53 protein-coding genes and 2 pseudogenes (1 of these 55 cut by a window edge) are annotated in these 55642 nt (G+C 71.3%); 26 read left to right on the forward strand and 29 right to left on the reverse strand.

Annotated elements, in window-relative coordinates:
• The 3 genes and pseudogenes from H9Y04_RS26255 to H9Y04_RS26265 form a co-directional block, all read left to right on the forward strand.
• Positions 1 to 1486: pseudogene (locus tag H9Y04_RS26255) on the forward strand (hypothetical protein); the annotation flags it as partial.
• Entirely contained in the window at positions 1483 to 2502 is a 1020-nt protein-coding gene (locus H9Y04_RS47975) for a hypothetical protein (RefSeq protein ID WP_187816521.1), read from the forward strand. The pseudogene H9Y04_RS26255 and the gene H9Y04_RS47975, both read left to right, overlap by 4 nt.
• A 7-nt stretch (positions 2503 to 2509) precedes the next feature.
• Complete coding sequence (locus tag H9Y04_RS26265; RefSeq protein WP_308801108.1) at positions 2510 to 3091, forward strand: pentapeptide repeat-containing protein; 582 nt, start codon at positions 2510 to 2512, stop codon at positions 3089 to 3091.
• A gap of 147 nt (positions 3092 to 3238) precedes the next feature.
• Here H9Y04_RS26265 and H9Y04_RS26270 read toward each other — a convergent pair whose 3' ends face one another.
• From H9Y04_RS26270 to H9Y04_RS26350, 17 genes are all read right to left on the reverse strand, one after another.
• Positions 3239 to 3643 carry a VOC family protein gene (locus tag H9Y04_RS26270; RefSeq protein ID WP_187816522.1) on the reverse strand — a complete coding sequence of 135 codons (405 nt, stop codon included), beginning with the start codon at positions 3641 to 3643 and terminating at the stop codon, positions 3239 to 3241.
• A 119-nt stretch (positions 3644 to 3762) separates the two neighbouring features.
• The gene (locus H9Y04_RS26275; RefSeq protein WP_187816523.1) at positions 3763 to 4188 is read right to left on the reverse strand and encodes an organic hydroperoxide resistance protein; all 426 of its coding nucleotides are present in this window, start codon (positions 4186 to 4188) and stop codon (positions 3763 to 3765) included.
• 78 nt (positions 4189 to 4266) lie between these two features.
• Positions 4267 to 5103, reverse strand: coding sequence for a 2,3,4,5-tetrahydropyridine-2,6-dicarboxylate N-succinyltransferase (locus tag H9Y04_RS26280; RefSeq protein ID WP_187816524.1), 837 nt, complete (start codon positions 5101 to 5103; stop codon positions 4267 to 4269).
• Positions 5100 to 6326 (reverse strand): pyridoxal phosphate-dependent aminotransferase, encoded by a 1227-nt coding sequence (locus H9Y04_RS26285; protein WP_187816525.1) that lies wholly within the window; start codon positions 6324 to 6326, stop codon positions 5100 to 5102. Before H9Y04_RS26285 ends, H9Y04_RS26280 begins: the two co-directional genes overlap by 4 nt.
• On the reverse strand, positions 6323 to 7603 hold the full coding sequence (locus H9Y04_RS26290) for a diaminopimelate decarboxylase (RefSeq protein WP_187816526.1): 1281 nt from the start codon (positions 7601 to 7603) through the stop codon (positions 6323 to 6325). Before H9Y04_RS26290 ends, H9Y04_RS26285 begins: the two co-directional genes overlap by 4 nt.
• A 3-nt stretch (positions 7604 to 7606) precedes the next feature.
• A complete protein-coding gene (locus H9Y04_RS26295; RefSeq protein WP_187816527.1) occupies positions 7607 to 8281 on the reverse strand; it encodes a class I SAM-dependent methyltransferase in 675 nt (224 codons plus the stop codon).
• A 99-nt stretch (positions 8282 to 8380) separates the two neighbouring features.
• Positions 8381 to 9133, reverse strand: coding sequence for a thioesterase II family protein (locus H9Y04_RS26300; RefSeq protein ID WP_187816528.1), 753 nt, complete (start codon positions 9131 to 9133; stop codon positions 8381 to 8383).
• Positions 9130 to 10305, reverse strand: a complete 1176-nt coding sequence (locus H9Y04_RS26305) for a hypothetical protein (RefSeq protein ID WP_187816529.1) — start codon at positions 10303 to 10305, stop codon at positions 9130 to 9132. Before H9Y04_RS26305 ends, H9Y04_RS26300 begins: the two co-directional genes overlap by 4 nt.
• Positions 10306 to 10434: 129 nt before the next feature.
• A complete protein-coding gene (locus H9Y04_RS26310) occupies positions 10435 to 11622 on the reverse strand; it encodes a cytochrome P450 (RefSeq protein ID WP_187816530.1) in 1188 nt (395 codons plus the stop codon).
• Entirely contained in the window at positions 11619 to 12461 is an 843-nt protein-coding gene (locus H9Y04_RS26315; RefSeq protein ID WP_187816531.1) for a class I SAM-dependent methyltransferase, read from the reverse strand. Before H9Y04_RS26315 ends, H9Y04_RS26310 begins: the two co-directional genes overlap by 4 nt.
• A gap of 5 nt (positions 12462 to 12466) precedes the next feature.
• Positions 12467 to 13657, reverse strand: a complete 1191-nt coding sequence (locus H9Y04_RS26320; RefSeq protein ID WP_187816532.1) for an acyl-CoA dehydrogenase family protein — start codon at positions 13655 to 13657, stop codon at positions 12467 to 12469.
• Positions 13650 to 14834 carry an acyl-CoA dehydrogenase family protein gene (locus H9Y04_RS26325; RefSeq protein WP_187816533.1) on the reverse strand — a complete coding sequence of 395 codons (1185 nt, stop codon included), beginning with the start codon at positions 14832 to 14834 and terminating at the stop codon, positions 13650 to 13652. Before H9Y04_RS26325 ends, H9Y04_RS26320 begins: the two co-directional genes overlap by 8 nt.
• Positions 14831 to 16435, reverse strand: coding sequence for an amino acid adenylation domain-containing protein (locus H9Y04_RS26330; protein ID WP_187816534.1), 1605 nt, complete (start codon positions 16433 to 16435; stop codon positions 14831 to 14833). Before H9Y04_RS26330 ends, H9Y04_RS26325 begins: the two co-directional genes overlap by 4 nt.
• On the reverse strand, positions 16432 to 16695 hold the full coding sequence (locus tag H9Y04_RS46940; protein ID WP_187816535.1) for an acyl carrier protein: 264 nt from the start codon (positions 16693 to 16695) through the stop codon (positions 16432 to 16434). Before H9Y04_RS46940 ends, H9Y04_RS26330 begins: the two co-directional genes overlap by 4 nt.
• Positions 16692 to 17804, reverse strand: a complete 1113-nt coding sequence (locus H9Y04_RS26340) for an EamA family transporter (protein WP_187816536.1) — start codon at positions 17802 to 17804, stop codon at positions 16692 to 16694. The genes H9Y04_RS46940 and H9Y04_RS26340 overlap by 4 nt, the downstream gene beginning before the upstream one ends.
• Entirely contained in the window at positions 17804 to 18835 is a 1032-nt protein-coding gene (locus tag H9Y04_RS26345; protein WP_236071465.1) for an iron-containing redox enzyme family protein, read from the reverse strand. Before H9Y04_RS26345 ends, H9Y04_RS26340 begins: the two co-directional genes overlap by 1 nt.
• Positions 18836 to 19087: 252 nt before the next feature.
• Positions 19088 to 20104: an NADP-dependent oxidoreductase gene (locus H9Y04_RS26350; RefSeq protein WP_187816537.1), complete on the reverse strand. Its 1017-nt coding sequence runs from the start codon at positions 20102 to 20104 to the stop codon at positions 19088 to 19090.
• A 123-nt stretch (positions 20105 to 20227) separates the two neighbouring features.
• Between H9Y04_RS26350 and H9Y04_RS26355 the strand changes: the two genes are divergently transcribed.
• Both H9Y04_RS26355 and H9Y04_RS46945 read left to right on the forward strand, forming a co-directional pair.
• Complete coding sequence (locus H9Y04_RS26355; RefSeq protein ID WP_187816538.1) at positions 20228 to 20659, forward strand: MarR family winged helix-turn-helix transcriptional regulator; 432 nt, start codon at positions 20228 to 20230, stop codon at positions 20657 to 20659.
• Positions 20660 to 20705: 46 nt separating this feature from the next.
• Entirely contained in the window at positions 20706 to 21380 is a 675-nt protein-coding gene (locus H9Y04_RS46945) for a hypothetical protein (RefSeq protein ID WP_236071467.1), read from the forward strand.
• A 76-nt stretch (positions 21381 to 21456) separates the two neighbouring features.
• On the opposite strand, the gene H9Y04_RS26365 is transcribed toward H9Y04_RS46945, so the two are convergent.
• Together H9Y04_RS26365 and H9Y04_RS26370 are read right to left on the reverse strand one after the other, a co-directional pair.
• On the reverse strand, positions 21457 to 22083 hold the full coding sequence (locus tag H9Y04_RS26365; RefSeq protein WP_187816539.1) for an SCO2400 family protein: 627 nt from the start codon (positions 22081 to 22083) through the stop codon (positions 21457 to 21459).
• Positions 22084 to 22276: 193 nt separating this feature from the next.
• Positions 22277 to 23239: an AraC family transcriptional regulator gene (locus tag H9Y04_RS26370; protein WP_187816540.1), complete on the reverse strand. Its 963-nt coding sequence runs from the start codon at positions 23237 to 23239 to the stop codon at positions 22277 to 22279.
• A 76-nt stretch (positions 23240 to 23315) separates the two neighbouring features.
• On the opposite strand from H9Y04_RS26370, the gene H9Y04_RS26375 reads away from it, so the two are divergent.
• A complete protein-coding gene (locus tag H9Y04_RS26375; RefSeq protein WP_187816541.1) occupies positions 23316 to 24341 on the forward strand; it encodes a zinc-dependent alcohol dehydrogenase family protein in 1026 nt (341 codons plus the stop codon).
• 65 nt (positions 24342 to 24406) lie between these two features.
• Here the strand turns inward: H9Y04_RS26375 and H9Y04_RS26380 are convergent, their stop codons facing one another.
• Together H9Y04_RS26380 and H9Y04_RS26385 are read right to left on the reverse strand one after the other, a co-directional pair.
• The gene (locus H9Y04_RS26380; protein WP_187816542.1) at positions 24407 to 25615 is read right to left on the reverse strand and encodes a PucR family transcriptional regulator; all 1209 of its coding nucleotides are present in this window, start codon (positions 25613 to 25615) and stop codon (positions 24407 to 24409) included.
• 37 nt (positions 25616 to 25652) lie between these two features.
• Entirely contained in the window at positions 25653 to 25802 is a 150-nt protein-coding gene (locus H9Y04_RS26385) for a hypothetical protein (protein WP_187816543.1), read from the reverse strand.
• Positions 25803 to 26055: 253 nt separating this feature from the next.
• On the opposite strand from H9Y04_RS26385, the gene pgfA reads away from it, so the two are divergent.
• The 11 genes and pseudogenes from pgfA (at position 26056) to H9Y04_RS26440 (ending at position 39661) form a co-directional block, all read left to right on the forward strand.
• Positions 26056 to 27087: a cell envelope lipid trafficking protein PgfA gene (pgfA, locus tag H9Y04_RS26390; RefSeq protein WP_187816544.1), complete on the forward strand. Its 1032-nt coding sequence runs from the start codon at positions 26056 to 26058 to the stop codon at positions 27085 to 27087.
• A 316-nt stretch (positions 27088 to 27403) separates the two neighbouring features.
• Positions 27404 to 28564 carry a glycosyltransferase family 4 protein gene (locus tag H9Y04_RS26395; RefSeq protein WP_187816545.1) on the forward strand — a complete coding sequence of 387 codons (1161 nt, stop codon included), beginning with the start codon at positions 27404 to 27406 and terminating at the stop codon, positions 28562 to 28564.
• Positions 28561 to 29304: a class I SAM-dependent methyltransferase gene (locus H9Y04_RS26400; RefSeq protein WP_187816546.1), complete on the forward strand. Its 744-nt coding sequence runs from the start codon at positions 28561 to 28563 to the stop codon at positions 29302 to 29304. Before H9Y04_RS26395 ends, H9Y04_RS26400 begins: the two co-directional genes overlap by 4 nt.
• Positions 29301 to 34127 carry an alpha-(1->3)-arabinofuranosyltransferase domain-containing protein gene (locus H9Y04_RS26405; protein WP_187816782.1) on the forward strand — a complete coding sequence of 1609 codons (4827 nt, stop codon included), beginning with the start codon at positions 29301 to 29303 and terminating at the stop codon, positions 34125 to 34127. The genes H9Y04_RS26400 and H9Y04_RS26405 overlap by 4 nt, the downstream gene beginning before the upstream one ends.
• Positions 34124 to 35437, forward strand: coding sequence for a condensation protein (locus H9Y04_RS26410; RefSeq protein WP_187816547.1), 1314 nt, complete (start codon positions 34124 to 34126; stop codon positions 35435 to 35437). Before H9Y04_RS26405 ends, H9Y04_RS26410 begins: the two co-directional genes overlap by 4 nt.
• Complete coding sequence (locus H9Y04_RS26415) at positions 35434 to 36198, forward strand: class I SAM-dependent methyltransferase (RefSeq protein WP_187816548.1); 765 nt, start codon at positions 35434 to 35436, stop codon at positions 36196 to 36198. The genes H9Y04_RS26410 and H9Y04_RS26415 overlap by 4 nt, the downstream gene beginning before the upstream one ends.
• Positions 36199 to 36212: 14 nt before the next feature.
• Positions 36213 to 37091 (forward strand): annotated as a pseudogene (locus H9Y04_RS26420) (hypothetical protein); the annotation flags it as partial.
• A 377-nt stretch (positions 37092 to 37468) separates the two neighbouring features.
• A complete protein-coding gene (locus H9Y04_RS26425) occupies positions 37469 to 37738 on the forward strand; it encodes a Trm112 family protein (protein WP_187816549.1) in 270 nt (89 codons plus the stop codon).
• Positions 37735 to 38535 (forward strand): FkbM family methyltransferase, encoded by an 801-nt coding sequence (locus tag H9Y04_RS26430; RefSeq protein ID WP_187816550.1) that lies wholly within the window; start codon positions 37735 to 37737, stop codon positions 38533 to 38535. The genes H9Y04_RS26425 and H9Y04_RS26430 overlap by 4 nt, the downstream gene beginning before the upstream one ends.
• Before the next feature lie 119 nt (positions 38536 to 38654).
• The gene (locus H9Y04_RS26435; protein WP_187816551.1) at positions 38655 to 39350 is read left to right on the forward strand and encodes a DUF899 domain-containing protein; all 696 of its coding nucleotides are present in this window, start codon (positions 38655 to 38657) and stop codon (positions 39348 to 39350) included.
• A gap of 38 nt (positions 39351 to 39388) precedes the next feature.
• Complete coding sequence (locus tag H9Y04_RS26440) at positions 39389 to 39661, forward strand: hypothetical protein (RefSeq protein WP_187816552.1); 273 nt, start codon at positions 39389 to 39391, stop codon at positions 39659 to 39661.
• 61 nt (positions 39662 to 39722) lie between these two features.
• Here H9Y04_RS26440 and H9Y04_RS26445 read toward each other — a convergent pair whose 3' ends face one another.
• The 3 genes from H9Y04_RS26445 to H9Y04_RS26455 form a co-directional block, all read right to left on the reverse strand.
• Positions 39723 to 41183 carry a glycoside hydrolase family 16 protein gene (locus tag H9Y04_RS26445; protein ID WP_187816553.1) on the reverse strand — a complete coding sequence of 487 codons (1461 nt, stop codon included), beginning with the start codon at positions 41181 to 41183 and terminating at the stop codon, positions 39723 to 39725.
• A 134-nt stretch (positions 41184 to 41317) separates the two neighbouring features.
• Positions 41318 to 41521, reverse strand: coding sequence for a DUF397 domain-containing protein (locus H9Y04_RS26450; protein WP_187816554.1), 204 nt, complete (start codon positions 41519 to 41521; stop codon positions 41318 to 41320).
• Complete coding sequence (locus H9Y04_RS26455) at positions 41518 to 42387, reverse strand: helix-turn-helix domain-containing protein (protein WP_187816555.1); 870 nt, start codon at positions 42385 to 42387, stop codon at positions 41518 to 41520. Before H9Y04_RS26455 ends, H9Y04_RS26450 begins: the two co-directional genes overlap by 4 nt.
• A 137-nt stretch (positions 42388 to 42524) precedes the next feature.
• Between H9Y04_RS26455 and H9Y04_RS26460 the strand changes: the two genes are divergently transcribed.
• The gene (locus tag H9Y04_RS26460; protein WP_187816556.1) at positions 42525 to 42992 is read left to right on the forward strand and encodes an ATP-binding protein; all 468 of its coding nucleotides are present in this window, start codon (positions 42525 to 42527) and stop codon (positions 42990 to 42992) included.
• A gap of 14 nt (positions 42993 to 43006) precedes the next feature.
• On the opposite strand, the gene H9Y04_RS26465 is transcribed toward H9Y04_RS26460, so the two are convergent.
• Positions 43007 to 44290 (reverse strand): DUF6777 domain-containing protein, encoded by a 1284-nt coding sequence (locus tag H9Y04_RS26465; RefSeq protein WP_187816557.1) that lies wholly within the window; start codon positions 44288 to 44290, stop codon positions 43007 to 43009.
• A gap of 279 nt (positions 44291 to 44569) precedes the next feature.
• On the opposite strand from H9Y04_RS26465, the gene H9Y04_RS26470 reads away from it, so the two are divergent.
• From H9Y04_RS26470 to H9Y04_RS26485, 4 genes are all read left to right on the forward strand, one after another.
• Positions 44570 to 45163 carry a hypothetical protein gene (locus H9Y04_RS26470; protein WP_187816558.1) on the forward strand — a complete coding sequence of 198 codons (594 nt, stop codon included), beginning with the start codon at positions 44570 to 44572 and terminating at the stop codon, positions 45161 to 45163.
• Positions 45164 to 45204: 41 nt separating this feature from the next.
• Positions 45205 to 45840 carry a hypothetical protein gene (locus H9Y04_RS26475; RefSeq protein WP_187816559.1) on the forward strand — a complete coding sequence of 212 codons (636 nt, stop codon included), beginning with the start codon at positions 45205 to 45207 and terminating at the stop codon, positions 45838 to 45840.
• Positions 45837 to 46688, forward strand: a complete 852-nt coding sequence (locus H9Y04_RS26480) for a DUF3626 domain-containing protein (RefSeq protein WP_187816560.1) — start codon at positions 45837 to 45839, stop codon at positions 46686 to 46688. Before H9Y04_RS26475 ends, H9Y04_RS26480 begins: the two co-directional genes overlap by 4 nt.
• 121 nt (positions 46689 to 46809) lie before the next feature.
• Positions 46810 to 47682 (forward strand): NAD(P)-dependent oxidoreductase, encoded by an 873-nt coding sequence (locus H9Y04_RS26485; RefSeq protein ID WP_187816561.1) that lies wholly within the window; start codon positions 46810 to 46812, stop codon positions 47680 to 47682.
• Positions 47683 to 47697: 15 nt separating this feature from the next.
• On the opposite strand, the gene H9Y04_RS26490 is transcribed toward H9Y04_RS26485, so the two are convergent.
• Entirely contained in the window at positions 47698 to 48189 is a 492-nt protein-coding gene (locus tag H9Y04_RS26490) for a MarR family winged helix-turn-helix transcriptional regulator (protein ID WP_187816562.1), read from the reverse strand.
• A gap of 175 nt (positions 48190 to 48364) precedes the next feature.
• On the opposite strand from H9Y04_RS26490, the gene H9Y04_RS26495 reads away from it, so the two are divergent.
• Positions 48365 to 49456 (forward strand): epoxide hydrolase family protein, encoded by a 1092-nt coding sequence (locus H9Y04_RS26495; RefSeq protein WP_187816563.1) that lies wholly within the window; start codon positions 48365 to 48367, stop codon positions 49454 to 49456.
• Positions 49457 to 49528: 72 nt separating this feature from the next.
• Here H9Y04_RS26495 and H9Y04_RS26500 read toward each other — a convergent pair whose 3' ends face one another.
• The 3 genes from H9Y04_RS26500 to H9Y04_RS26510 form a co-directional block, all read right to left on the reverse strand.
• Positions 49529 to 49876 (reverse strand): S24/S26 family peptidase, encoded by a 348-nt coding sequence (locus H9Y04_RS26500; RefSeq protein WP_308801109.1) that lies wholly within the window; start codon positions 49874 to 49876, stop codon positions 49529 to 49531.
• A gap of 136 nt (positions 49877 to 50012) precedes the next feature.
• Positions 50013 to 50687, reverse strand: coding sequence for an esterase/lipase family protein (locus H9Y04_RS26505; protein ID WP_187816565.1), 675 nt, complete (start codon positions 50685 to 50687; stop codon positions 50013 to 50015).
• Positions 50688 to 50905: 218 nt separating this feature from the next.
• The gene (locus H9Y04_RS26510; protein ID WP_187816566.1) at positions 50906 to 51613 is read right to left on the reverse strand and encodes a FadR/GntR family transcriptional regulator; all 708 of its coding nucleotides are present in this window, start codon (positions 51611 to 51613) and stop codon (positions 50906 to 50908) included.
• A gap of 567 nt (positions 51614 to 52180) precedes the next feature.
• Between H9Y04_RS26510 and H9Y04_RS26515 the strand changes: the two genes are divergently transcribed.
• The 3 genes from H9Y04_RS26515 to H9Y04_RS26525 form a co-directional block, all read left to right on the forward strand.
• Positions 52181 to 53605: an SLC13 family permease gene (locus H9Y04_RS26515; protein WP_187816567.1), complete on the forward strand. Its 1425-nt coding sequence runs from the start codon at positions 52181 to 52183 to the stop codon at positions 53603 to 53605.
• Positions 53606 to 53669: 64 nt separating this feature from the next.
• The gene (locus tag H9Y04_RS26520) at positions 53670 to 55124 is read left to right on the forward strand and encodes an acyl-CoA synthetase (protein ID WP_308801110.1); all 1455 of its coding nucleotides are present in this window, start codon (positions 53670 to 53672) and stop codon (positions 55122 to 55124) included.
• Positions 55117 to 55642: the 5' portion of a carboxyl transferase domain-containing protein gene (locus H9Y04_RS26525; RefSeq protein WP_187816569.1), read on the forward strand. 1079 nt of this gene lie beyond the right edge of the window; 526 of the gene's 1605 nt are visible here — the first part of the coding sequence; its start codon is at positions 55117 to 55119; its stop codon lies beyond the right edge, outside the window. The genes H9Y04_RS26520 and H9Y04_RS26525 overlap by 8 nt, the downstream gene beginning before the upstream one ends.

Here is a 55642-nt window from a genome sequence, read left to right on the forward strand (position 1 = left end):
AGGCGCCGGCACAGGCCTGTCCAAACTCGGTGATGTCATGGCCGGGCTCAAGGGCATCGGCACCATCAACATCCCCGACATCCCCGCCGGGGCCTTCGAGTTGCCGCAGGGTGCGGTCAAGCTCCCAGATGGCACGTTCGACATCCCCGCGGGGGCGACGGTCCCCGACGGTGCGGTCAAGCTGCCCGACGGCACCTTCAAGCTGCCCGAGGGCGCGGTCACCGTCCCCGAAGGCACGGTGAAACTGCCGACCGAGCCGAACGTCCCGGCGCAGTACATGGACCCCAAGGGCAACATCCTCGATGGCCGGGGCCAGGTCATCCAGCACGCGGACGACGCGCCCAAGCCGCTGGACCCAGCGGTCCGGCCGGCCGAACTGCCCCGTATCGAAACGCCTGTCCGCGAGCCCGTCCTCGTCGGCGCGAACGTGGCCGACACCACCGCCCACGTGGGCGACAACCTCGGCGACACCGGGCGCGTCGGCGCGGACGCCGGCAACACGGTGGGGCAGGTCGGGAACAACCTGCCGGGTGGCAGCGCGGACGATCTCGGCCGGGGGCCTGCCGCGAGCCACGAGACGCCCACGGGCGCAGGGCGCACCGACGGGCCTGGCGGGGGTGACCCCACACCCGGCACCGGCGGCGACCACACGCCTGCGACCGGTGGCCACACGGAGACCCCGGGCGCAGGCGGCACCGAACTGCCGACGGGTGGTCACGGCGACGGTCCGGGCAGCCCCGGCGACGGCCCCGGCACCCCGCCGAACGACCCGCCCACCGGTCCGCCGGGAAGCGGCGCGGGCGACACCCCGCACGAGTGGGAGCGCCCTGCCGACCACAACCAGCCGATGGAGCGCGGTGGACCGCTGGAACAGCAGGTCCGCGACCAGCTGCGCGGCTCGAAGGTCAAGCCGGGCGACCTGAACAGTGTCCTGGACAACCTGGGGCGGCATCCGAACGGCGCGGAGATCGCCGACACCATCGCGTCGGGCCGCTTCAAGGGGGTCGAAGGCTACGACCAGGTGGTCTCCAGCCTCAGCCACGCGGACAAGATGTCCGGCGGTATCGAGCAGCTGCGCCTCGGCAACCGGCTGCACGCGAGCGGCGTCACGGACATCTCCTTCGAGGTCAAGGGCGGCTCGGAGATCAAGCCCGGCGTGGTCACGGGCAAGGACACCGACCTCGACGTCATGGCCAGGGACGCGGACGGCAACGTCCACGGCTATCAGTTCAAGGACGTACAGAACCCCAAGAAGGTCGTCAGCAAGATCTTCAGCAATCTGAAGCAGCTCGACGAATCCGGCGCGGACTTCAAGACCTTCGTGGTCGACACGAAGGGCACGCTCGCCGACCTCGCGGATCAGCGGACGGCGCAGCGTCTGACGGATGTGTACGGAAAGACTAACGTTCAGTTCGTCATCCGCGTCGAAGACGGGGTTCTGACGATCCCGCCTGGCGGGACGTTCATGCCGAAGGGAGCGCTGTGATCGCCAGTACGGCCGTCGGCCGTTGGACCTGGGGCCGCGAGGACGAGTCCGGCGACCCGGTACTCGGCGCGCTGCACGCTCTGCTCGGGGCCCACCGGGTGCTCGCCGCACAGGGTTTCGCCGTGGGCGCGACGGTCGCGCAGATCTCCGTCCGTACGGCGGGCAGCTCGGACGCGCTGCTGTTCGACGGGGAGGTTCCGTTGGACGGGCAGGAATCCGCGCAGGACCTCGCCCGGACGGTCACCGCCGCGCTGCGGCCCGGCGAGATCGGCTCGGTGCACACCTCGGTCACCCTCGCCGGTGAGGTGCGTACGGCGCAGAATGCCCGGGTGGAGCAGGGGATCTTCCGGCTCGGCAGCTCGGCACTGCTCGACTTCGTCACCACCGACCTGACCACGTTCACCGACATCTGGCTGCCGTACGACCTGAAGGGTCGTGCGCAGCCCGACGTGTACGAGGCGAACGGCCACCGGCTGACCGCGTTGCTCGGCGAGCTGGCCGACGCCCTGGGCACCGAGACGGAACCGGACGATCCGACGTGGTTCGCCAGGCCTTCCGAGCAGGGCATCAACAACTACTTCGATCAGGACGGCGCCGCGTCGGACGTCTGGGGCAGCTTCGAAGTCCCGTACCGCAACCGCGTCTTCCAGCACTCCCCCGTGTTCGACTCCACGGTCTACGGGAGGTCCGCGGAGGGCGAGGTGCAGTACCTGCCCGTGGTGGGCGAGCACGTCGTACTCGGCTATCTATGGGCGTCCGATGCCGAGCGGGCCGCGAGCTTCGAGCCTCGCGATGCCGCGGAGGAGGACGGCTACAAAGCCGGCCTGAGCTGGCTGGACCGGCTCGGCGATGCGGCCGCCCGCGGCCTGCGCCCGACACAGGCCCTGGCGGAACTGCGGCGGCTGCCCGCGGACGGAGTCGTGGGATCCGTTCCCCCGGACGCCGAACCCTCGTCGGCGGCTCTCTCCGACCTCCGCGAGCACGCCGCAACGGATCACGGCGCCGCCTCTCCATGAGCACGAAGTGAGTGTCGAACCGTCACGGCCCACGACGGCGGGCGGGCTCGATGCGGTCGGGCTCGACATCAGGGGTGCAGATCTGTCGGGCCGCGACCTGTCGGAGTCCTGGTTCACGGACGCGCGGATGGCCGGGTGCAGGCTGGCGGGCGCGGAGTTGTACCGGTCCGATACGCAGGGGGCCGACCTGAGCGGGGCCGACCTGACGGGAGCTTCACTCGTCCGCGTCCAGCTCGACGAGGCCGTGCTGCGGGGGGCGGTGCTCGACGGGGCGGATCTGACGAAGGCGTCGCTATGTGACGTGGACGCCTCGGGCGCGAGCTGTCGTGGCACGCGGTTCATGGGTGCGTCACTGCTCGGCGTGAATCTGAGCGGGGCCGATCTCACCGACGCGGTCCTGCACGAGAACTCCTTCCGCGTCACCTTGGACGAGTCCACCGTCGTACGGGGTCTGACGGGGTCGGTCTTCGGGCCGGTGGGGGTGATCGGGCTCGGGCCGCTCGGCGGGGATGCGCTCGGTCGGTGGATCAGGGACAGGGGCGGCGCTGTGAGCGTCCTGGAGCCGCAGGCCCGCGATACGCGGCGGTGAGCCCGTCGGGCGCCGGCTCGCCGGGCTTCGCCCAACAGCCTGTTGTGCGACGGCGAGTTGTCCTCCGTGCACCCCGAGGCCACCGACCGGCTCGATGCGTTCTCCGCATACGTGGCCGATCGGTGGTGAGACGCGGGAAGTTGGGCGTCAGGCCTTGGCGTCCTGCGGGTACCAGCGGAGTTCGACCGTGTTGCCGTCCGGGTCCTGGATGTACAGGGACTCGCCGCTGCCGCGGGCGCCGAAGCGGGGACCCTGGTCGAGGACCTTGAAGACGCCCGAGTCGATGATCTCCTGCCAGTCCACGGGCTCGACGGCCAGGCAGATGTGGTCGATGTTGGACTCGCCGCGCGGGCGGTCGAAGAGGTCGATGATCGTCGACGGGTCGATACGGACCGACGGGAACGGGACCTTGCCCGCGCGCCACTCCTCGACGCGGACCGGCTCCAGGCCGAGCGTGCCGGCGTAGAAGGCCAGCGAGCGCTCGACGTCCGTGACGTTCAGGACGATGTGGTCCAACGCCTTGACGCGCACAACACTTTCGGTGGTGGTCATGAGTCCCCCCGGGAAATCCTCAAGTGGCTTATGGCAACGGCTACATGAGATCACACACGTATGGCGAAGGCCGCCCCCGGATCCCGGGAGCGGCCTTCGTCGTACGGAACAAGCCGAGATCAGGCGACCTCGAGCGTGACCTCGATGTTGCCGCGGGTCGCCTTGGAGTACGGGCAGACCTGGTGGGCCTTCTCCAGAAGGGACTTGGCGGTGGCCGCGTCAACGGCCGGTATCTTGCCGACGAGCTTGACGATGATGCCGAAGCCGTCGTCGTTCTTGCCGATGCCGACCTCGGCGGTGATCGTGGAACCGGTGACGTCCACCTTCTCGGCGGCGCCGACCACGTACAGGGCCTGCTGGAAGCAGGCGCTGTAGCCGGCGGCGAAGAGCTGCTCGGGGTTGGTGCCCTCGCCGCTGCCGCCCATCTCCTTGGGCGGGTTCACCACGAGGTCGAGCTTGCCGTCGTCGGTGGCGACGCGGCCGTCACGGCCGTGCTCGGCCGTGGCGATACCGGTGTACTTGACGTCGCTGGACTGAATGGGCATAACAGACCTTTTCCTTATCTCGTGCGTGCGGCCCGCGCCCGAAACCGCAACGTCTCCTCGCAGCCTACCTGCGGCCCTTCAGAGGGCGACGCCGTGCTCCCGGAAGACGTCCTCGATCTTGAGCTTGTCGTGCACACCGCCCTCTTCGAGCCGGCGGAGCACCAGAAGGCAGGGCAGACCGAACTCGCCGCCGGGGAACTTCTTGGTACGGGTCGAGCCCACGCACACCGACCAGGCGGGGGCCTCACCGCGCGGCAGCTCCTCGCCCGTCCCGGCGTCGAAGACCCGGGTGCTGCTGGTCAGGATCACCCCGGCGCCGAGCTTCGCACCGCGGCGGACCCGGGCACCCTCGACCACCATCGACCGCGAGCCGATGAAGGCCTCGTCCTCGACGACCACGGGTACGGCGCCGGCGGGTTCGAGCACACCGCCGATCCCCACACCGCCGGCGAGATGGACATCGCGTCCGATCTGGGCGCAGGAGCCGACGGTGGCCCAGGTGTCCACCATGGTGCCTTCGCCCACGTATCCGCCGATATTGGTGAACGAGGGCATCAGGACCGAGCCGGGTGCGTGATAGCTGCCCCAGCGGGCGATGGCGCCGGGGACGACCCGTACGCCGGGAAACTCCTTCTTCAGGGGCAGCCGGTCATGGTGGTAGAAACCGCCCTCGGCCGCCGATTCGGTCATGCCGAGGACGCGGAAGGAGAGCAGGATCGCGCGCCGCGCCCGCTCGCCGACCAGGACCTCGTCGGTCTCCTCGTCGACGCGGGCCACCCGGGCCTCGCCCGTGGTGAGCAGGTCGACGGCGGCCACGACGGCGTCGCAGGCGTCCTTGTCCTCGGGGCCGAGGGTGTCGCGGCGCTCCCAGAGGTCGTCGATCTCGGCGGAGATGGCGCTGTCGGGGCGGGTCATGGGGTGGCGTGCTCCTTGGGCGGGGACGGTCGAGAGGACGGGGACGGCGGGGACGTCGGCGAGGGTGCGGCGGGCGAGGCGGGCGGGGCGGGCGGGGCCGTCGCGCTGGTGGCCGCGAAGGCCGGGAGGTGTTCGGCGAGGAGGGCGAACGCCCTGGTCAGGTGGGCGCCGTCGCGGATCGCCGCGATACGGACGTACGGCTGTCCGCGCAGCCCGTACGCGCGGCCGGGCATCACCACCAGACCGCAGGTGCGGGCCGCCCATGCGGCGAACCGGGAGCCGTCGGCGCCGGGGGCGCGCACCCACAGGAAGAGCCCGCCGTCGGGCCGGCGCACGGGCACGCCGCTGCCGTCGAGGAGCGCGGCCAGTTCGCGCATCCGGCGGGCGTTGTGCTCCCGCTGGACGCGGGCGTGCCCGTCGTCGTCGAGCAGGGCCGCGGCCAGGGCCTGGGACTCGGCGGAGGCCATCAGGCCGGCCGCTCTGCGGGCCGTGACGAGCCGCGCGACCAGGGCCGGGTCGCCCGCGTAGAAGCCGGTGCGCAGTCCGGGCGCGTTGGAGCGCTTGGCCAGGCTGTGCACCGCGAGCACGCCCTCGGTGCCGTACTGCAGGGCGCTGACCGGTGCGCGGCTCCAGGTGGTCTCCGCGTACGCCTCGTCCGAGAGCACCGGGATCCGGCGCTCGCGTCCCCAGCGGACGACGCCGGCCAACTCCTCGACGGCTCCGGTGGGGTTGGCGGGGCTGTTGACCCACAGAGCGCGCGCCCGTCGGACGACCGCGGCCGGCACCGCGTCCAGGATCAGCCGGAACTCGCTGTCCAGGGGCACCTGGTGGATCCGGCAGCCCGCCAGCTCGGCTCCCGTCCCGTACGCCGGATAACGCAGCGCGGGAACGAGAACCGTGTCCCGTTGGCCGTCCGTGTCCCGTTCGCCGTCGCGCGTGCCGAGGAACAGCACGGCCGTGGAGATGAACTCCTTGGCTCCGGCGCAGGCGGCGACCGCTCCCCGCGGCAGGTCCACGCCGAAGCGCCGCCGCAGATATCCCGCGGCCGCCGCCCGGAGCTCCTCGGTGCCCGCGCTCGGCGGATAGCCGTGCGCGGGCAACCGTCCGGGGCCGGGGAGCCGCAGGCCCGGTACGGGGTCGGCGACGCCCAGCGTCAGGTCGACGACCGGGTGTCCGGAGGCGGCGGCCAGGGCGAGCAGCTCCTCGCGGGCCGGGGCCGTCACTCCCCCGCTCCCGAAGTGCCCCTCGGGACAAGCCGCTTGGGCTTGAAGTCCAGCGTCGCGAAGTGGTCCCGCTCCTCCTCCGCACGGCGAATCAGCTCCACGCTGCCGTCGGTGCGCAGGAGGAGTTCCTGGGGCCTGAGGCGGCCGTTGTAGGTGAAGCCCATCGCGTGGCCGTGGGCGCCGGTGTCGTGGATGACGAGGAGTTCGCCCTCGGTCAGGCGCGGCAGCGTGCGGTCCTTGCCGAAGCGGTCGTTGTTCTCGCAGAGCGAGCCGACCACGTCCACCGTCTCCATGTGCGTCCGGTCCGCGAAGGGCGCGGTGATGTGGTGGTACGCGGAGGGGTAGAGGGCCGGCCGCATCAGCGAGCTCATCGACGCGTCCACCCCCGCGTACGCGCGCCACTTGTCCATCCGGTTGAGGACGCGGGTCGCCAGGGCGCCGTGCGGTCCGGTGACATAGCGCCCGCTCTCGAAGCACACCCGGGGGCGGGTGGCCCGGTGCTCGTGCTCCCAGCGTGCGAGGCGCCGCGCGATGGCTTCACCCAGGGCGGGCAGGTCGAAGGGCCGCTCGTCCGGCCGGTACGGGATGCCGATGCCGCCGCCCAGGTTCACGGCGCTCACCTCGACGCCGAGTTCCTCGCGCAGCCGCAGGGCCTGTTCGAGCAGCAGGTCCAGGGTGAGGAGGGTGGGGGCCGGGGTCAGCGAGTTGGAGGCGAGCATCATGTGCAGGCCGAAGTCCCGTACCCCCAGGGCCTTCGCCTTGGCCACCACCGGCACGAGACGGTCGGTGGGGACGCCGAACTTGGCGTCCTGCGGGCTGCCGAGGAAGTCGTCCTCGCCGCGCACCTGCCCCGGGTTGAGCCGGAAGAAGAGGGTGTCGGGGACGGACGGCAGCTTGTCGAGGACGGCCTCGTCGTCGATGTTCACGATCGCGCCCAGCTCCAGGGCCGCCGCCAGCTCGGCCCTGCTGGTGTTGTTCGAGGTGAAGCAGATCTGGTGGCCGCGCGCACCGGCCTGTGCGGCGAGTGCCAGCTCGGGCAGCGAACTGCAGTCGAACCCGAAGCCGTGCCCCGCGAGCAGGGCGAGGACGGTCGGGTTGGGCAGCGCCTTGACCGCGTAGAACTCCTGGAAGTCCAGATGCGCGAAGGCCGCGTTGAAGGCCGTGCAGGTGTCGTGGACGCCCTGCTCGTCGTAGATGTGGAACGGGGTGCCGAACTCCTCCGCCGCCTGCGCGAGTACGGGGTGCAGCCGGGCCTCGAACCCAGGGCTGATCGGCATCGTTCACTCCCCCGCGACGGCCACGACGACGGCACGGTTGCGGGGGCCGGAGACCGGACGCTCGTACACGAAGGTCTCGCTCGACGCCGAGGCGAAGCCCGCCGCGCGCGCCTGCTCGCCGATGAACTCCCCGGAGAGCCAGTGGAATCCGGTGACGCCGGGCGCCGTCTGCACCGCGGAGCCGTCCTGGGTGCTGTCGTTGGACGCGACCACCACGCCGCCCTCGCTCAGCCAGGGCAGGACGCGGGCGAGCAGCGGCAAGGTGCCGGACGCGGCGTCGTAGAGGTGGCCGAGCAGCCCGTCCATGTAGATGACTTCGTACGTGGTGTCGGGCGTCCAGACCGCCAGGTCCGCCAGGACCGCGTCGACCCCCTTGCCGCGGGCGAGTTCGACGGCCTCGGGCATCGCGTCGACGGCGTGCACCCGGAAGCCGCGCTCGACTATCTCGCCTTCCACCGCGGCGTTTCCGCTGCCCAGGCTCAGCAGGGTCTTGGTGTCCCTGGCCGCCATCAGACCGAGGATCTTCTCGCGCATCCAGGAGCGGTACTCCGCGCAGAACACCGACGGGGTGATGGAGTCGCCGCGGGCTCCGCCCTCCTCCCAGATCTCGAAGAGCGAGCGGTCCTCGTCGGACTGCGGGCGGTAGAAGGATGTCAGGTCGGCTATCTGTGCGTTCATCGTGCGTCCCCCTTGTTGGACAGACGGAATCGGGCGTACGGGACCCGGGCAGGGCGGGGTGGTGCGGGTGCTTACGTGTGCGGGGTGCGGTGCGCGCGCCTACGCGTGCGGGGCCGGGAGTGGTGCGGCGGCCAAGGGGAGCAGGGCCTCGGCCACCGTGGGGATCAGGTCGTCCACACCGCGCGCGTAGAAGTGACCGCCGGGCAGCACCCGTTGGGTGAAACCCTGATCCGTGCACTCCTGCCAGCGGCGGGTGAGGGCGGGACGTACGAGGGGATCGTTCTCGCCCTGTACGGCGAGCACCGGGCAGCCGGTCCGCATCGGGCGGCCGGGCCGGTACTCGGCGGCGGCCGTGAAGTCCGCGGTCAGCGCGCGCCCGAACAACCGCCGCGCTGCGGGCGAGTCGGCGAGCTGCGCCGGCAGGCCGCCCAGCTCGCCGACCCGCGTCCACAGTTCGTCGAGCGGGGCCTGCAGGGCGGCGGCCGTCGAGTACACCCACGGCGGGGCGGCCGCGCTGGCCACGAGCAGCCGGGGCGCACTGCCCCGCGCGGAGGCCCGCGCCGCCCACTCGGCGCCGAGCAGCGCCCCGAAGCTGTGGCCGACCACGGCCCACGAGGTGCCGGGCGGCGGGGTCTGCTCGGCCAACTCGTCTACATATGCGGAGAGTTGGGTCGGCGGGCGCTCGGCGATCCTGCTGCCGCGGCCGGGGAGCTCCACCGCGTGGGTCACCACGCGGTCCCCGAGGCGCTCGCGCAGCGCGTCGGGCCACTGGGCGAACAGGGTCCGGGAGCCGCCGGCCGACGGCAGCAGGAAGAGGTGCAGCGGACCGCCGGCGCCCTCCCGCCCGCTCACCGGCGGCCCGCGGCGGCCGCCGTGTCCCGCTCCGCGTCGAGCACCCGGTCGAGCGCGCCGAGCAGGGCCTTCTCACCGACCGCGTTCCCGTCCTGCGCGGCCTTGCAGAGCATCTTGAACATCCGCCAGCCGCGGATCGCCCGGTCCAGCGCGGCGACCAGCTCGGTTCCCTCGTCCGGGAGCAGGGACCACGCCGGACGGCTGCGGGCGTGGGCCTCGGTGACGGCGAGGTAGGCGCGCTCGATCATCAGGGCCGAGTGGTAGGAGTTGGCGAGCTGCGCGTAGGCGCGGATGCCGCCGCCCGCGAGGTCCCGGGTGAAGGACTCGCGGTACGTCTCCAGCTGGAGCATGATGCCGATCCGCTCGGCCAGGAACTCGGCGAGCGCCACCTGCTCCCTGGCCAGGACGGTCCCGTCGGCCAGCCGCTGCTGTGCGTCCGGGCCGATCTCGAGGCGGTAGAGCGAGTCGTGCTTGTCGTACACGTGGAAGAGGTTGGAGCGGATCGACTCCAGGAAGAGCTGTCGCTCGAAGCGGAGCACGAGCGTCTTGATCCCGACGTTGTCGATGCCCGTGTAGCTGCTCTCGTCGAAATCGATCACGGTCACCTTGTGGCCGTTGGTGCGGTGCTGCGTAAGGTAGTACTCGGCGAAGTGCTCGTGGTAGTAGCTGTCGACCCTGGCTATGCAGTGGCCGTACGCGCGCACGGCGGCCCGAACGGTCGTCTCCGTGTCGCCCTCGATGGGCAAGTGGTGCTTGCGGACGCCGAATTCGTCGAACAGGACGACATCGCGTGCGGCCTCGCTGTCGAGCAGGTTGCGGCAGTGCAGGCCGCCCCAGCCGGCGGTGATCCGTGGCGCGCCGGCGGCGAGCAGCCATGCGCCGAAGAGCCGGCTCGGCAGCAGCTGGGCGAGGCTGACCACGTGGCAGTCGTAGTAGAGGCTCTCCACCGCGTCCCAGGTCGTGCCGGTGGCTGCCGAGACGTGGCGGGTGATCTCCGGAGTGGAGGGCTGCGGTGTGGACGGCTGCGGTGTGGAGGCCTGCCGGTCCGGGGACTGCGGGCCGTCGGTACGGCGCGGCGGCGCGGCGGCCGGTTCGGGTGCCGACTCCCCCGGTGAGCCCGCCGGCTGCACGGGGATCGCCAACTCCGGCAGCTGGGACGATGCGGTCGTCATGGTCGTGTCGTCGTCTCTCTGTCCGCTCGCATACGCGAGGTCGGTCGATGTCGGTTCGTCTGCGCGAGGTCGGTCGGTGTGAGCTCGCGTACGCGCTCTCGGTGTGATCTCGCGTACGCGCTCTCGGTGTCAGCTCGCGTACGCGAGATCGAGCTCGGCGGGCGAGCGGAAGCTGAGGCCCTCGATCGGCCGGGGTGCCGGGCCCGCGAAGCGCAGTCCGCGGCAGCGGTCGAGCAGGATCCGCAGGGCCGTGGTGACCTCGGCCAGCGCCATCCGGCGCCCCATGCACTGGTGGCGGCCCGCGCCGAAGGCCAGATGCCCCACGTCCTTGCGGTACGGGTCGAACTCGTCGGGTGCGTCGAAGACTTCGGGATCGCGGTTGGCCGAGCCGATGAGCACCGTCAGCAGCGAGCCGCGCGGCACATCGACCCCGAGCAGCTCACCGCCGTTCCAGATCCGGACCGTGGAGTGGATCGGCGGCTCGTGCCGCAGCGTCTCCGCCACCACCCCGTCGATCAGGGACGGGTCCGCGTAGGCGGCTTCGAGCAGCTCGGGACGGCCGCACAGGACGTGCAGGGTGTTGGCGAGCAGCCGGTTGGAGGTGTCGATGGCGGCGGGGATGAGCAGCCCGACCTGACGGATGATCTCCGCGTCGTCCACGTCCTTGCCGTCGGCCGCGGCCCGCAGCAGCTGCCCGATCACGCTCTCGTCGGGCTCGCCGCGCAGCTCCCCGATCCGCTCGGCCAGGAGCACCCGCATCCGCGCCCAGGCCTCCTGCGCCGCTCTGCGGTGCGCGGGTTCGGCGGAGTCCACGAAGGCGATCACCGCGTCGCTGCAGGTCTGGAACGCCCGTACGTTCTCCGGGCGCAGCCCGATGATCTGCGACATCACCCGGATCGGCACCGCGTTGGCGAAGGCCGGTACGAAGTCGGCACGTCCTGCGCCTGCCAGGGCGTCGATGACCTCGTGCACCGCCTTCGGCACCAGCTCGTCCAGATAGCCGGGGATCACGGACGCGGAGAAGCTGTGGTTGGTCAGCGAGCGCAGCTTGACGTGTTCGGCGCCCTCGACATCGGTGACCGTACGGCCGAACAGCACCCGCGTCGCACGGAAGGGGCTGTCCACGGTCGCGCCGCGATGCCGCAGCACCTCGCCCACGGCCCGGTGCGTGGTGACGAACCAGGTGCGGTGCCGCTCGGAGCGGATCAGCGGCCCGGCCGCGCGCATCGCGGCATAGCGCGGATACGGGTCGAGGCGGAATTCCGCCGAGCCGAAGTCATCGGCCGCGGTCTCCCAGCCGCTCTCCATCAGGGTCATCGCGCTCCCTTGGAGACGGCGAGCACGGCTTGGGCCGCGGTGGTCTCGGCGGCGTCGCGGGCCTCGGCGACGAAGCGCAGCCGGTAGTAGTCGGCGTACCAGCTGCCGTCCCGCTCCAGGGTGGGCGCCACCAGCTCGTTGACCCGCGCGAGTACTGCCGGCAGTACGTCGGCGGGCACATGCGCGATCAGCGTGGAGCCGAACATCGCGACCCAGTCGGCGACTCCGCCCGGGCACTCGGTGAGCTCGGTGGGGCGCGGGAAGTACTCCATGCGCGCCACGCGGAAGCCGTTCGCCTCCAGGAGTCCCGCGTACTCGGCGGGGCTCGGGAAGTACCAGGGCATCTCCATGCCCTCGTCGAGCCCGTGCTCGGCGAGCGCGGTGCGCACCCCGGCGATGATCGTGGCGACGTTGCCGGCGCCACCGAGCTCGGCCACGAACCGGCCGCCGGTCCGCAGGGCCGCGCGCACCGAGCGGACGACCTCCTCGGGGCGGAGCATCCAGTGCAGGGCCGCGTTCGAGAAGACCGCGTCGACGGGTTCGTCGACCGTGAACGCGTGTCCGTCGGCGAGGATCACCTCCTGGCCGAGCCGCTTCGCGGCCTTCTCGACCATGGCCGGGTCGCTGTCGACGGCGACGATGCGCGCGCCCGACTCCCGGATGGACTCGGCGAGTTCTCCGGTGCCGCAGCCCAGGTCGAGCACGGTCTCGTCCTTCTCGGGCGCGAGCAGTTCGACGACGCCTCCGGCCAGGGAGGACACATAGCCGAACTGCCGGTCGTAGCGTTCGGCGTCCCACTCCGTGGTGTTGTCGGTGGCGGGCTTGATGTCGTTCGGCATGGTGTTCACCCTCGGTCGATCTGCAGGAGCATGAGTTCGTCGGTCCCGCCGGCCAGCGCGAGCCCCAGTCCGTCGCGCAGCGCCCGCTGCGCGGGATGGCCGGTGCGGTAGCCGTCCGCGCCGGACAGCTGCAGCGCCTCGTCGGCGGCCGTGCGCAGGAGTTCCGCGGCCCGGTACTTGCAGACGGCGGCGTACGCCATCGGGCAGCCGCCCTCGGCGAGCAGCCGTATGCCGTGGTGGACGGCGGCTCGTGTCTCCAGGACCTGTGCGGACAGGTCGGCGAGCCTGAACCGCACCTGCTGGTTGGCGATCAGCGCCGACCCGAAGGTCCGGCGATGGTGTGCGGCCTCGGCCGCGTGGTCGACGACGGCAGAGGCGAGTTCCGTCATCCGTACGGCGACCATGACGCGTTCATGAATCCAGTGCCGCATGAGCCGCAGCAGGCCGTGCCCGCCGGGTGCGAGCACGGTGTGCACGGGTGCCGCGTCGAGGCGGATACGGCCGGTGAGCCCGGTGTGTCCCGAGGTGTCGAGCGTCTCGCGTGCGACGCCTGGCGCGGTGGCTTCGAGCAGCAGCAGCGCGGGCCCGGTACGGCTGCCGGTGACCGCCTCCGGGTCGTCGGCGAGCACCAACAGATGGTCGGCGTAGGGGGCGTTGCTGATGAACCACTTCTCACCGGTGACGGTGAGCGTGTCCTTGTCCCGCCGTACGGCCGTGGTCAGGGACGCCAGATCGCTGCCCGCGCCGCCCGGTTCGGTCACGGCGAGCGCCGCGGTGGTCCGGCCGTCGAGCGCCCGCTCGACGAGACCGGCCGGTGCGGCGGGCAGGGTCGCGAGCAGCCTGGTGGCCACGTCGAGATGGGTGAGCAGGGGCGCGCCGGGCGCTCCGTTGCCGAGGCGCGCGAACGCGGTGTGCAGCTCCACGGCGTGCCACAGCGCCCGCGGCCGGTCCGCCTCGTCGACGGCCCAGGCGGCGCGGAACAGGCCCGCCGCTCCGGCCGCGCCGAGGAGTTCCCGTACGGGAGGGTCCTGGCTCTCCCAGCGGTCGGCGGCCAGCAACTCGCCGCGCGCGGCGGAGAATTCGGCGAGCTGCTTGCGGAAGACCTCGGTCGGGATACCGCCCGGCGCCCTGGAGACGGGTGGTGCGGGGGCGCCGGGGGCCGTGGAGAGTCCGGGGGCCGTGGAGAGTTCAGTCATCGGCCCATCCGTTCAGCCGTGCGAGCGCTGTCAGCATCATTTCGTCGGAGCCCGTGGAGATCGAGAACAGGCGCGCGTCGCGGAAGGCCCGGTTGACGCCTTCCTCGGTCAACTGGCCCTGGGCTCCGTACAGATGCAGGCACTCCCGGGCGACGCGGCGGGTGAGCCTGCTGGAGCGCAGCTTCACCGCGGCGGAGACCGTGCGGTGGTCGCCGCCCGCGACCCAGCGGTCGATGCCGGTGTACGCGAGCTGGCGGGCCGCGGCGATGTCCGCCTCCAGACGGGCGAGCCGGAACACGATCTCCTGCCGGCTGCCGACACTTTCACCGAAGGTGGAGCGTTCCGCGAGCCGTGCGCGGGTGTCGCGCAGCAGCCGGGCGGCGATGGCGAGGGCGCGGCAGGCCGAGACGATCCGCTCGGGTTCGAACTGGCGGAGCTGGGTGACGAGTCCGAGGCCGTGTCCGCCGAGCCGGTCGCTCTGCGGCACGAACACCTCGTCGAGGCGCACCGAGCCCGCGACCCCGGCCGCGCGCATGCCGAGCGTGGGGTCGGCCGGGCCCACCGTCACTCCTTCGGCGCTCCTGGGGACCATCAACAGCACATAGCCGAAAGGCGGCTTGGCCTCGGGAAGGCGGGCCAGGACCGCGTACGCGTCGGCGTACATCCCGGCGATGACCCACTGCTTGGTGCCGCTGACCCGGTAGCCGCCGTCGACGGGCACGGCGGTCGTGGCGACCGCGGCCACGTCGGAGCCGGCGCCCGGCTCGGAGACCGCGTGCGCGAGCAAGTGGCGTCCGGTGAGCGCGGGGCGCAGGTGGCGCTCGACGGCCTCGGGCCCGCCCGCCTCGGCGATCATCGGCGCCACCATGTCGTTGTGCACGGTGACGGACATGCCGACGCTGTCGGAGGACAGTTCGCCCAGGCACTCGGCGAGCACCACATGACTCCAGGCGCTGTGCCCGGCGCCGCCCCTCTCGACGGGGAAGCGCAGGCCGAGCATGCCTCGCTCGCCCAGTGCGGTCAGGATGTCGCGCAGCGGGATCTCCCCCGCGGACTCCCAGGCGGGGATGTGCGGTTCGACCTGCCGCGCGAAGTGCTCGGTCAGCTCCTCCCGCAACCTGTCCTCGGCCTCGGTGAACCAGCCGGCGCGTGCGGTGGTCGTCAGGGTGGCGGTCACAGCGCCGCCTTGAGCAGCTCGCGGACCCGCCCGCTGTCGGGCTTGCCCGAGGGCAGCACCGGGAACGCGGAGAGCAGATGGAACTGCCGGGGCACCATGTAGCGGGGCAGCAACGCTGCGGTGTGCTCGGTGAGTTCGGCTGCCTCCTTGTCCGCGAGGACCTCCAGACGTCCGGCACCCGCCGGCGCCTGCCGCGGCACGATCGCGCAGGCCAGACTGAGCTTGTCCCGCGGGTCGGGCACGGCGGCGACGAACGCGTGACCCACCGACGGATGCGACTCCACCGCTGTGCGGACCTCGTTGAGGTTGATCCGGTAGCCGCGGATCTTCACCTCGTCGTCGCGGCGGCCCTCGAAGAGGAGCACTCCGTCGGGGCGCCGCTCCACGATGTCGCCCGAGCGGTAGTACCGCTTGCCGTCGATCCGGACGAACACGCCGGCCTCTTCGACGGGCCGGTTGAGATAGCCGGTCATCACCTGGTCGCCGCCGATGTACAGCTCGCCGGGCCCGTGGTCCGTGAACTGCCCTTCCGGCGTACGGAACTTGAGCTCCACACCGGGCAGGGGCGCGCCGATCGGATACAGCTCGGTGCGGCCCGGCTCGCGCTCGGAGATCGGATGGAACGCGACTCCGCAGGTGGTCTCCGTGGGACCGTAGCCGTTGACCACCACCAGGTCGGGCGCCGCGTGCAGCCAGGCCTGGACGGTGGCGGGGTTGAGCACTTCGGCGCCCGTGAGGATGGTGCGCAGACTGCTCAGGTCGTGGCCGCCGAGCCCCGCTCCGTGCTGGGCGAGCAGCGTCAGCGTGGAGCCGACGCCGGTCATGTGGGTCACGCGCTCGCGCTGGATGAGGTCGAGCACCGGCTTGGGCAGCGGCATCTGCGGGCCGAGGAACACCTTGGCGCCGCGCACCAGGGGCAGCAGAAGGTCGGCGACCGAGCCGTCGAAGTGCAGCGCCGTGGTGTTGAGGCAGACCGCGTCCGCGGTGATGCCGAGCACCGGGTCGACGGCTTCGAAGAAGGTGTCGAGGGCGTGGTGGTGGATGCACACGCCCTTGGGGCGGCCGGTGCTGCCCGAGGTGTACAGGACGTAGACCAGGTCCTCGGGCGCGGGCCGCGCCGGGCGCCAGTCGGCCGGGACCTCGGTGGCGGCGAGCTCGTCGATGACGAGCACGGAGGTGGCCAGGTTCTGCTCGGTGAGCTGCCGCGCGCGGGCGCCGGACGCCAACAGGCAGCTGGCGGCGGCGTCTTCGACGAGCATGCGCCGGCGCTCGGCGGGGGCCGCCGGGTCGAGGGGCAGATACGCGGCGCCGGCGAGCACGGCGCCGAGCAGAGCGGTCACCGCGCCCGCGGTCTTCTCGCCGTGCACCGCGACCCGGTCGCCCGGGCCGACACCGCGCCGCTGCAGCGCCACGGCGATGGCGGCGGCGCGGGCGTACAGCTCGCCGTAGGTGAGCCGCGCGTCGGGGCCGATCAGCGCGGGCCTGTCGGGCGTGCGGTGGGCATGGGCGGTGAGCGCCCCGGGGAGCGTGCCCGCCGTACGCGGCGCGCCCGTCGTGCCCGCCGAGTCCACCGCGCCCCCGCCACGAAGCGCCGCGGTCACCGCGTGGCCCGGCGGACGACCAGGTCGACGAGGGCGCTGAAGCTCTCCAGGGCGTCCAGGTCCTCCGCCTCGGCGCCGAACTCCACGCCGTAGTCGGTGCCCAGACGGACCGTCAGCTCCACGGCGTCGAGGGAGTCGAGGTTCAGGGCGCGCATGAAGTTCTCGTCCTGGGCGAGTTCGGCGGAGACATCGCGCTTCTTGATGCTGCCGAGAATCCCGGCCAGACCCTCACGGACGCTCTCCACGGTGGTGACGCTCACGTTCTGCTCCTGACAACTGTGGTGTGGGTGGAACTGCCTGCACTGCCTGCACTGCCTGAACTGCCTGCACTGCCTGAGCCGCCTGAACCGCCCGAGCTGCCGGAACCGCCTGAGCTGCCGGAACTCGGCGGACCCGCCGCGGACTCCTCGCCCCGGGCGACGGCGACGGCGACCGCCGCCGGCCGTGTGGACGAGAGCACCGTCCAGGCGACCGCCGCCGTGGTGAGCGCCGTGCCCACCACCGTGGAGAGCCGCAGCTCCTCGTCGAGCACGAGCACGCCGAGCAGCACCGCGACCACCGGGTTGACGTAGGCGTACGTACTGGCCAGTCGCTGGTCGACCCGGGTGACCAGCCAGTTGTAGGCGAGGAAGCCGACCAGCGACCCGAGCAGCACCAAGTGGGCCTCGGCGAGCCAGACTTCGGCCGTCAGCGCCCCCGGGACGAGCCGCTGCCACTCCCCTCCGCACGCGGAGGCGACGAGCAGGGCCGCACCGCCGGACAGCATCTGGACGCTGCTGGACAGTGCGGTGCCCGGCGGCGGTACGACGGGCGCCCCGGCTCCTGTCCCGTCCCGTGTCCATCTGACCGCGAGGCGCCCCGCGACGGCCCAGACGAGGGCCGCCACGAGCACCAGAGCGGACGGCCCGAAGGAACCGGGCCGGAAGCCGAGCAGGGCCGCGACGCCGAGGATGCCGAGGGCGGCCGCGCCGAGGTCGGCCACGGAGGGACGGGTTCCGCGCACGATCCGCAGGGCGAGCACCCACAGCGGCACGGTGGCGAAGTACGTACCCGCGGCCGAGGACGGCAGCTCCTGGGAGGCCACACTGACCAGCCCGTTGGCGAGCAGGAAGTGCAGCAGCCCGAGCAGGCAGAGCCCGCCGAGCCGCCCCTTGAGCCGCGCGAGCGCGCCCGGTCCGCCCTTGCGCCGCAGCCACAGGGCGGTGCCCGCGTACAGGAGCAGACCGGCGAGGAAGAAGCGGACGCCGGCCGCGAGCAGCGGCGGCGCCGCCTGCACCACGACCCGGATGCCGAGGAACGTCGACCCCCACAGGACCCAGACCGCGAGCAGCGCCGCCGCGACCTGGGCCCCGATGGCCCGTGGTGCCATCAGGCGTGGGTGAGGATGCGGTCCAGGTACCGGCCCGAGGAGTTGAGCCGCCAGAAGGCTCCCCGGGTGATGGCGCGGCGGGCCGCGGCGTCGCCGGCCATCGGCTTGACGACGTTGGCGAACCAGCCGCTCGCATGGTGGGCGTCGATACCGATGTGCAGTCGGTGGTACGTGATCCCGTCGTCGGGCAGACCGAGCCGCTCCCACCCGTGCAGGACCTGCGAGAACCGGTCGGGGGCAAGCCATTCGGCGACAGCCAGATGTCCGACGGCCTCGTAGAAGAGATTGCGATAACGGCAGATCATCACGGCGAGATTGCCGCCGAGCAGCGCTTCCGCGGAGAGGTTCTCCTTGAGTTCCTCGTCCGTGATGCCGAAATGCTCGATGATGCGCTGGAAGAGCACCGTGTGGACCTGGGCGGGATCGCCGTTCCCCATCTCGTCCCAGAAGTTGTTGGCGATTTCCATTTTGGTGGCGCCGTCGGTGCCCACCTGCATCGTGGCGAGAAGATCGTCGAATCGCGCGTCCACCGAGGATTCCTGGAGCACGAATTTACGGAAATCCTCTTCCGTCGCTTCATTGCGCAGGAACTGGTGGTAGTAGGGGTGCTTGAACACCGTGTGCTGACGCACCACGCTCTTGAGCCAGGGGACGAACTGCTCGGGGTCCTCAGGCGAGGAGCTGATCAGCTCCTCGTCCAGGTAGCCGTCCTCGGCGACGATGGTGTCCTGTTCGAGGCGGCGTGTGACGGCGTGCAGGACCGTCGAGTTCTCGGGAGTGTCACCGCTCGGGAGCTGGGTGTGGATGCCGTAGATCCGCGAGAGCAGATACTGCTGCGCGAAGAACGCGTCAGGGTCGTCCTTGGCCAGCGCGGCCACCGCGTCGAGCAGTTCGGCGAGCCTGGCCGGCTCCGCGAAGGCCGCGTCGAGTTCCTCCGCGGACCGCTCGAGAAAAGTGATACCGAACCACTTGGCGAACTCCATCGGAGAGCCGGCCGGGATGGCTGTGTCGATTTCGGCAGCATGCGCCATCGCTGAGATATCCCCCTGAATCTGAACCCCCGGAAAACCGGGCGGACATAGGGAAGCGCGTCTCACATCGCGAGACGCGCTTTCCTGGATTCAAGGTAGCCAATCCGCAGGTCCGGAAGGAACTCTTCCGCCTGGAATCCCATTCCGCGAGACACGGTATGAGCCTTGACGGAATGCGGACGCGAGACGGCGGAATGCGGACACCGGGCGGCGGAATGCGGCCGCCACAGGTGTCATCATCCTCGCCGACGCCTACTTGACGCTGACGATCATCTTTCCGGTGTTGTCTCCGCGCAGGACGCCCAGGAACGCGTCCACACCGTTCTCGACGCCCTCGACGAAGGTCTCGCGGTACTTGAGCTCACCGGAGGCGATCCAGCCGCCCACTTCCTGGATGAACTGCGGCGCCATGTCCTGGTGATCCATGACGAGCATGCCCTGCATGCGCAGGCGCTTGCCGATGATCATCGCGAGGTTGCGCGGGGCGGCCGGCGGCTCGGTGGCGTTGTACTGCGAGATCAGGCCGCAGACCGTGATCCGGCCGTGCACATTGAGGCGGCTGATGGCGGCCTCCAGGTGGTCGCCGCCGACATTGTCGAAGTAGACGTCGATGCCTTCGGGGGCGGCGGCCTTGAGCTGGCCGGCCACGTCGCCGTTCTTGTAGTTGAAGGCCGCGTCGAAGCCGTACTCCTCGACGAGCAGCTTCACCTTCTCGTCCGAGCCCGCCGAGCCGATGACGCGCGAGGCGCCCTTGAGCTTGGCGATCTGGCCGACCTGGCTGCCGACGGCGCCGGCCGCGCCGGAGACGAACACCGCGTCGCCCTCCTTGAAGGAGGCGACCTCAAGGAGGCCCGCGTAGGCGGTCAGACCGGGCATGCCCAGGACGCCCAGGTACGTGGAGAGCGGGGCCAGGTTCGGGTCGACCTTCTTGGCGTGCTGGGCGGGGACGTCCGCGTAGTCGCGCCAGCCCAGGCCGTGCAGCACGTGGTCGCCCTCGGCGAAGCCCTCCGCGTTGGAGGCGACGACCACGCCCACCGCGCCGCCGTCCATCGGCTGGTCCAGCTGGAAGGGCGGGGTGTAGGACTTCACGTCGTTCATGCGGCCGCGCATGTACGGGTCCACGGAGAAGTGGAGGTTCTTCACCAGGATCCGGCCCTCGGCGGGGGCCGCGAGCGGGGTCTCCCGCAGGGCGAAGTCCTCGGCCTTGGGCCAGCCGTGCGGGCGGGCGACGAGGTGCCAGGCGCGGGATACGGCGGGAAGAGTGGACATGTGCGGCGGCCCTCCAGACGGTCCGGGCGGCGGTCGCGCCCGGGCGGGGAATTACTTCAGGTACTGAAACAACCATGCGGCTGGATATTTCATGTTGTCAAGTAAATGGGTACGCTGGTGAACATGGCCACTACCCGTACCCCCCGAGTCGACCCGCTGACCGTCGAGGTCGTCGAGCTGATCGGCACCGCGGTGGCGCGCTACCACGAGGAGTACGAGCGGGCGGCGGGCACACACTCGCTCACCGGCGCCCAGGCCCGGGTCCTCGCCCTGCTCACGCTCGAACCGCTGCCGATGCGCAAGATCGCGGTCTGCCTGAAGTGCGAGCCCTCCAATGTCACCGGCATCATCGACCGCCTGGAGGCGCGGGGCCTCGTGGAGCGGCGCCCCGACCCCCAGGACCGGCGCGTGAAGCTCGCGGCCGTCACGGACGAGGGCCGCCGCACCGCCCGCGAACTGCGCGACGGCCTCACCTTCGCCCGCGAACCCCTGGCCGAGCTCTCGCACGAGGAGCGGGTGGTCCTGCGGGATCTGCTCACCCGGATGCTGGGCTGAGCCCGGCCCGACGCCACTGTCGGACCCGGCGCCTACGCTGCCCCGCATGCCGACACCCCTGCACGCCCTCGCCCAGCGGCCGTTGACCGTGCCCGCGGTCGCCGAGCTGCTCGCCCTGCCGGACCTGACGGAGCTGCGCGGGGACCACGAAGCCTCCGACGCCGAATGCACCCGCCGCGGGTGGGGGATGCAGCACGCCACGCTCGACGAGTACCAGCGCACCGGGCACGGTCATCTGTACTGCGGCGACAGCCCTTTCGCGCCCTTCGGCGATCCGGATCTCCGGCACCTGCTGGTGTTCGGCGAGGTGTACCCCGTCGACACGGACGACGAGGGCATGAGCAACGGCCCCTGGCTGTACGAGGCGATGGACGGCTGGGAGTCGGAGCCCGGCTGGTCGGGTCTGCGGCCGGCGACCGTCGACGACTGCGAGGCCGTCCTCGCGCAGGCGGCCCGGGCCGTGACCGAGCACCTCGGCGCGGCACCCGAGCGCACCCTGGTCAGCGACTCCTGCGTGGTCACCGGGCCCGCGATGACCCATCGCGTCTGGCGCACCGGCACGCATGCCCTGGTCGTGGGTCCGCACGGGGACAACGGCCCGTACGGCTACCTGACCCATCTCCAGCTGTCGTTCACCCCGCTGGGCCGCGGGCCCGCGCTGCCGCCGCCCGAGGACGAGCAGGCGCTGGCGGCGTGGCTCGCCGCGCACGTGGACTGGTGACGCGGCCCGGGTCGCGAGGCACGTCGGACGCAGCGGATGCCGGGGCGCGTCGGACGCACCGGAAAGCCCGGCCGCGTCAGACGCACCAGAACAGGAAGCGGTCGCAGTCCTTCGAAGGGGCCGGGTTCGGCTTCGGGTCCGCCTGAGGGCCCTTGGTCGTACGGGGTCCCTTCGTCGCGCGCGGGCCGTCGTCCGACGGCGCAGGGCCGGGCGTCGAGGCCTCGTCGTCCGGGGTCTCCTCGGGCGCGGACGAGGAGGCCGAGGCGCTCGGCGAGGCCGACTGGCGCGTGGGCTGCGGGGCCGAGGACGCATCGCTGCTCGCGGTGGCGCTCGTCGATGTCGTGGACGGTTCCGGGGTGGAGGTGTCCGGCGAGGAAGGTGCCGCCGTGTGGCGAGCGGGGTGCTCCGTGCCCAGTTCCGCGAGGCTCAGGCCGCCGGCCGCGAGCGCCAGGCCGGCCGTCATCAGGAGCACCTTGCGCCGCTTGCGGCGGTGCGCGCGCTGGGACGCACGGGAGCGCGGGGCGCGCCCGCCGCGGTGCGACCGGGCGCCATCGGGCTGTTCCTCGGCCCCGTCCGCGTCCGGCACCGCATCGGCCGCGGCGATCTCCTCGGCGTACCGGCGCACCACTTCGGCGTCGGCTCCGCACCCGGGGCAGGCCAGGGCGCCGTTGAGGTGGCGTCGGCAGGGGTGGCAGTAGTCCATGGTGTGTGGAGGCTAAGCCTCCGGCGCCAACGGCTCATGCAGAAGCCGTGAAAGTTCTGTGGCAAACGGTGCGCCTGTGACGACAAATGCCTGGTGAGGCGGTGTGCGCTCCGATGCGGCGGTCCCGGATTCCCTCGTACGGGAACATCTCCCGCGCCCCGTACGGGATGACCGCCCCGTACGGGATGACTGTTCACGCGGATCGGCATGCCGCGTTCACGCGGACCGGGCCGGCGGCGCGCCCGGCCCGGTACTGGCCCGGCGCCACTCCGTACTCGCGCTTGAAGGCCTTGGCGAAGGCGAACTCCGAGGTGTACCCCGCCCGTTGGGCCAGCACGCGCAGCGGGGCGTCGCCCTCGCGCAGGGCGCGGCCCGCGATCGTCATGCGCCACCAGGTCAGATACGTGAGCGGCGGCTGGCCGACCAGCGTGGTGAAGCGCCGGGAGAAGGCGGCGCGGGACAGTCCGGCCTGTGCGCCGAGCTCCTGCACCGTCCAGGGCCTGGCCGGATCCTCGTGCAGGGCCCGCAGGGCGGCCACGACCGCGGGGTCGCTGAGCGCGCCGGCCCAGCCCGCGGGGCACTCGGGCCGGTCGGTCAGCCACCAGGTGCGTAGCAGATAGAGGAGCAGGGAGTCGAGCAGCGCGGGGACGATGGCGTCGGATCCGGGCTGGGGGTCGGCCAGTTCGGCGCCGAGCAGGTCGACGGCCGAGCGGAGCCGGTCGTGGGTGCCGACGCGGGCCGGCAGGTGGATGTACGGCGGGAGTGCGGAAAGCAGGGGGTGGGCCCGGCGGCGGTCGAGCTGGTAGGCGCCGCACATCATGAGGGTGTCGGCGGGCTGTACGGGACCGTCCGGGCGCGAGGGTGCGATCCAGCTGCCGTCGGGGTTGAACTGAGCATCTTCCAGGGGGGTTTCGGGGTGGTCGGCGAGTCCGTGCCCGTTGCCGTGCGCCAGGAACACGATGTCGCCGGGGCCGAGCGCGACGGGGGCACCCGAGCCCGCGGGCGGGATCAGATACGCGGAACCCTGGAGGACGACATGGAAGCCCGCTCCGTCGGAGGCGGGGAACCGGACGCCCCAGGGACCTCGCTTGACGCTGCGCGAGGAGTGCGGCCTGCCGATCCGCATGGCGGTGATGGCATCGCTCAATACATCCATGAGACGAGACGATAGGACATAACCGTGAGCCCAGGAGACATGGATCGTCTTTCCGATCCTCCGTAGCGTCATCGGCATGACAACTGATGCGCAGCACAAGGACATCACCGCGGTGACCCGGGCCGTCGTCTTCGACTCCCTCGGGGGTCCCGAGGTGTTGAAGGTCGAGGAGGTGCCGCTGCCCTCCCCCGGCCCCGGCGAGATCCAGGTCCGTATCGAGGCGATCGGGCTCAACAGGGCCGACGCGCTGTTCCGTTCGGGCGGCTACTACTACCAGGCGACGCTGCCGGGTTCACGGATCGGGTACGAGGCGGCGGGTGTGGTCGAGTCGGTGGGCGAGGGCGTCACGGCGTTCGCGCCCGGGGACCAGGTGCTCGCCACAGGCGGCTTCGACTTCGGCACCCACGGGGTGCATGCCGAACGGGTCGTCCACCCGGCCGAGTTCTGGGTACCGCGCCCGCCGGGTGCGGACGCGCCGGTCGCCGCCGCGACCTGGCTGACGTACACCACCGCCTATGGCGCACTCCACGAGACCGCGCGGATCGCTCCCGGCGACCATGTGCTGATCACCGGGGCCTCAAGTGGCGTGGGAACGGCGGCCATTCAGGTCGTACGGCGCGCGGGCGCGATCCCGGTCGTGACGACCCGGGGCGAGGGCAAGCGGGAGCAGCTCCTCGAGCTGGGCGCGGCCCATGTGATCGTGACCGGCACGGAGGACCTCGTGAAGGAGGTCCGGCGGATCACCGGGGGCGCGGGCGCCGACCTGGCCTTCGACGCGATCGGCGGACCGGGGTTCGCGACGGTGGGCGACACACTGAAGCCCGGCGGCACGGTGGTGTCGTACGGGTGGCTGGACGCGGGCCCGATCCACCTCTCCTTCAACTGGCCGCACACCGTGCACACCTACAACAACGGAGTGCCCATGGCCGACCCGGCGTTCCGTGAGCGCGCCCGGGCCTATATGGCCTCGGGGCTCGCGTCCGGCGCCCTGGCCCCGGTGATCGCGGAGACCTTCGACAGTCTCGACCGGATCCAGGACGCCCACCGCCTGATGGAGTCCAACACGCATACGGGGAAGATCGTGGTGCGCGTCACCGCATAGCGTCACCGCATTGCCTCACCGCATTGCCTCACCACACAACCTCACCGCATGACCGCCCTTGCGGATCAGGACCCGAGCACCCCACGTAACCGCTGAGCCCGCAGCACCAGCTCCAGCTCGAACCGCCGGTCCGGGTCGTCCACCTCGTCGCCCCACAACTCCCTTATCTGGCGCAGGCGGTAGCGCACGGTCTGCGGATGGACGCCGAGCCGCGCGGCCACCTCGGGGGCGCCGCCGCGGGTCTCCAGCCAGGCGAGCAGGGTCTCCGCGAGGCGGCGGCCGTGCGAGGGGCCGCAGTGGGCGAGCGGGGCCAGGCAGCGGCGGGCCAAGTCGTCGAGGAGTTCCTCGGGTTGGAGCAGCACCAGCGCCTCGGTGTGCTCCGTACAGAAGAGGACCTCGCCGGAGGGCAGCAGTCCGCGTTCCATCAGACCGACCGCGGCGTCCGCCCAGCGCAGCGACTTGGCCGCGTCCGCAAGGGGCACGGGCGGGCCGATGGCGCCGGACCAGCCGCTCAGCGCGCGGCGCAGATGGTCGGCACGCCCTGCCGCGTCCGGGTCGGGGACGACCATGCGCGGCTGCTCGCTCTCCATGTCGAGCAGCACACCCTGGCCGACGGGGGGCGCCAGCGCCTCGCGGGCCGGGCGGAGCAGCACGCCGACCGCGACCTGTTCGGGCAGGGTCCAGCCGACGCGGGCGGCGCGTTCGGCGAGGGGGTCGGAGGGGTCGCTGCGGTGTTCGGCGAGCAGCAGCTCCATCAACTTGCGCTGCAGGCGCAGGCGTTCGCCCGCCTGGCGTGCGGCGGCCTCTGCGTAGCCGCGTACCGATAGGTCCACAAGGCCGTCCAGATACTCGAAGCCCGCCTCGGCGAGCTCGTACATGGCAGGGGGTGGGATCTCCACCTCCTGGCCGATCTCGGTGAGCCGGCGCCAGGCGAGGCGCACGCCCAGGCGGTAGACCGCCTGCAGGGAGTCGAGGGTGCGGCCGTGCAGTCCCTCGCCGCGACCGAACTCCTGGAAGATCTCCAGCTGGTAGCGCGGCCGGTCCTCGCTGGTGGCGAGCTGCCGTACGAAGCCGTCGAGGGCGCGCCGGATGCCGATCAGGGCCATCGGTTCGCCCGACTCGTCCAGGACGAGCTGGAGTTGGGGGTACTCGCGGCGGATCTCGCGCAGGATGTCGTCGGCGAGCCGCGGCACCTCGTCGAGGGCGCGCTCGGCGAAGATCTTGACCTTGAGGCGCGGGATGTCGCGCCAGGCGGAGTGGCCGGTCACGGCCATCAGCGGGCCCGGCGGGCGCCGTGCGGGAGCGCTGCCATCAGCGGTCCTGCGGCGTCTCGTAACTGATCAGCGGGGTGTTGGGCTGGTCCGGTGTGGCGTTCAGGAGTGCCACGATGCCGAAGGCGGCGGCCACGGCGAGCGCCGCGGCGGCGGCTGCGGTGAGTGCACCGGCGAGCAGTCTGTGCATGACGGAGTCTGCCTCTCGTCCAAGTCGAGTCGAACGAAAGCCCAACCGGTCTGCCGCCGGTCCCCACCGGCGACGGATGCCGGCCCCATCCGGCAAGTGCCCAGTCTCTGTGGTGCATTGACAGTGAGTCAAGACTGCGCCTACGGTTCCCGGCCCATACAGCCCAGTAACTTCCCGCACGTCTTGCGCACCACCGAACGGCACCCTCGACCCGGGTGCCGCACTCGACCCGACCCCTTTTTGGAGTGCCCGGATGCGCCGTACTGCTTCCCCGTTGTCGCTGATCATCCTGGGTCTGGGCGTGTTTCTGCTCGTCCTCGCCCCCATGCTCGCGTGGTACGTGGAACCGCGCGCCAAGCGCACTCCGACCGATATCGACACCACGACCGTCTTCACCGGCAAGGGCTCGTTCTTCGACACCGGCGCGGTCAAAACCCTGGAGAACCAGGACCTCACGATCACCCGCCAGGTGCGCGGCGATGTCGGCGACAGCACCGACGAGGTGGCCGTCTGGGACGTGGTCACCTCGGTCGACTGGACCAAGACCGACCCCGAACCGGACGAGAAGAAGACGACGCTGCCGGCCGCGTCGCCGCACGACTCGCTGCAGTGGACCCAGGAGCGCTGGGTCACGGACCGGGAGACCAACCGGCCCGTGCACTGCTGTGACGAGGAGCCCTACTTCGAGGGCGAGGCGTATCTGAAGTTCCCGTTCGACGTGGAGAAGCGTTCGTACCGCTGGTGGGACAACACACTCGGCGCGACCGTGCCGCTCACGTACGAGGGCAAGCGGAAGGTCCAGGGGTACGAGGGGCTGCTTTTCACGGCGAAGGTGGATCCGGTCCAGACGGGGACGCGGCAGGTGCCGGGCCGGCTCGTCGGCTCCGACGCGAGCCAGGTCCTGGCCGAGGAGTGGTACTCCAACCACGGCATCGAGCTGGTCGCCGACCAGCGCACGGGCCGGATCATCTACGCGCAGATCGGGCCGAAGAAGACGCTGCGGGCGCCCGGCGGGGACGAGGACAAGGTCGTCCTCCTGGAAAGCGAGAAGATCGCGTTCACCGAGAAGACGCAGAAGGCCCAGGTCGCCCTCGCCGACGACGACAGCAGCCGGCTGAAGCTGGTCGGCCAGACATTGCCCGTCGGGGCGGGGGCACTCGGGCTTCTGCTGACCGCGCTCGGCGCCGCGCTCGTCGTACGGGGCAGGGAGCGGCCGAACGCCGGACCGCCGGCCGGAACGGAAGAGGGATCTCCGGCTCCGGCGCCGGTTTCCGCCCCGGTGTAGATCACTTGTGTCACCGGCCGTGCGCCACCGAGGACTTCCTCACGAAGTGATGAGCCGTCAGCCCCAGTTGGGCCCGAAATTGTCACCTCCGTGAGTAGCCGAGGCGAACAGGGGGGCGAAAACTATCCACCCCCACCGAAAGTGCACAGCCGGTCCACAGTCGGAAACCCCCACTCGCTCCACAGGGGTCTCCGCACTCCCCAGAGTTCTCCCCCACAGCACCGCCCCGCCGGTAAGGAAAGGTGCCAGCCACTCATATCGGCCCCCGAACGATCCCCCACAGACGTTCCGCACCCCGAGACGAGTTGGAGCTCGAATGCCCCAGCACGTACCCCCCTCGCTGCGCGACTCATCCCCTCAGGAGGCTCTGCACGCTGCCCGAGACGGCGCACTGCCCGCCTACCCGCGCCGCATCGTCTTCCTCGCCCGCCGCGACCTGGGCAACCCGGCCGCGGGCGGCAGTGAACTCCTCGTCGACCAGCTCGCCGAGGGCCTGACCCACGCCGGCCACCAGGTGACGCTCCTGTGCGGAGGACCCGCGGCCTACCGCGACTACCGGGTGGTCTCCGCGGGCGGCGACCTCGGTCACCATCTGCGCGCCCGCTCGGCCTTCGCCCGTCAGGTCGGCGACTGCGATCTGCTCGTCGAGGTGTGCAACGGCATGCCGTACCTGGCGCCGCTGTGGCACCGCGGACCGACCCTGTGCCTGGTCAACCATGTGCACACCGACCTCTGGGGGATGCGCTATCCGGGCCCCGCGGCCCGGCTCGGCCGAAGACTCGAGCACTGGGCGCTGTCCGGTGCCCAGCGCGGCAATCTCCTGGTCGCCGTCTCCCCCTCGACGGCAACGGCGTTGCGCGAGATCGGCGTACCGCGCGAACGCATCCGCGTCGTGCACAACGGCGTGGACGAGCCCGGACCGCAGGAACCCCGCTCGGAGGAGCCGCTGTTCCTCGCGATGGGCCGGCTCGTCGAGTACAAGCGGATCGATCTGCTCCTGCGGCTGTGGGAGCGGGTGCGCCCGGTCACCGGCGGCCGCCTCGTGATCGTCGGCGACGGTCCCGAGCGCGAGCGGCTCGAGCAGATGGCAGGCCCCGGCGTCCAGTTCACCGGGCGCATATCGGAGGCCGAGAAGCACCGGCTGCTCTGCGCCTCCTGGCTGCTGCTCCACCCCTCGGCCGTGGAGGGCTGGGGTCTGGTCGTCACGGAGGCCGCCACCCGCGGGACTCCCGCGATCGGGTTCGACGTCCCCGGGCTCAGGGACTCCGTCGAGGACGGCGTGACCGGCATCCTCGCGCGCGGGGAGTCCTCGTTCGCGGCGGCCTGGTGCACGCTCGCGCTCTCCGCGGAGCGCCGTAGGGCCATGGGCAAGGCGGCCGCGAGCAGAGCCGCGCGGTATCGCTGGTCGCACACCGTGCGCCAGTTCCAGGCGGTGGCCGCGGAGGCCGTCGCGCTCAGGCGAGGGCGGGTGCGGTGAGCAGGACTTCTCCGGCAGTGGCCAAGGACCCTTCCATACGGAGGTCCTTGGCCCTGTTCCGTGCGTTTCTGCGCGAACAGCAGGACCCTGAGCACTGCTACACCCTGCTGGCCCGTGACGCCGCCGACCAACTGGAGGCGTACGGGCCGCTGAAGGGCCGTACGGTCCTCGACATCGGCGGCGGGGGCGGCTACTTCACCGAGGAGTTCCGCCGGCGCGGCGCGCAGAGCTATCTCTTCGAGCCCGACGCCGGTGAGATCGGCAAGGAGCCCCCGAAGGGGACGGTGCTCGCCGACGGCTATCTCCTGCCGCTCGCGGACGCGGTGGCCGATGTCTCCTTCTCGTCCAACGTCCTCGAGCACGTGGACGATCCGGGCACCTTCCTCAGCGAGATGGTCCGGGTGACCAAGCCCGGCGGACTCATCTATGTGTCGTTCACCAACTGGTTCTCCCCCTGGGGCGGCCATGAGTGGGCGCCCTGGCACTACTTGGGCGCCGAGCGCGCCCGCAGACGGTACGAACGGCGGACCGCGAGGCCCGCCAAACACACACTCGGCGAGAACCTCTACGCGATCCATGTCGGAGCGACACTGCGCCAGGTACGGGCCCGGGAGGATGTCGAGATCGTCTCGGCCCGCTCCCGCTACTGGCCGTTCCTGGCTCAGGCCGTGACGAGAGTCCCCGGACTGCGTGAGTTCGCCACTTGGAATCTCCTTCTCATTCTCCGGCGGTGTCCATGACCAGCACGGTCCAGTCCCCGCAGCTCCCGCCCCAGGCGCCGGCGCCGCATGCGCCGCCCACGCCGGGGCCGCCCGAAGGGCCGCGCTCGCGGCGCTGGCTGCTCGGGTTCTGGGCCGTGGTGTTCGTTCTCTTCCTGGCGGCCGCGCCAGGCCGCATGACGTTCGATACCAAACTGGGTGTGAACGTCGATCCGTGGAAGTTCTTCGGCGATCTCGGCCAGCTCTGGCACGACCGGTCCGGCTTCGGCGGCATCTCCGACCAGTACATCGGCTATGCCTTTCCCCAGCTCCCCTTCTACGGGATAGCGGACCTGGTCCAGCTCCCGGTCTGGCTGACCGAGCGCCTGTGGATGTCGCTGATCGTCGCGACCGCGTTCTGGGGCGCCCTGCGCCTGGCCGAACGCCTCGACATCGGCAGCCGCAGCTCCCGCCTGCTCGGCGCGATGGTCTACGCCCTGTGGCCCACGTACACGATCGTCGTCGGCTCCACCTCCGCGGCGGCGCTGCCCGGCGCGGTCCTGCCATGGGTGCTGCTTCCGCTCACCAACGACCGGGTGAGCGCACGGCTCGCGGCGCTGCGCTCGGCCGCGATCATCCCGTTCATGGGAGGCGTCAACGCGGCCTCGGTGCTTGCCTCTTTGCTGCCGGTCGGCCTGTATCTCCTGTCGCGCCCGAACGGCCCGCGCAAGCGCGCCATGATCCTGTGGTGGGTGCCGGGCGTCATCCTGGCCACCGCCTGGTGGATCGTCCCGCTGCTGCTTCTCGGCATCCACGGCGAGAACTTCCTGCCGTACGTGGAGACCGCCGAGACCACCACCGCCACCATGTCCGGCACGGAGGTCCTGCGCGGCGCCGGCAACTGGGTGGCGTATCTGAACTTCGGCGAGCCCTGGCTGCCCGCCGGCTGGGACGTGGCCAGTTCCGTCCTGCTCATCGTCTGCTCTGCGCTCGCCGCCGCCCTCGGCCTGGCGGGCCTGGCCCGGCGTGATCTGCCGGAGCGCCGCTGGCTGGTCCTGACCGTCGTCTCGGTCGTCCTGGTCACGATGGCGGGTTACGGCGGCGCGTTCGGCGCCCCGTTCCACGAGGGCTTCCAGAGCTGGCTGGACGGCTGGCTGGTGCCGTTCCGCAATATCTACAAGTTCCAGACGGGCCTCGCGCTCGCGCTGGTCCTCGGCCTGATGCATCTCGTCGGGATCGCCGCCGTGTCCCGCGGCGCACGTCCCGTACGAGGGCGGCGCCTCGCGCCCGTGATCGCCGCGGTCCTGGTGATTCCCGGACTGCTGCTCCCGTATCTCAACGGCAATGTCCTGCAGCCCGGTTCGTTCCAGAAGCTGCCCACGTACTGGGAGGCGACGGCCGACTGGCTGAAGAAGTACTCACCGGACTCGCGCGCCCTGGTGGTGCCCGCCACCGCGCACGGCATCTACACCTGGGGCTCCCCCATCGACCAGCCGCTTGACGTGCTCGCCGAATCGCGCGTCGCGCAGCGGGACTACGTGCCGTTCGGCCAGCCCGGCAACCGGCGGGCGATGGACGCGGTCGAGCAGGCGCTGATGACCGGCGGTCAAGTGCCGGGCCTGCAGGACTACTTGAGCCGTGCAGGTCTGCACTATGTGGTCGTCCGCAATGACCTCGACCCGGACCAGGTGGGTTACGTGCCCACGGCGACGGTCAAGCGCACCCTGGAGGAGTCCGGCTACGAGCGGGTGACCGGCCTCGGGCCGCAGGTGACGGGCGGAAGGATCGCCGAGGACACCCCGATCCAGGTCGAGGGCCTCTACCCGCGTTCGCGGGCCGTGGAGATCTACGCCCCGTCCGACGAGACCGAGCGTCCCGGGCAGGCCGGGCTCAAGCCCGCCGCCAACACCGCTGTGGTGAGCGGCGGCCCCGAGGCGCTGCTTCCGCTGTCCGCGGACCCGGCGATGCGGGACCGCCCCGCGGTCCTGGCCGGTGACAACCACCCTGGGGTCGGATCGCCCCAACTCAAGGCGGTCGGCGACGGGTTGAGGTACGCCGACACCCGCTTCGGCCTGGTCAACAACAACACCTCCTATACGTATACGAAGGACGAGCGCAACCACAGCGAGAGCCTTCAGGAGGCGGGCCGGAAGCCTCGGCAGATCCTGCCGAGCGAGGGCATCGAGCACCAGACGACGGCGGTCCTGCGCGGCGCGAAGGAGGTCACGGCCTCGTCCAGCGGCAACTGGTTCTTCTATCTGCCGCAGTACGACCCGGTGAACGCCTTCGACGGCGACCCCTCGACCGCCTGGGCCGAGGGAAGCTCCGGGGAGCCGGAGAACGAGTGGCTGCGCATCGCGTTCGACGGCACGCAGTCCGTGCCGGACGAGATCTCCGTGACGCCGCTCGCACAGAACGGTGTACGGGCCGCGCCGACCCGGGTGCGGGTCGAGACGGACGCCTCCCGCGAGGCCGTGGACAGCACGCTGCGGGCCGACGGCTCCGAGCAGACCGTCAAGACGCCCGGCGGCGACGCCAGTTGGCTGAAGATCACGATCCTGGACGTGGAGGAGGCGCGGCCCGGACTGTCCGGCGCCGGGTTCTCCGAGGTGACCGTCCCCGGGGTCGAGGTGCACCGGATGCTGCAGCTGCCCGGGGACGCGGCCGACACCGAGGCCTCGTCGACCACGTACTCGCTGCACCGCTCCTCGGACCCGGGCGGTCTCACGCCGGTGTCCGCGGAGACCGGTCTCAACCGGCAGTTCGACGTGACCTCCTCGGGTACATACACGCTTCAGGCGAGCGCGGTCGCCGTGCCCGGCGACGCGTACGACAAGCTCCTCTACGAGGTCGCACCCGAGCAGGAGCAGCAGATCATCGCGACCGCCGAGTCGACGGCACAGCTGGGCCGCGGTCTGTCGCCGCGCAATCTCACCGACGGTGATCTCACCACGGCGTGGATCGCCGGTGACTCCAACGAGATCCACCTGAAGTGGCCGGACGCGAAGGAGATCGACCAGATCGTGTTCGCGGCGGCCGGCGGTCTGTCGTCCCGGCCGACGAAGGCGGAGATCAGCTCCCCGAACGGTTCGACGATCGTCGGCATCGACGCCAACGGCGCCGCCCGCTTCGATCCCATCACCACCGACCGTCTCGACATCACCATCACCGAGACGGCACCGCTGACCGTCCACAATCCGTTCGCCGACGAGAAGTTGCAGCTGCCCGTCGGTCTCACCGAGGTGTATCTGCCGGCGCTGGAGCAGTACCGCACCAAGCAGCCCGACCCGGAGCGGACCTTCGAGCTCGCCTGCGGCAAGGGCCCCGAGCTCTCCGTCGACGGCGTGAAGCAGCGGACCAGCGCCAAGGGCACGGTCCGGGACCTGATGCAGCGCCGCCCCATCGAGGTCACGCTGTGCGGTGACACCGAGGGCATCGACCTGAGCTCCGGCTCGCACCGCGTCGAGGCGGGCGACGAGGGCGCGCTGTCGATCACCGACATCCGGCTCACGAACGGCACCGCGGCCGAACCGGCCACGGACCAGGGCCAGTTGACCGTCAACGACTGGGAGGGCGACCGGCGGTCCGTGACGGTGGACTCGGGTGCGGCCTCGTATCTGACGATGTACGAGAACTTCAACGACGGCTGGAAGGCCGAGCTCGGCGGCAAGGAACTGCAGCCCGTACGGCTCGACGGCTGGCAGCAGGGCTTCCTGGTGCCGGACGGCGCGAGCGGCACCATCACGATGGAGTTCGAGCCCGCGGGGATCTACGAGATCGGGCTGATCGCGGGCGGGGTGCTCGTGCTGCTGCTTCTGGTGGCGCTGTTCGTCTGGCGCCGCGACACCAACCCGCAGGGCCCCTCGCCCGTGCCGCCGGACGCCGGGCTGATCCTCGGCACCGTGGTGCTCACGCTGGTCGGCGCGGTGATCGCCGGACCGTTCGCCCTGCTCGTACCGGCGCTCGCGCTGCTGGCGCGGTGGCGGCACGAACTGCTCGTGCCGATCGCGTTCGTGGCGATGGCGGGCGCGGGCATCGCGACGGCCGCCGGGGCCGGCCAGGCCACGGTGGCGGACGAGGGCGCGTTCTCGCCAGCGGCTCAACTCCTCGCCCTGATCGGCCTGTTCGCGGCGCTGGTGAGTGTGGGGTCGGATGGCATACGGGGGCGGGCCGGCGATCCGGGAACGGCCGCCTATCCGGGCGGCGCGTACCCGCCGGGGAGCGCGGCCACGACGCTGCCGCTCGGCACGCCGACGTATGCGGCGAGTCCCACGCTGTCGGCGCGGGGGCCCGGGTTCGGGCAGCCGGAGCCGGACGAGGAGCGGCCGACGTTCCGGCTGCCCCGGCGCAAGCGGGTGACCGGGGCAGGGGCTGCCGGGGCCGCAGGGGCTGTGGGAGCCGCCGGAGCTGCCGGGGTCGCCGGATCGCACGCAGCGTCGGAACCGGAGTCGGAGCAGACGGGTTCTGCGGAGTCCGCCGGGCCCGACGCGTCGGAGCAGGCGTGGCCGCTGGATCTGGAGAAGCGCGGCGAGACGCAGGAACCGGGCGCCGAGGAACCGTCCGTGTTCGAGTCGCCCGGCGCGGGTACGCCCGCGTACGGGACGGGCCCGGATCTCGTCGTACGGCCGCTGCCGACGGGCGAGCCGGCTCCGGCGGACGCCCCGCCGGACGACACCCCGCCACCGGCCGACGCCCCGCCCTCCGGGGAGCCGGGGTTCTTCGACAAGGAGCCGCCCGGCGGCGCCGCGCCGGAGAGCCCGGCCGACGAGCCCCCGGCCGACGCCCGCCCCGACGACCCGCGCGAGACCAACGACGCGCCGCCGCCTTCCGATCCGGACCGCGGCGGTCGACCGGAGGACCGATGACCGCTGTGCAGCACCCCGCCTCCCACTCCCCTTCGGGACCCGCGGCCACCCCACGCCGGGTGCCGTTCCCGGTGGTGGACGAGGTCGCACGGCACTGTCTGCAGGAGGAGGAGCCGGAGACCGTCCACATCGAGGTGCATCTGCCGGGGCTGCCCGACCGGCAGCGGCTCCAGGAGGCCTTCGGGGAGGCGCTGCGCCGCCACCCGCGCATTCTGATGCGGGAGGCGGCGGGGCGCTGGTACCGGCGGCGCTACGAGTGGGAGCTGACGGACGCCCCGGACGTCCCGGTGGTGAGCTTTCCGCCGTCCGGCCCCGATGCGCTCAAGCTCGCGCGGGTACGGGCCCTCGCCGAGGCACCGCCGCTGTCCGCGTCGCCGCCGATCCGCCTGGAGATGGTCGAGAACCCCGAAGTGGCGGGCGGGAGCGTGCTGTTCCTGACCATCAACCACACCGCGCTCGACGGCCCGGCCTGTCTGCGGGTGCTCGCCACGGCGGCCGAGCTGTACGGCGGGCAGGACAACGCGCCTGCGGCCCCTCCCGTACGGACGGAGGCCGGCGCCACCGCTCCCGTGGACATGCCGAGCAACTGGTCACCGCCCGCGCATGTGGCGCCCGGCACGCCCGAGCCCTCCCCCGGCAACGGCATGCTGGTCGCCGAACTGCCGGTGCCGCGCCGCGAGAAGGGCGTCCCCTACACGGTGAACGACCAGCTGATGGTCGCCACCGCGCTGATGATCGCGCACTGGAACCGCGAGCACGGCAAGGGGCCGCGGCCGATGCGGATCACGATGCCGGTGGACGACCGCACGCGCGGCGCCGAGATGCCGATCGGGAACGGCACACGGCTCGTCGAAGTACCTTTCGCCGCCGAGGAGTTGGATGCCTCGCGGATGGACGAGCTGCTGCGCCTCACCTCGGAGCGCACCCGCGCCCTGAAGTCCGTGGAGCGGCCTCAGCTCGGGCGCGGGGCAGCTCTCCTGACCGCTCCGGTGGTACCGGTCGCCTGGCGGGCCGCGGTGACGCGCGGGCTGCGCAAGGCGGTCGGGCCGTGGACCTCGACCACGCTGCTCAGCAATATCGGCCGGGTGCCGTACCCGCTCGACTTCGGCGACGCGGGGCGCGCGAGCGCCGTGTGGTTCTCGGCGCCGGCCCGCGTCCCGCGCGGTCTCACCGTCACCACGGCGTCCACCGCGGGCCGCCTCCATGTGGCGCTGCGCTGGTCGAAGTCGCTGCTGAGCGCGGGCGACGGCGCCCATCTGCGCGATCTGTTCGAGCACTACATGCATGCGACGGAACCGGGGCGCTCATGACCACCACCCACCGCGGCGATGCGCCCACGCAGAGCCGCCCACGCCCAGGGCTGCGCGACTTCTACGAGAACCCCGCCGTCCCGGTCGCCTCCGGCGACGCCCGCAGCCTGCGCCAGGCGCGGATGCTCGCGGCCGCGCTCGGCCCGGCGCGCGGCACCCCCGCCACCGTGCTCGACATCGGCTGCGGCGACGGCTCGGCGGCCCTGACCGCCGCTCCCCTGCTCTCCGGCCATCGCGTGATCGGCGTCGACTGGTCCCAGGACGCGCTGCGCCGCGCCCGTACACACATGTCGGACGTCGTACGGGGTGAACTCACCGACGGCGGAATGCCGTTGGCGGACGGCTGCGCGGACGCGGTCCTGTTCAGCGAGGTCATCGAGCATCTCGTGGACCCGGACGCTGCCCTGGACGAACTGCGCCGGGTCCTGCGCCCCGGCGGCCATCTGATGCTCTCCACGCCGAATCTGGCCGCCTGGTACAACCGCGCCCTGCTCCTGGCCGGCGTCCAGCCGGTGTTCTCGGAGGTCAGCCTGCGCGGGATCCACGGCCGTCCCGGCTCGGAAGTCGTCGGGCATCTGCGCCTCTACACGGCGCGTGCGCTGCGCGAGTTCCTGGCCGCCTCCGGTTTCGAGGTCGTGACGATGGCGGGTGCGCCCTTCCACGGCGTACCGCGTCCGCTGCGCGCCCTGGACCGTGCGGCCTGCCTGCTGCCGTCCGCGTCCTCGATCCTGCTCGTCCACGCCCGTAAACCCGGAGGCTAGCCATGTGGTGGGGGGTGGCGGCGGCACTGCTGGCGAACGCGCTCTACAGCGTGGGCTTCGTGCTGGAGAAGCGCGCCCTGACCGCCATGCCCTCGCTCAACATCGGCCAGCCTTTCCGGCTGCTCGCCCACGTCCTGAGCAGCCCGCTGTGGGTGGGCGGGGCGATCGCGCTGGCGGCGGGCTTCGGTGCGCAGCTGCTCGTCTACCGCACCCTGCCGATCGCCGCGGCCCAGGGCATCTTCGTCTCCGGCCTCGTGCTGCTCGTCATCCTGTCGGCACGGATGCTCGGCGAACGGACCAGCGGCCGGGAGCGCTTCGCCATCGCGGCGATCCTGGGCGCGCTGCTCATGGTGGTGCTCTCGCTCAAGGAGGGCGCGGACAAGGTCGGCACGCACGCGCCGGTCATGACGGTCGTGCTGGTCTGCGTCCCGTCGCTCGCGGCGGGCCTGTGGCTGTACGCGGCGGTCGACAGCCGCGCCCGCACCAACCGGCACCGGTTGCCCACCAGCGGCGTCGGATACGGGGTGGCCGTCGGCCTGCTCTACGGGGTGAGTTCCCTTGCCATCAAGGGGGTGTCGAGCCATCTGCTCGGCGACGACGAGCGCCGGTTCGTGGACAAGTTCCTCGACCTGCTGATCTCGCCGTATCCCTATCTCCTGTGCTGTACGGGCGTGTTCGGCCTGATCATGTCGGCGGCGGCACTGCAGCGCTCGCGCGCCTCGCTGATCGTGCCGGTGTGCACGACGGTGACATCCCTGTTCACGGCAGTACTCGGCACCTTCGCGTACGGCGAACCCCTGCCCGAGGATCCGGTACGCCTCGCGCTGCGGCTGGCGGGGACGGGGCTCGCGGTGGTGGTGCTGTTGCTGCTGCCTCGTCATGACGGGGCGCCGGATGGCGGAGGGCCGCAGGGCGGGGCGCCTGATCCCGAAAGGGCGCCTGATCCGGAAAGCGCGCCTGATCCCGCAGGGGCAGCGGATCCCGAAGGGGCAGCTGCGTTGTCAGTGGGCGCCGATAGCCTGGACGGGGCTCGGCCCCCGGGAGGGAGGGGTCTGTCCGGCGCACGGGGTGACCGGCCCGGGACCCCAGCGGCCGACGACGCCCCCGAGCCGGATCCTCCCCGCCCTCGTCCGCTCCGGCGCGCCCCACCTCCCATCGCGCCCTCGGGCCGCACAATCCCCACCCACCTGCCGCGCCGGATTCCGCCCGCGAGTCCACCGCCTCGACCGTCTCTCAACAAGCCACCGAAACCCAGGAGTTGACCTCTCCCATGACCCCCGAGGACCCGCTTCTCAAGATCCTCGCGTGCCCGCTCGACAAGGGCCCGCTGCACCTCCTCACACCCGAGGACGTGCTCTACAACCCCCGTCTGCACCTGCGCTACCCGATCCTCGAAGGCATTCCGCAGCTCCTGCCGTCCTCCGGCGAGCAGGTCCCCGACGAGGAGCACGAGCGCCTTCTGAAGCGGATCGAGACCGCGGAACCCGTCGAGGGCGCGGACCCCGTCGAGGGCGCGAAGGGAGCGACGGAGGCCTCATGACCCTCGCCGCAAGACTCGGACCGCTGCTCCCCGAACATGTGGTGGGCCGCATCGCCCAGCTCCTCTATCCCCGCTTCGAGCCCGAACTGGCGCACCTCGACGACTACTTGCCCCGCGGCTGCCGTACGGCGGTGGACATCGGCGGCTGGTACGGACCGTGGTCGCGCCGGCTCGCCTCCCGGGCGCAGAGCGTCGTGACCATCGAGCCGGTGCCTCATCTGGCGCGCACTCTGGAGCGGATCCTGCCGCCGAACGTCCGCGTCGTCCAGGCCGCGGCCGGCGACAAGCCCGGTACGGCCCGGCTCTGGTTCCCGGAGGGCGACGCCGGCACCCGCGGTCTGTCCTCGCTCATCCGCCGCGACCTCCACACCCACGGGGTCGACGTGCGGTGCTCCCCCGTGGACGAACTGGAGCTGCGGGACGTCGACTTCATCAAGATCGACGTGGACGGCAGCGAACTGGCCACCCTCCAGGGCGCCCGCGAGACCCTGGAGCGCGACCACCCCACGCTCCTGATCGAGCTGGAGGCCCGCATCCAGCCCACGGCCCCGATCGTCGACCTGCTCACCACGCACGGCTACCGCGGCTGGGTGCTGCCCGGCGCGGCCTGGCTGCCGCTCGACGACTTCGACCTGGACACCCACCAGCGCGACACGGCGCACGTCGCGAGCCACGGTCTGCTCCGCCGTGTCCTGCCGTTCGCGGGGCCGCGCTATGTGAACTCGGTCCTCTTCCTGCCCGACGGCCGCCGTCCCAGCCCGGCCCGCATCCCGGCGTCCTCCGTGCGCCACCGATGAGAATCCGGATGGCTGCGCCGCGCCACCGATGAGTTTCCCCCACCGGCACGGTCTGCCCTGTGTACGCGTCCCCGCGCGCGTACACGTCCAGGTACGCCCCACACCTGAGAGGCAGCACCGTGACCAGCACCAGCAAAGCACTGCCGCCCGTCGTCGACGCCAAGACCTGGCAGCAGGAGCTGGACGCCCTGCGCGTACGGGAGAAGGCGGCCACCCGTGAACTGGACGCCATCGCGGCCCAGCGCCGCCGGCTGCCCATGGTGGAGATGCCCGACTACACCCTGCAGTCCGCCGAGGGCCCCGTCCGTCTCGTCGACCTCTTCGACGGCAGGTCCCAGCTGATCGTCTACAACCACATGTGGTTCCCGGGGAAGAAGTGGCAGTGCCCGGGCTGCACCGGCTTCACCTCGCAGTACACCCGCACCGACTTCCTCGACAGCTGGGACGCCCGCTTCGTGATCGTCACCCAGGGCCCGATCGACGAGGCACTCGCGTACAAGAAGCGCGTCGGCAACGGGATGACCTGGTACTCGACCGCCGGCAGCCCCTTCGGTGCGGATGTCGGCGCCCCGCCCGGCGCGGGCTTCGCGGTCAATGTCTTCCTGCGCGACGGCGACAAGGTCTACCGCACCTGGCACACCGACGGCCGCGGCTGCGAACAGCTCAGCCACAGCTTCGCCCTGATCGACGTGCTCCCGTACGGCCGCCAGGAGGAGTGGCAGGACGTCCCGGACGGTTGGCCCCAGGAGCCCACGTACAGCAGGTGGATCTCCTCGGAGAAGTACGCGGAGCTGTACGGGGACCCCGACGCCTGAGCGGAGCCTAGGTACGGCGGCCGGGGTACCCGGAGGATATGAAAACTCCTCATACGTACGACACCGGGCAGGGCACGGGTTCGATGGAGCGCGGCACCGCCCAACGGCTCGCGGCACGTCAGCGCTGGGCGGTGCAGGCCTGGACGGCGCTCGCCGTGCTCGCGGCGGTCTGGTCGCTGGCCTGGGCCATCGGCTGGATCACCGACACCGCCGACAGCCTGTCCTTCGCCGTGGCCGGCCTCCCCCTCCTCGCCGCCGCACTGTGGGCACGGCGCTCGGCCGTCCGCAACGCTCCGCCACGGCATCTGTGACCTGCGGGCCCCCGTGGCCGCACCGCACCACGGGGACCCGCGCCGGCCGACGGGCCGGAGATCAGCCGATGGGGACCGTCAGCCGTGACTGGTTGCCGATGCCCAGGGTGCTCGGGCCGTTGCCGATGGCGTTCCAGACCTCCACGCGTACGCGGCCGTTCGTCATCGTGCCGTGCGCGCCCGTCTGCGACTTCAGGCCGCGGGCCTGCGTGTAGTGCTCATAGCCGGGCACGGGGTCGGTGGCGAAATAGTGGTACGTCTCCGTACGCTCCCAGCTCCCGTCGCCCGTCCGGTCGTAACTCACCCTGACCTGCTGCCCGTTGGCGACGGTGGTGCCCGCGTCGACGAAGAGGTCGAACTGGGTCGAGCCACCGGTGTAGGCGCCGTTGACCCCGGACGCCGTGAAGACCTGCGGATTGCTCGGCGCACCGTCGTGGTTGGCGCCGCCCGCGGACGCCAGCGTCACCGTCGAGGCCGGCGACTGGGCCGGTCCGAGTGTGCCGCCGGACCTCAGGTGCAGGGCGGTCGGGTCGCCCGGGCCGGGATCCGTGCCGCCGCCTCGGGTCCACACCGCCACGTAGTCCACCAGCATCGGCCGGCCGGACACGGTGCCCGCCACCGGGGTGGCGTGGCCCGCGACGCCGTCGGGGAAGGCGCCGCCCATCGCCACGTTGAGCAGGATGAAGTAGCCGGCGTGGCTGGTCATGTTGGTCCACGCCTCGGCGCCCACGCGGTTCTCGTCGACGCTGTGGTACAGCTGCCCGTCCACGTACCAGCGCAGCACATTGGGGCTCACGCTCCGGTCCCATTCGAAGCGGTACGTGTGGAACGCGGACTGGCAGGTCGCGCCCGGGCAGGCCCTGCTGGCGCCGATTCCCTGGGTCTCGTTGCACGGTCCGCCGGGGTTCACCCCGCAATGCAGCACGCCCCAGACGGAGTTGATCCCGTTGACGTTCTCCATGACGTCGAACTCGCCGATGCCCGGCCAGTTCCAGTAGTTGCCGCGATACGGCGCACCGAGCGCCCAGAACGCCGGCCAGTAGCCGAGGGCCTGCGTGCCGGTGACGTTCGGCATCTGAATGCGGCCCTCGATGGCGAGCGTGCCGCCCGCGGGCGCCTTGAAGTCCGCGCGCCGGGTCTCGATACGCCCCGAGGTCCAGTTTCCGGCGCCGTCCCTGAGCGGTGTGATCCGCAGGTTGCCGCCGCCGTCGAGGCTGAGGTTCGCCGGGTTCGCCGTGTAGTTCTGGATCTCCCCGGTGCCCCAATTGGCGGGTCCGCCGGGGTAGTTGTGGCCGGTGTCGATCTGCCAGTTCGTGGCGGAGGGAAGGGTGTTGACGGGCCCGTTGAAGTCGTCGCTCCACTGCAGCGTCCAGCCGGGCGCGGGCGGCGGCACGTCACCGCTCGCGGAGCCGGGCATGAGGGCCGCGAGGAGCCCGACGGCGGCCGCGCTCGCGAGGAGCGCGGCGCGCAGGCGCCTCGGGGCCCGTATGCGGGCAGGGTCGGTCGTACGTCTTGCGCTCATGGTGCGCCTCCGTGGGGGAAGAGTGCGGGTGGGGGTGTGAGCGCGCTCCCACCGTTCTTCTATTCACGGATTACGGCGCCGTCTATGGCATGACTCGGCCAACTTCTGAAGCCAACACGAACGCGACGGGGACCCTATGGGACAGGCGTGACGCGGGCATACGCCACAAATGCGGCCCAGCTTCGGGGAGTTACGGTGAGGTGGTCGGCGTCGGTGGGGGGTTGCTTGGAGTCGCGGATGTGGATGGCGTGGGGGCGGGTGGCGACTTCGAGGCATTCGCCGCCGGCCCCGCCGCTGTAGCTCGACTTGAACCAGGCGAGTTCTTCGTTGGTGTTCATCGCTCTCCCAGCTTCTTCGCGATCAGGGCTGTGGACTCACCAGGGGTGAGCGCCTTGGCGCGCATGATCCCATAGCGGTCCGCGATCATCCGGACCTCACCGGGATCGGTGATCAACCTCGGATACCCCTGAGCTTCCGTGTACGCGATCTGATGGTGCTGACCCTTGGGAATCAACAGGTTGAACGCACCATCCATGTTGGGATGTTCCTCACGACTGGTCGGCATGACCTGGATCTCTACATTGCGCATCCGCCCCACCTCCAGGATGCGCCTCAACTGGGCTTGCCACACCGCCCGTCCACCGATCGGCCGGTCCAGGACGACCTCCTCCAGCACATAGCTGATCGGCGGCATCGGCCTTCGCTCGAAGACCTGTTGCCTGGCCAGCCTGTCGGCCACCCGCTTCTCGACTGTCCCTTCGTCCAGCAGTGGACGCCAGTGAGAGAAGATCGTGTGCGCATACTCAGCGATCTGCAGCAGCCCCGGCACCCCCTGATTCGCATAGAAGTGCAGCTCCACCGCCTCCGCCTCCAACTCGGCATACCCCCGGTACCACTCCGGATGCCGAGTCCGAGCCTTCTTCAGCGCTTCCCGTACGTCGGGGATCGCGGCCCTCAACACCCCGCCCGCGCCGAGGACTTCATCGACCCGTTCCAGGAAGTCCGGCTGCGGCGTCCGCACGCCTCGCTCGATCGCCGACACCAGGTCCTCGCCGACATGCACCGACGCCGCGAGCTCCTTCTGATGCAGACCCGCCGCCTCGCGCAGCACCTTGATCTGGCGCCCGAGCGCGCGGAACAAGTGCGCCGTTCCGTCGACTTCGGCAGGCCGCTCGGGCCTGCGTCCAGCGTCCACGTTGACCATGACCCGTACCACCTTCGCGCCCGCCCGAAATGGTCACGCCCGACAGGACGTACAGCACCCGACCGCAGCCGTACAGTCACTCTCCGTCGCGCCGCCCCTCCTGGTCAGCGTAAGCCGGAACGACCACGCTCGGTGACATGAACCTCGAAATCACCGATCACGCAAGCGACTTGACCTTCGCGCAGCACTTCAGCGCGACCCGCCGCGGCGCCCGGCTCGCCCGCAGACTCGCCCTGCACCAGCTGGACGACTGGGGTGTGCCGCACGGCAGCGAGGCCTCCGACAGCGCGGCCCTCGTCGTGGCCGAGCTCGCCGCGAACGCCGTCACGCACGGTCGCGTATCCGGCCGGGACTTCGAGCTGCGGCTCGCGCTCGACGGTGTACGCCTCGTGATCGAGGTGGCGGACGCCCGCGCCGACCGCCCGCCCCGGCCCCTCGCCCCGTGCCCCCTGGCCGAGGACGGCCGCGGCCTCCAGCTGGTCGAGGCGCTGACAGAGGACTGGGGCGTGCGCGAACGGCCTGGCGGGGTCGGCAAGACGGTGTGGGCGAAGCTGACAGTGAAGCGCCGGCCGGTCCCTCCTGGGGGACTGGCCGGCGCTCTGTGAGAACCATCCGGGGCCTAGCCGGTACCTCCCGAGAAGAAGCCGCCACCGTCCTCAGCACCGCCGTTTCCCCCTCCGCCGTCGGCCAGTCCCTCCACGCCCACGGTCAGCGTCACCGTGGAGCCGGGCTCGACTTCACCGCCCGCGGCGGGCAGTTGGGTGAGGACGAGGCCGGCCTCCTCGGCGGTCGAGGGCACGGTGGCGACCTCGGCGACCAGGCCGGCGTCGACGAGCGCCTGTTCCGCCTCGGCCTGGGTCCACCCCAGGACATCCGGCACGGTCACGGTCTGCGGGCCGGTCTCCTCCGCCGCGATCAGCAGCGTCACCGTGGAGGCCCGGGGCGCGGTCGCGCCGCCTTCGGGTTCGGTGCCGGAGGCCGTGCCCGGGGCCACGTCCGGGTCCTCCACCGTCCGTGTCTCGACGGTGAAGCCCTGCTCCTCGAGCAGCCGGGTCGCCTCGTCGGCCGACTCGCCCCTGGTCTGCGGGATCTCCACCTGCTCGCGCGGCGGTTTGCCGTCACCCGCCGGGGCGGGCATGTCGATCTCGATCTCCTCGGCCGGGGCCTGTACATCCGCGACCGTGAGGGACTTCTGCGGCTTCTCGGCCTTCTCCACCCGTACGACCTGGTCCTTCTTGACCTTCCACTCCTTGTTGCCCTTCTTCTTGCCCTTGAACTTCGGGTCGATGTCGCCGGGGTCCTGGTCGCTCACGGCGAGCGGATTGCCGCAGTTGCACTTCACGCGCGGTACGCCGAACGCGTCCACGAGCACGGCGGTGCCGGCTTCGAGCAAGGCCTCGTAGCGGTAGTGCTTGCCCTTCCGGTAGCCGTGGTTGCCCACGAGGGTGTCGTTGGCGAGGACGACTTCCTTGAGGGATTCGACAAAAGCCTTGACGTTCTTGTTCTTGGCGCCGATACCGAGCGCCTTGGCCCAGGCCGCCTTCTTCTTGCCGTTGCCCGCTTCGAGCAGGAATTCGAGCAGCAGCTCGGGATCACAGATATCGATCTTCTTGCTGCCGCCGTACAGGCCCGCCTCACTGCCTTTGCGTGAGCCGCCCTTGTCGTGGAGATTGCGGCCGAAATCGATTCCGTCGCCCAAGTCCCCTTCGAAGAAGGCGTTCTCGGCGAGATAGCCGACCGCTTCCGCGGCGACCTCCGCCGCCACCGCACGGGCCGCGCAGGCCATCCCCGTCAGTGATCCGATTCCGACGGTGAACGCGAGGAACGCGGCCGCCGTCCTGAGCCTGATCCCCCGCCACCCCCGTGCGCCCCCGGTGCGCACACCGCGCACTTTCCTGGCCATGATTCCCCCTTGCCCGCGCTGCCCGGGCTCGCGTCACAATGACGCGACTGCAGCCACCGGAACGAGCAGCAGCGTGACAGTAAAGGATTCCGCACAACCAGGTCTCAATTACGGCCTGTTGACACCTCGTGACATTATGCGCGACAGGTCTCGACGCTACCCCGAACACCCATTCGGCATTATCCGATTCGCCTCGCATAATTCGGCTCCGGGAAAGCGCTTGCGATATCCCAGGCCCCCCACAGGGAACTCTGCACCCCCCACTGGGACCATGTCCCCATGCCACAGCACCCCACATCGCCCGCCCCCTTCGGCCCACTGGACTTCCAGCTCGTCCTCCTGCGCCGGATGGCCGACCACAACCCCGGGCTCGTCGAGGACGCACGGCGTGAACTCGGTGTCTCCGTGGCGGAGATGCGCGAGGCGAACCGGCGGTGGCAGGCGATGGTGCGCTCACCGCGAGGGCGCGGCGCCGTCAGCCGGTACCGGTCCGCGCTCGGGGCGCCCGAGGCGAAGGTGCGCCGGCAGATCGGGGATCTGACCTGCGAGGCGCTGCTGTGGCCCGTGCCGCTGTGGCCGGATCTGCGTTTCGAGGTGCTGCTCGCACCGGGCGGTGCGCAGGTCGTGAACGAGTGGCTGATCCGCGCTCCCGGCAGCCCCGGACCCGGCCTGGGGACTGTGGAGGACCTCACACCGTGGTCGGCGACGGTGGACGAGGTGGGCCGCGCGTTCCCACCCGCCACCCTGCTCGAAGGCGCGGCCCCCACGCGCTGGCGCCTGGCCTTCGAGGCACCGGACGCGCAGGGTGGGCGCCGGGCCTACGTCGGTGACTTCACCTGGGGGCTGCTCCAGGAGGTCGCCGCCGGGGCGTAAAGGATTTTCCACCGGCCCGTGGATCGGCGATAGTCCTGGTCATGGCGAGACCGGAGGTCGGGGACGAGGTGCGGCGGTGCGCTGCCTGCGGGGGCTACGCATACGGCGGCGCACCGGACTGCGCTGTCTGCCGTGCGCTCGTGGACGCGATCGTCGAGGACGAGTGGGCCGTGTTCGTACGGCGCATGGGCGCGGCGCCGGCGGAGGAGCGGGCGCTGGCCGAGATGGTCACGGCCGAGCCCGACCGGCACGACTGGCGCGTGGTCGACGCCGCGCTGGACCGTATCGAGTGCGGCGACTGCGGGGAGCGGCTCGGGCGCGGGCCGGCCGGGTGCGCGGGGTGCGAGCTCGCCCACGGCTTCCGGTACGCGGCGGTCGAGACCGACCGTCCCGGGGTGCCGCCGGGCAATGAGCACGCGGTCCGCGTCAACGTCTCCGTGGTCCGCCGCCCGCAGATGACCTCCGCCGCCGAACTCCTCGTACGGCGCAAGCTGCTCCCTCTGCTCCTGGTCGGCCGGCTCCCGACCACGCAGGAGGCGCAGCGGGCGAGTGCGGCCGTGAAGGGCGCGGCGGCGGACGCACGGGAACGGCTCGTCGACGAGGTCGTCGAGGCAGCGCTGGCCGACCCCGGGAAGGGGACGGCGGCGGGAACGGACACGAGGAAGGGAACGGCATGAGTACGGAGATCAGGGTTCCGGCCGGACGGGCCGGGCGCGCGCTCGCCCATGTGCGGGGGCTCGCGCGCGGGGGTCCGCTCGATCCGGCGCTGCGCGTCACGCTCAACTTCCACCCCGACCGCCTCACCCAGGACGGCACCCCCATCCTCGACGCCATGGCCGAGCACGGCGTCTACCGCTCGCAGTTCGTGACCGGCACGAGCAACGGCGGCCTCACCGCGTACGAGGGCGGCGACCGCTGGCGCTGGGAGAGCCGGATCTTCGGCGGGGCGTACGACGACGCACCGGCCGTGGAGCGCCCGGTGTACGGCGGTCTCAACTTCCGCCGCAGGACCACGGGGGCGGCGCCCCGCTTCGGCTCGGCGCACATCCGGCTGGCCGCCGGTGCGCTCGAACGCACCACGTTCTGCTACCCGGACAGCTTCCTGGAGCCGGCGGACTTCGGCGTCGCGGCCGCCTGCGACCTCATCGCCCTCGCCCTCGCCGACGACCAGGACGCGCTCGACGACTACATCGAGACCCAGATTCACGGCCCGGTGAGCTTCACCGGCGACGTCGAGGCGCTGGTGCTCGACCCCTGCTTCCGCGGTACGGAGGTCGAGGCGTCGGCACTGCGGCTGGGCTGCCCGGTGGAGTTCCACGGCGGATTCCGGGTCGCTGCCGAGGAGTTGGCCCGCCATGGGGACTTCCGGGGCCAGGAGTACGTGGATCTGGCGCTGTCCCTGACCGTCGACGGCCTGCTCGACCCGGGCCTCATCGGCGCGGCCTCCCGCGCCGGCCGGCACGATCCGCAGGACCTGAAGAAGGTCTGGCACCTGCTTGCCCGCTTCGGAGCGCCCACGACCTGATCCGAACCGGCCCGACCTGCTCGCTTCCCCGGGGGTAACCACCCACTTGGGAGTGCGTACTTGAGAAAGCCTTGGCCGCGATCAAGGCTTCCTTTCACCACTCGTACGCACAGGGAGCATCATGACCAGCAGCACAGCAGTAAGCGTCATCGGTCTGGGGGATATGGGCAAGGCGCTGGCAGCGTCCCTGCTTTCCGCGGGATTCCGTACGACCGTATGGAACCGCACCGCGGAAAAGGCGGACGAGCTCGTGGCGAAGGGCGCACTGCGGGCCGCCACGGCCGAAGAGGCCTTGGTGGCAAGCCCGTTGACCATCGTCTGCCTGATCGACTACGACACGACGCGCACCCTTCTCGCGCAGGCCGCCGGCGCCCTGCGCGGACGCACGCTCGTGCAGCTCAGCAATGGAACACCCGCCCAGGCCCGGGAGCTGGAGACCTGGGCGAGGGAGCAGGGCGCGGCCTATCTGGACGGCGGCATCATGGCCGTCCCCTCGACCATCGCCACACCCGAGGCATTCCTTCTCTACAGCGGCGACAGCGAAGCCTTCGCCGCACAGAAGGAAATTCTGGAGGTGATGGGCGAGGCGAAATATCTGGGCGCCGAGGTCGGCCTCGCTTCCCTCTACGATTTGGCGCTGCTCAGCGGAATGGACTACATGTTCGCGGGCTTCTTCCATTCCGTGGCGGTGGCCACCTCGCACAAGGAGAGCACGGCCGCCGGTTTCACCGAACTGCTCGTGCCCTGGCTGACGAACATGGCCCGGCTGCTTCCCGTACTCGCCGCCGACGTGGACTCCGACGGAGAGCCCGCGTACGCACAGGGTCTCGATGTCGTCCTCGCGGCCGCCCGCAACATGGCGCAGGCCGCACGGGACGCCGGCGTCCGCGCGGACCACTTCGAGCGCTCCGCCGAGGACTTGGAGAGCCAACTGGCTGCAGGCGGGAGGGACTTCACGGCGTCCGGGGCCGTGGAGCGTCTGCGGGCGGGCTGACGGGCAGGGCCTCGGTCATCGGGCCCGTCCTCCGGCCGCGTGGCTCTGACCTGTGTGTCCGACGCCGTGATGATCCGTCAGGGCGATGAGCAGGTCGGTGAGTTGCCCCTGCTGGGCCGGGGTGAGGGGAGCGAGCAGCTCGCGCTGGGCGTCCGCGATGAGGGTGTCGAGGCGTTCCAGGTGGCGGCGGCCGACGGGGGTGAGCGTGATGACGTTGCGGCGGCGGTCGACGGGGTCGGGCTCGCGGCGGATGTATGAGGCGGCGGACAGTTCGTTGAGCACGGCGACCATGTCGCTGCGGTAGATGCCGGTGCGGCGGCTGAGTTCCGCCTGGCTGGCGGCGCCCGCCTCGGCCAGCGCGACCAGGACCGCGAAGTGCCACTTGCGGGCGCCTTCGGTGGCGAGGCGCTCGCTCACGAGCCGGTCGGCGATGACCGCGGCGCCCGCGATCAGCCGGCTGGGGATGGTGCGCAGCCGGGCCGGAGTGGGCTCGGGGGTCGGGCTCATGCGGGTCCTCCTGCGGGTCGTGGGCGTGGGGCTGGGGGCATGTTGCCGGGGCGTGCACATCGGGCCGTCTGCCGTCTATTGCGTTAGTGGCACTAACAGTCTACCTTCGTTAGTGCCACTAACGTTCATGTGGGGCGCCGGCCCCATGGATCCCTCTCCCCTTGGAGTGCAGGCCATGATCAAGCCGTTCCGTATCGCCATCCCGCAGGCCGACCTCGACGACCTCCACGACCGCCTCGCCCGCACCCGCTGGCCCAACGAACTCGACGGCGCCGGAACCGACTACGGCTTCCCGCTGGCCCGCCTGAAGGAACTCGCCGAGTACTGGCGCACCGGCTACGACTGGCGCGCCCACGAGGCCGAGCTCAACGAGCTCCCCCACTTCACCACCGAGATCGACGGACAGAACATCCACTTCGTCCACGTCCGCTCCCCGAAGCCGGACGCGCTCGCGCTGATCCTCACGCACGGCTGGCCCGGCTCGTTCCTCGAGTTCCTCGACGTGATCGAGCCGCTGTCGCGCGACTTCCACCTGGTGATCCCGTCCATACCGGGATACGGATTCTCGGGCCCGACCCACGAGCGCGGCTGGGACGTGCCCCGGGTCGCGCGCGCCTGGGCCGAGCTGATGCGCCGACTCGGATACGAGCGCTACGGCGCGCAGGGCGGCGACTTCGGCGCCGGCATCTCCCTTTCGCTCGGCGCGTACGCACCCGAGCAGGTCGTCGCGGTCCACCTCAACTACCTGCCGACCCGCCCGGATCCGGACGCCGGCGTGGAACTGTCCGCGACGGACGAGGCCCGCCTCGACAAGGTCCGCGACCTGCTGACGAACCGCCCTCCGTACCAGGCACTGCAGGCCGCCACCCCACAGACCATCGGCTACGCGCTCACCGACTCGCCGGTCGGCCAACTCGCCTGGATCGCCGAGCGGTTCGCCCAGTGGACCGACCCTCACACACCGGTCGACGACGACCGGATGCTCACCGACATCTCGCTGTACTGGCTCACCGCGACCGCCGCCTCATCGGCCCGGCTGCACCGCGAGACCGTACGCGGGAACGCACTGTGCACCGTCCCCGTGGGCATCGCGGTCTTCGCGCACGACATCACCCAGTCGGTACGCCCGCTCGCCGAGCGCCTCTACGACATCAGGCACTGGTCCGAGTTCGACCACGGCGGCCACTTCGCGGCGATGGAGGTACCGGAACTGCTCGCCGGGGACGTACGGGAGTTCTTCCTGACGCAGACGAAGCGGGAGGGCTAGGACGGGTGGGGCGTCGAGGGTCGGGAGGGGGCGTCGGCGTCGAGGGTCGGGAGGGGGCGTCGGCGTCGAGGCTCAGGAGGAGTCGTCGGCGTCGGCCGCGAGGCTCTTGTCGACGGCTCCTGACCGGCTGACGCCGTCGACCGCCACACAGATGCCGAAGACCCGGTCTTGGCTGGTCCAGCCGTTCACGCGGCCGCGGTTGTTGCTGATCTGCACCCGCTTCCTGGCGAGGTCCACGGACGACACCAGGTGCAGGTAGACCGTCCCGGCGACGCGGGCGAGGACGATGTCCCCGACCTCCACCTTCGAAGGGTCGACCGGAGCGACAACCACCTGCTGCCGACTGCGTATCAGCGGGACCATCGAGGAGCCGCTGGGCCGGAACACCACGGTGGCCCCGCCGGCGCCCCTGTCTGCCACTGCGTCCAAGGCACCCATCCGGTCAGCCTGGCAGAGTCCCCCGCACCGCCCCACCGAATTGTTCGGCCGATTGCTCCTTGCGCCCCGCTCCCTGCTCCCTGCTCCATCAGCGAGGCGCACGCAGCCTGTTGTGCAGCTAGCCCACGAAGTTCCGTACGCCCTGGGAGACCGTGTCGTCGCCGAGGAAGTCGTTGTGCTTCAGGCAGCCCGAGGCGATGTTGGTCGCGCCGGTGAGCGGGACGCTGCTGTCGGGGTTGATGACCTCGTCGCAGTCGGACCAGAACGTCGCGTACGAGACCGCGCCCGGCGTCTCGTCACCCTCGGCCAGACCGTCCTGGACGTACGAGCCGGGCGTCATGTCGCGGCAGGCCTGGGACCACAGGGCGCAGGCCCAGGCGGTGCTGGTGCCGTGGTTGGGGCCGGCGAGGGAGACCCAGTCGTCGACTTTCGCCAGGCCCCCGCCGTGCTTGATGTACCAGCGGGTGACGAGGCTGCCGAAGGAGTGGGCCACGATGTCGACCTGAGCGGCGCCGGTCTGCGCGCGCACTTCGTCCACGTAGGCGGCGAAGCGGCCCGAGAGCGTCTCGTTCACGGACTGGCTGGTGTCGTAGCCCCAGGAGAAGAGCTCCGCGTCCGTGTAGCCGGAGGACTTGAAGTCCTCGCGCAGGGAGCCCCAGACGCCGGGGCCCGCGTTGTAGCCGTGGACGAAGATGACGGGGGTGCGGGCGGCGGTGGCCCGGGTCTCCGCCCGGGCGGAGACGGTGGCGGTGAGGCCGAGCAGGGTCGTGACGGCGAGGAGCAGTGAGGCCATGCGGATACGAGAGCGCAGCACGAAGTCCCCCTGGTTGAAGGGTGGTTACGCGTGAGTAGCGGTCTTGAGCATGGTGAGGCCAACGAGGCGCGATGAACAGACCCGTGCAGGCGGGGTTCCGGCCAATCCCGGGGCGATGCCGGCCGGGTCGGGGGCGCGCGCCGGTCCCGGTCGGGGTCCTGGGTCAGTCCCGGTAGGGGTCCTGGGTCAGTCCCGGCTCAGTCCCGGTCGGGGTCCCAGTCGAGCAGCCGTACCTTCGCGACCGTCCGTACATGGCGCCGCATCGCTGCGGCCGCCGCCCTGCCGTTGCCCGCATCGATCATCTCGAAGATGTCCATGTGCTGCGCGAACGACTTGGACGGACGCCCCCGTTGACGCAACGACTCATGGCGCGACTCGGTGATCTGCTCGGCTATCGACCGCATGAACTCCGCGAGGATCGCACTGTGCGCGGCCGCGGTGACAGCGGCGTGGAAACGTCGGTCGCCCTCGATGCCGTGCTCCCCGCGCTCGATCTCCTCGGCCATGTAGCCGAGGGCGTCGCGCAGCGCGGCGAGGTCCTCCTCCGTACGGCGCTCCGCGGCGAGTTCGGCAAGCTTGGTCTCCAGGGCCTCGCGCGCTTCGAGTACGTCGGGCAGCCGGCGTCTTCGTTCGACGAGCCGCTCGACAGGCTCGGCGATGTCGAGGCTGTCGCCGACGAGGTAGGTGCCGCCGCCGTGCCGGACCTCGACCAGGCCCTGGACTTCGAGGACGACGATGCCCTGCTTGACGGAGGCCCGGGAGACGCCGAGGCGCTGGGCCAGTTCGCGCTCGGGCGGGAGCCGGTCGCCGGACTTGAGGCCGGACTCGGCGGCGTAGGCGCGCAGGCGGTCGATGACCTGCTCGTACATGCGCGTACGTCCCATGGGCCGCAGTGCTTCGGACATGGCCCACCCCCTCCCTGGATGCCCGCAGCCTAGCAGCGGAGGTGGTCCAGTGGCTGAGCCAATTTGACCGCGACCCCTTGACGGGTGAAGGCGGGGCCCCGACTCTATGGGGCACCAACTGGCCGAGTGGCTCAGCCACTTGTCCACCGAGCCACGCAGCCTGCGAGTGGCTGAGCCACTGGACCACCTCGACCTCGCCTGCCGGTCGAGTGGCTCAGCCACTCGACCAACCGCTTCTCCCCACTGCCCCGCCGACCCGCCGACCCACTGGCCAGGTGGCTGAGCCACTCGACCACCCGACTCTCCTCACTGGCCACTGCCCCACCGCCCCATCGGCCCAAGTGGCTGAGCCACTCGGCCACCCGCTTCTCCCACTGCCCCACCGCCCCACCGACCCACCGACCCACCGCCCCACCGGCCAAGTGGCTCAGCCACTCGACCACCCGACTCTCCCCACTGGCCAAGTGGCTCAGCCACTCGACCACCCATCCCCCATCCCCCATTCACCCATCCCCCATCCACCCATCCACTCCGCCCACCACGCGCGCCCCAGGGACGGGAGCCCCGATGTCCGCGGAACTGATCTCGATCCTCGTACTGGTGGTGGTCTTCGTGATCGCCACCACCCGCTCGATCAACATGGGCGCGCTCGCCTTCGCCGCAGCTTTCGGCGTCGGTGAACTCGTCGCCGACCTCGACGCGGACGGCATCTTCGCCGGCTTCCCGGGCGACCTCTTCGTCGTCCTGGTCGGCGTCACCTACCTCTTCGCCATCGCCCGCGCCAACGGCACCACCGACTGGCTCGTGCACGCCTCCATCCGCCTGGTCGGCGGCCGGATCGCGCTCATCCCCTGGGTGATGTTCGTGATCACCGGCGCGCTCACGGCCATAGGCGCCGTCAGCCCGGCCGCGGTCGCAATCGTCGCGCCCATCGCGCTGAGCTTCGCCGCTCGCTACGGCATCAGCCCGCTCCTCATGGGCGCGATGGTGGTGCACGGCGCCCAGGGCGGCGGCTTCTCGCCCATCAGCATCTACGGCTCGATCGTCAACGGCATCGTGGAGCGCGAGAACCTGCCGGGCAATGAAGTCGCCCTGTTCTTCGCCTCCTTGGTGGCCAACCTCATCATCGCGTCGGTCGTCTTCGTCCTCTTCGGCGGCCTGAAGCTGCCCCGCACCCGAGCCGACGAGCCCACCGCCGCGGGCACCACCGGCTCCCCCGGAACCACCGCCTCCCCCGGGCCCGCCGACTCCCCCGGCACCACCGGCACCTCCAACACCTCTGCAACCACTGGCACCTCCAGCACCTCTGCGGCCACCGACACCACCGGAAACACCCGCACCACGAGAACCACCCGCACCACCGGAACCGCCACAAAGCCCACCGAAGCCCCCCTCCTCACCCCACCCCGCATCGCCACCCTCGCCTCCCTGGTCGTCCTGGTCGTCGCCGTCCTCGGCTTCGACCTCGACGCGGGCCTCACCGCCATCACCCTCGCCGTCCTGCTCAGCACCGCCTGGCCGGACACCAGCCGCAAGGCCGTCGGCGAGATCGCCTGGCCGACCGTGCTCCTGATCTGCGGTGTCATCACGTACGTCGGCGTGCTCGAGGAAATGGGCACCATCAAGTGGGCGGGCGAGGGCGTCGGCGACATCGGCGTACCGCTGCTCGCCGCACTGCTGCTGTGCTACGTCGGCGCGATCGTCTCGGCGTTCGCCTCCTCCGTCGGCATCATGGGCGCCCTGATCCCGCTGGCCGTCCCCTTCCTCGCGCAGGGCGAGATCGGCGCGGTCGGCATGATCGCGGCGCTCGCGGTGTCGGCGACCGTCGTGGACGTCAGCCCGTTCTCGACCAATGGCGCCCTGGTGCTCGCGGCGGCCCCGGATGTCGACCGCGAACGGTTCTTCCGGCAGTTGATGATCTACGGCGGGATCATCGTCGCCGTGGTCCCCGCTGTCGTATGGCTGCTCCTGGTGGTGCCAGGATTCGGGTGATACGCCCAAGGAAGCGCCCACCCGCGGCTCGTGCGCCGCAGTCCGACGAATGGGAGTACCTCACGTGAGTCCCCGCACCGCGACTCTGTTCCCCGCCCTGGCCGAAGGTTCGTCCCGGCCGGCCCTGACCTTCGGCGAGCGCACGCTCTCGTACGCGGAACTCGCCGCGTCGGCCGGAGCTCTGGCCGACCTGATCGGCGAGGCCCGCAGAGTCGCGGTCTGGGCGACGCCGACGCTCGAGACGGCGGTCGGCGTGGTGGCGGCGCTGATCGCAGGTGTCCCCGCCGTTCCGCTCAACCCGAAGGTGGGCGAACGGGAGCTCGCACATATCCTCCGCGACAGCGAACCGTCACTGGTCCTGGCCGGGCGGGGCGACGAACTGCCGGACGCACTCGCCGAGTTGTCCCGTATCGACATCGAATCAACCGCGACCACGACCTCCGGGCGCACCTGGCCGGAACCCGCCCCCGACCACCCCGCCCTGATCGTCTACACCTCCGGCACCACCGGCCCGCCCAAGGGCGCGGTGCTCCCCCGCCGCGCACTCGCGAGCACACTCGACGCGCTCGAGGACGCCTGGCAGTGGACGTCCGACGATGTGCTCGTGCACGGACTTCCGCTGTTCCACGTCCACGGTCTGATCCTCGGCGTCCTCGGCCCGCTGCGGCGCGGCGGATCGGTGCGGCACCTGGGCCGTTTCAGTACGGAGGGGGTGACGAGGGAGCTGGGTGCGGGGGCCACGATGCTGTTCGGCGTGCCGACGATGTATCACCGGATCGCCGAGCAGTTGCCCGAGGACCCCGCGCTGGCCGAGGCGTTGGCGGGGGCACGGCTGCTCGTGTCCGGCTCCGCGGCGCTGCAGGCGCGCGACCACGAGCGGATCAGGACGGCGACCGGTCGGGCGGTGATCGAGCGGTACGGGATGACGGAGACGCTCATGAACACCAGCGTCCGCGCGGACGGCGAGCCCCGCGCGGCGACCGTCGGCGTGCCGTTGCGCGGTGTCGAGCTCCGTCTGGTCGACGAGATCGGCCGGGAACTCCCGGACGGTCCCGACCAGGTGGGCGAGATCCAGGTGCGGGGACCGAACCTCTTCCTCGAGTACCTCAACCGGCCGGACGCCACCGCGGAGGCCTTCACCGAGGACGGCTTCTTCCGTACGGGCGACATGGCGGTGCGGGATCCGGACGGTTACGTGCGCATCGTGGGCCGCAAGGCCACCGATCTGATCAAGAGCGGTGGCTACAAGATCGGCGCGGGTGAGATCGAGAACGCGCTCATGGAGCATCCGGCGGTCAGGGACGCGGCGGTGACCGGCGAACCGGACGCGGACCTGGGCGAGCGGATCGTGGCGTGGATCGTCCCGGCCGATCCCGAACAGCCGCCGGAGCAGGCGGAGTTGGCGGAACACGTGGCCGCGCAACTGGCCCCGCACAAGCGCCCCCGCGTCGTCCACTACCTCGCCGAGCTCCCCCGCAACGACATGGGCAAGCTCATGAAGAAGGCCCTCCATGCCTGACTCCGCCCTGCCCGAGCCCACCGAGCCCGAGCCCACCGAGCCCGAACCCGCATCGCCCGAGCCCTCCACCCCCGAACCTCGCCACCTCTCCACACCGGACCCCCGCCACCTCTCCACACCCGACCCCCGCCGCCTCTCCGCCCGCGAGGCCGTCGCCCTCCTCACCGAGGAGTTCGCCGAGCTCCCGCACCCCGGCCCCGCCGCCGGCATCAAGCCCGACGGCCCCCTGGACTGGCAGGGTTACGGGGCTTCGCTGGCCCGGGCCGTCGAACGCACCGGGGAACAGGAGTCGGTGGTGTGCGGGCGGGCCGTGATCGGCGGGACGGCGGCGGTGCTTATCGCGTTCGAGTTCGGCTTCCTCGGCGGATCGCTCGGCAGCCGCACCGGCGATCTGATCGAGGCGGCCCACGAGCACGCCCGCGCCCACCGCCTTCCCCTGGTCTCGCTGATCGCCACAGGCGGCAGCCGGATGCAGGAAGGCATGCTCGCACTCACCCAACTCCAGCGCGTGGCACAGG

The organism is Streptomyces polyasparticus, assembly GCF_014493765.1.
Lineage (GTDB): Bacteria > Actinomycetota > Actinomycetes > Streptomycetales > Streptomycetaceae > Streptomyces > Streptomyces polyasparticus.

Excerpts from the sequence above, each read along its gene's own strand:
- H9Y04_RS26270 (WP_187816522.1), bottom strand. The coding sequence starts at position 3,643 with ATGACCACCACCGAAAGTGTTGTGCGCGTCAAGGCGTTGGACCACATC.
- H9Y04_RS26275 (WP_187816523.1), bottom strand. The coding sequence starts at position 4,188 with ATGCCCATTCAGTCCAGCGACGTCAAGTACACCGGTATCGCCACGGCC.
- H9Y04_RS26280 (WP_187816524.1), bottom strand. The coding sequence starts at position 5,103 with ATGACCCGCCCCGACAGCGCCATCTCCGCCGAGATCGACGACCTCTGG.
- H9Y04_RS26290 (WP_187816526.1), bottom strand. The coding sequence starts at position 7,603 with ATGCCGATCAGCCCTGGGTTCGAGGCCCGGCTGCACCCCGTACTCGCG.
- H9Y04_RS26295 (WP_187816527.1), bottom strand. The coding sequence starts at position 8,281 with ATGAACGCACAGATAGCCGACCTGACATCCTTCTACCGCCCGCAGTCC.
- H9Y04_RS26305 (WP_187816529.1), bottom strand. The coding sequence starts at position 10,305 with ATGACGACCGCATCGTCCCAGCTGCCGGAGTTGGCGATCCCCGTGCAG.
- H9Y04_RS26310 (WP_187816530.1), bottom strand. The coding sequence starts at position 11,622 with ATGACCCTGATGGAGAGCGGCTGGGAGACCGCGGCCGATGACTTCGGC.
- H9Y04_RS26315 (WP_187816531.1), bottom strand. The coding sequence starts at position 12,461 with ATGCCGAACGACATCAAGCCCGCCACCGACAACACCACGGAGTGGGAC.
- H9Y04_RS26320 (WP_187816532.1), bottom strand. The coding sequence starts at position 13,657 with ATGACTGAACTCTCCACGGCCCCCGGACTCTCCACGGCCCCCGGCGCC.
- H9Y04_RS26340 (WP_187816536.1), bottom strand. The coding sequence starts at position 17,804 with ATGGCACCACGGGCCATCGGGGCCCAGGTCGCGGCGGCGCTGCTCGCG.
- H9Y04_RS26345 (WP_236071465.1), bottom strand. The coding sequence starts at position 18,835 with ATGGCGCATGCTGCCGAAATCGACACAGCCATCCCGGCCGGCTCTCCG.
- H9Y04_RS26350 (WP_187816537.1), bottom strand. The coding sequence starts at position 20,104 with ATGTCCACTCTTCCCGCCGTATCCCGCGCCTGGCACCTCGTCGCCCGC.
- H9Y04_RS26355 (WP_187816538.1), top strand. The coding sequence starts at position 20,228 with ATGGCCACTACCCGTACCCCCCGAGTCGACCCGCTGACCGTCGAGGTC.
- H9Y04_RS46945 (WP_236071467.1), top strand. The coding sequence starts at position 20,706 with ATGCCGACACCCCTGCACGCCCTCGCCCAGCGGCCGTTGACCGTGCCC.
- H9Y04_RS26365 (WP_187816539.1), bottom strand. The coding sequence starts at position 22,083 with ATGGACTACTGCCACCCCTGCCGACGCCACCTCAACGGCGCCCTGGCC.
- H9Y04_RS26370 (WP_187816540.1), bottom strand. The coding sequence starts at position 23,239 with ATGGATGTATTGAGCGATGCCATCACCGCCATGCGGATCGGCAGGCCG.
- H9Y04_RS26375 (WP_187816541.1), top strand. The coding sequence starts at position 23,316 with ATGACAACTGATGCGCAGCACAAGGACATCACCGCGGTGACCCGGGCC.
- H9Y04_RS26380 (WP_187816542.1), bottom strand. The coding sequence starts at position 25,615 with ATGGCCGTGACCGGCCACTCCGCCTGGCGCGACATCCCGCGCCTCAAG.
- H9Y04_RS26385 (WP_187816543.1), bottom strand. The coding sequence starts at position 25,802 with ATGCACAGACTGCTCGCCGGTGCACTCACCGCAGCCGCCGCCGCGGCG.
- pgfA (WP_187816544.1), top strand. The coding sequence starts at position 26,056 with ATGCGCCGTACTGCTTCCCCGTTGTCGCTGATCATCCTGGGTCTGGGC.
- H9Y04_RS26395 (WP_187816545.1), top strand. The coding sequence starts at position 27,404 with ATGCCCCAGCACGTACCCCCCTCGCTGCGCGACTCATCCCCTCAGGAG.
- H9Y04_RS26405 (WP_187816782.1), top strand. The coding sequence starts at position 29,301 with ATGACCAGCACGGTCCAGTCCCCGCAGCTCCCGCCCCAGGCGCCGGCG.
- H9Y04_RS26410 (WP_187816547.1), top strand. The coding sequence starts at position 34,124 with ATGACCGCTGTGCAGCACCCCGCCTCCCACTCCCCTTCGGGACCCGCG.
- H9Y04_RS26415 (WP_187816548.1), top strand. The coding sequence starts at position 35,434 with ATGACCACCACCCACCGCGGCGATGCGCCCACGCAGAGCCGCCCACGC.
- H9Y04_RS26425 (WP_187816549.1), top strand. The coding sequence starts at position 37,469 with ATGACCCCCGAGGACCCGCTTCTCAAGATCCTCGCGTGCCCGCTCGAC.
- H9Y04_RS26430 (WP_187816550.1), top strand. The coding sequence starts at position 37,735 with ATGACCCTCGCCGCAAGACTCGGACCGCTGCTCCCCGAACATGTGGTG.
- H9Y04_RS26440 (WP_187816552.1), top strand. The coding sequence starts at position 39,389 with ATGAAAACTCCTCATACGTACGACACCGGGCAGGGCACGGGTTCGATG.
- H9Y04_RS26445 (WP_187816553.1), bottom strand. The coding sequence starts at position 41,183 with ATGAGCGCAAGACGTACGACCGACCCTGCCCGCATACGGGCCCCGAGG.
- H9Y04_RS26450 (WP_187816554.1), bottom strand. The coding sequence starts at position 41,521 with ATGAACACCAACGAAGAACTCGCCTGGTTCAAGTCGAGCTACAGCGGC.
- H9Y04_RS26455 (WP_187816555.1), bottom strand. The coding sequence starts at position 42,387 with ATGGTCAACGTGGACGCTGGACGCAGGCCCGAGCGGCCTGCCGAAGTC.
- H9Y04_RS26460 (WP_187816556.1), top strand. The coding sequence starts at position 42,525 with ATGAACCTCGAAATCACCGATCACGCAAGCGACTTGACCTTCGCGCAG.
- H9Y04_RS26465 (WP_187816557.1), bottom strand. The coding sequence starts at position 44,290 with ATGGCCAGGAAAGTGCGCGGTGTGCGCACCGGGGGCGCACGGGGGTGG.
- H9Y04_RS26470 (WP_187816558.1), top strand. The coding sequence starts at position 44,570 with ATGCCACAGCACCCCACATCGCCCGCCCCCTTCGGCCCACTGGACTTC.
- H9Y04_RS26475 (WP_187816559.1), top strand. The coding sequence starts at position 45,205 with ATGGCGAGACCGGAGGTCGGGGACGAGGTGCGGCGGTGCGCTGCCTGC.
- H9Y04_RS26480 (WP_187816560.1), top strand. The coding sequence starts at position 45,837 with ATGAGTACGGAGATCAGGGTTCCGGCCGGACGGGCCGGGCGCGCGCTC.
- H9Y04_RS26485 (WP_187816561.1), top strand. The coding sequence starts at position 46,810 with ATGACCAGCAGCACAGCAGTAAGCGTCATCGGTCTGGGGGATATGGGC.
- H9Y04_RS26490 (WP_187816562.1), bottom strand. The coding sequence starts at position 48,189 with ATGAGCCCGACCCCCGAGCCCACTCCGGCCCGGCTGCGCACCATCCCC.
- H9Y04_RS26495 (WP_187816563.1), top strand. The coding sequence starts at position 48,365 with ATGATCAAGCCGTTCCGTATCGCCATCCCGCAGGCCGACCTCGACGAC.
- H9Y04_RS26505 (WP_187816565.1), bottom strand. The coding sequence starts at position 50,687 with ATGGCCTCACTGCTCCTCGCCGTCACGACCCTGCTCGGCCTCACCGCC.
- H9Y04_RS26510 (WP_187816566.1), bottom strand. The coding sequence starts at position 51,613 with ATGTCCGAAGCACTGCGGCCCATGGGACGTACGCGCATGTACGAGCAG.
- H9Y04_RS26515 (WP_187816567.1), top strand. The coding sequence starts at position 52,181 with ATGTCCGCGGAACTGATCTCGATCCTCGTACTGGTGGTGGTCTTCGTG.